This is a genomic window from Phreatobacter sp. (assembly GCF_030691135.1).
Lineage (GTDB): Bacteria > Pseudomonadota > Alphaproteobacteria > Rhizobiales > Phreatobacteraceae > Phreatobacter.
Map to the genome: position 1 here is coordinate 1 of NZ_JAUYFA010000087.1, position 55,831 is coordinate 55,831.

A 55,831-nucleotide genomic window follows, 5' to 3' on the forward strand; every position below is an offset into this window, starting at 1 on the left:
ATTGAGCCACCCCGCGAAACACCTGCGGGCGGACCAGCTGCTCGCTGGCGGCCTTGGCGTTGGCCGGAGCCACCAGGGCGCCGTGAGCCCGCATCTCGTCATTGCCCCCGGCGCGGGCGGTCTCGGCGGCGATGCGCGCGACAGCCGGGCCATTGTCGGCGGAGGCCGCCTTGGCGGGTGCGGGAGCAGGGGCCGGCGCGGCCTTCGGCGCCTCGGCGGCCTTGGCGGGAGCAGCGGCGGCGGCCGCAGCACCCTCGGCGATCTGGCCGAGCAGGGCGGCGACGCCGACGGTGGTGCCGGACTCGGCAACGATCTCCGACAGCGTGCCGGAGGCCGGCGCATTGACCTCGAGCGTCACCTTGTCGGTCTCCAGCTCGACCAGCGGCTCGTCCTGCTTCACCGCTTCGCCGGGCTTCTTGAACCACTTGGCGACGGTGGCCTCGGTGACGGATTCGCCGAGCGTCGGAACGCGGATTTCGGTGGCCATGTGTTCAGTCCCTCGCGGGCCTCTCTCAGGTCGTGGATGGCGGAACGTCCGGCCCCGGGGGGCCGGACCGGATCAGGCGAAGGCCTCGTCGAGGAAGGCCTGGAGCTGGGCGTTGTGGCGGGACAGGAGGCCCGTCGCGGTGGCGGCTGAGGCGGGACGGCCGACATAGCGGGCGCGCTTCGACTTGGAACCGGCGGTGCCGAGCACCCATTCCAGATAGGGCTCGACGAAGGACCAGGACCCCATGTTCTTGGGCTCCTCCTGGCACCAGATCACCTCGGCGTTCTTGAACCGCCCGATCTCGCCCGCCAGTGCCTTCAGCGGGAAGGGATAGAGCTGCTCGACACGCATCAGATAGACGTCGTCGATGCCGCGCTTGATGCGGTCCTCGTAGAGGTCGTAATAGACCTTGCCCGAGCACAGCACGACACGCCGGATCTTCTTGTCGTCGACCAGCTTGATCTCCTGACCGGACAGGCTCTGGGCATCGTCCCACAGCACGCGGTGGAACGAGGTGTCGGTGATCAGTTCGTCCAGCCGCGACACCGCCCGCTTGTGGCGGAGCAGCGACTTCGGCGTCATCAGGATCAGCGGCTTGCGGATCTCGCGCTTCAGCTGCCGGCGCAGGATGTGGAAGTAGTTCGCCGGCGTCGAGACGTTCGCGACCTGCATGTTGTCCTCGGCGCACATCTGGAGGAAGCGCTCCAGGCGGGCCGAGGAATGTTCCGGACCCTGGCCCTCATAGCCGTGCGGCAGCAGGCATACGAGGCCGGACAGGCGCAGCCACTTGCGTTCGGCCGAGGAGATGAACTGGTCGAACACCACCTGCGCACCGTTGGCGAAGTCGCCGAACTGACCTTCCCATGTGGTCAGCGCATTGGGCTCGGCGAGGGAATAGCCATATTCGTAGCCGAGCACCGCCTCTTCCGAGAGCATCGAGTTGATGACCTCGTAGCGCCCCTTCGAGCCCTCGATATTGTTGAGCGGCGTGTAGCGTGCCTCGGTCTCCTGGTCGATCAGCACCGAATGGCGCTGGGAGAAGGTGCCGCGCTCGCAATCCTGTCCGGACAGGCGCACGCGGTGACCCTCGTCGACAAGCGTGCCGAAGGCGAGCGCCTCGGCGGTCGCCCAGTCGATGCCTTCGCCGGTGTCGATCATCTTGCGGCGGTTGTCCATGAACCGCTGGATGGTCCGGTGCGCGGTGAAACCCTCCGGCACCTTGGTGATCGCCTCGCCGATCCGCACCAGCCTGTCGCGCTCCACACCGGAGGCGCCGCGGCGCGGATCGTCGTCGGAAGAGGCGCCGCCCGACAGGCCGGCCCACTTGCCGTCGAGCCAGTCGGCCTTGTTCGGCTTGTAGGACTGGCCGGCTTCCATCTCGGCGTCGAGACGGGTGCGCCAGTCGGCCTTCATCTTGTCGACCTCACCCTCGGTGACGATGCCCTCGGCGATCAGCTTCTTGGAATAGCCGTCCAGGGTCGTCCTCAGCCCGCGGATCTTCTTGTACATCAGCGGCTGGGTGAAGGCCGGCTCGTCACCCTCGTTGTGGCCGAAGCGGCGGTAGCACCACATGTCGATCACCACCGGCTTCTGGAACTTCTGCCGGAACTCGGTGGCGACCTTGGCGGCGAAGACCACGGCCTCGGGATCGTCGCCGTTGACGTGGAAGATCGGCGCCTCGACCATCTTCGCCACATCCGAGGGATAGGGCGAGGAGCGCGAATAGCGCGGATAGGTGGTGAAGCCGATCTGGTTGTTGATGATGAAGTGGATCGACCCGCCGGTGCGGTGACCCTTCAACCCCGACAGGCCGAAGCACTCGGCCACGACACCCTGGCCGGCGAAGGCGGCGTCGCCGTGGATCAGCAGCGGCAGCACGGCCGTGCGGTCCTCCGGCGGGCAGCCGTGCTGGTCCTGCTTGGCGCGTACCTTGCCGAGCACCACCGGATTGACGATCTCCAGATGCGAGGGGTTCGGCGTCAGCGACAGATGCACCTTGTTGCCGTCGAACTCGCGGTCCGACGAGGCGCCGAGATGGTACTTCACGTCGCCGGAGCCCTCGACGTCGTCGGGGGCGAAGGAGCCGCCCTTGAACTCGTGGAACAGGGCGCGGTGCGGCTTGCCCATCACCTGGGTGAGCGTGTTGAGGCGGCCGCGATGGGCCATGCCGAGCACGATCTCGCGCACGCCGAGCTGGCCGCCGCGCTTGATGATCTGCTCCAGCGCCGGGATCATGCTCTCGCCGCCGTCGAGGCCGAAGCGCTTGGTGCCGGTGTAGCGGACGTCGAGGAACTTCTCGAAGCCTTCCGCCTCGACCAGCTTCTGCAGGATGGCGCGCTTGCCCTCCTTGGTGAAGGCGATTTCCTTGTCCGGACCCTCGATGCGCTCCTGCAGCCAGGCCTTCTGCGCCGGGTCGGTGATGTGCATGAACTCGACGCCGAGTGTCTGGCAATAGGTGCGCTCGAGCAGGCCCACCATCTCGCGGATGGTGGCGAATTCCAGCCCCAGAACCTTGTCGATGAAGATCTTGCGGTCGTAATCGGCCTCGGTGAAGCCGTAGGACCGGGGATCGAGCTCCTCGTGGGTCTTCGGCGGGTCGAGGCCGATCGGGTCGAGATTGGCGTGCAGGTGGCCGCGCATGCGGTAGGCGCGGATGAGCATCAGGGCGCGGACGCTGTCGCGCGTCGCCTGCTGCACCTGTTCGGCGGTGATCTCGGCGTTGCGTCCCTTGTCGGCGGCCTTCGCCTTCAGCTTGTCGCCGATCGCCTTCTCGACCTGCGCCCAATTGCCGTCCATGGCAGAGATGAGCTCGCCATTGGCGGCGATCGGCCAGTTCGGCTTCGACCAGGACGGGCCTTCGGCGTTCTTGACCACATCCTTGCGGTCATCGCCGAGCGAGGAGAAGAAGGCCTGCCATTGCGCATCGACCGAGGCGGGATCGGCCTCGTACTTGGCGTAGAGATCCTCGATGTAGGCGGCATTTCCGCCGTAGAGGAAGGACGTGAGCGCAATGGTCTCGTCTTGGCGTGCCATGGTCGTTTCCTGCAGCTTCGGGATCGCCCGCGGCAATCCGGTATCCGCGCTGTCGTACGGGCCCTCAACAGGCGCCGCGTCGATGGCGGAAATCGGCCCGCACCGGGCCGATTTCCAGATTTGATCGGCCTCAGCGCTTCTTCAGCACGTCGACCAGGGTCTTGCCGAGGCGGGCCGGGGAGGGCGACACGCGGATGCCCGCCGCCTCCATGGCCGCGATCTTGTCCTCGGCGCCGCCCTTGCCGCCGGAGATAATGGCGCCGGCATGGCCCATGCGGCGGCCGGGAGGGGCGGTGCGGCCGGCGATGAAGCCGACCATCGGCTTCTTGCGGCCGCGCTTGGCCTCGTCCCGGATGAACTGGGCGGCGTCCTCCTCGGCGGAGCCGCCGATCTCGCCGATCATGACGATCGACTCGGTCTTCGGGTCCGCGAGGAACATCTCCAGCATGTCGATGAACTCGGTGCCCTTGACCGGATCGCCGCCGATGCCGACGGCCGTCGTCTGGCCGAGGCCTTCGCTGGACGTCTGGAACACCGCTTCATAGGTCAGCGTGCCCGAGCGCGAGACGATGCCGACCGAGCCCTTGCGGAAGATGTTGGCCGGCATGATGCCGATCTTCGATTCGCCGGCGGTGACGACGCCGGGGCAGTTCGGGCCGATGAGCCGCGACTTCGAGCCGACGAGCGAGCGCTTGACGCGGATCATGTCCTGCACCGGGATGCCCTCGGTGATGCAGATGATCAGCGGGATCTCTGCGTCGATGGCCTCGCAGATCGCGTCGGCCGCGCCCGGCGGCGGCACGTAGACGACGGAGGCGTCGGCCCCGGTCGCTTCACGCGCCTCGGCCACCGTGTCGAAGACCGGCAGGCCGAGATGGGTCGAGCCGCCCTTGCCGGGCGAGGTACCGCCGACGACCTTGGTTCCATAGGCGAGCGCCTGCTCGGAATGGAAGGTGCCGTTCTTGCCGGTGAAGCCCTGGGTGATGACCTTGGTCTTCTTGGTGATCAGAATGGACATTCATAGCTCCTGTGCGAGCCGGTTCGGCCGCGCGCGATGAGAATGTGCAGCCGAGGGACCGCGAATGACGATCCGGTGAAGCGGGCGAGGTCCTGCCGGCCCGCTGTCGCCGGTCTTTGCGGTTGTTCTTCTGCGTCCGCATCCGGACGAAAAAGGATCCCGGAACCGTATGGATCGACCGGCGCGCAGGCATCGAGCACCGCGCGCCGACCGGGTGTCACTTCTTGCCCTTGGCGGGAGCCTTGCCCTTGGCGGAAGACTTGCCCTTGGCGGAAGACTTGGCCGCAGCCTTTGCAGGAGCCTTTGCCGAAGCAGCCTTTGCGGGAGCCGCGGCGGCCTTCACCGCTGCCGCCTTGGCCGCAGGGGCCTTCGCGGCCGGGGCCTTCGCGGCCGGAGCTTTCGATGACGTCTTCGCGCCCGATGCCTTGGCGGCGGGCTTCGCCTCGGCCTTCTTGGCGTCCGCCTTCTTGGGAGCCTTGGCAGGAGCCTTGCCGCCGCCCTTCACGGCATTGACGATCTTCTGCGCGGCGTCGTCGAGATCGTCGGCGGGGATCACGTTGAGGCCGGACTCGCGGATAATCTTCTTGCCTTCCTCGACATTCGTGCCCTCGAGGCGCACGACCAGGGGCACCTGGAGGCCGACGGCCTTCACCGCGGCGAGCACGCCGCGGGCGATGACGTCGCACTTCATGATGCCGCCGAAGATGTTGACCAGGATGCCCTTCACCTTCGGGTCGGCGGTGATGATCTTGAAGGCTGCGGTGACCTTCTCCTCCGAGGCGCCGCCGCCGACGTCGAGGAAGTTGGCCGGGCTCTCGCCGTAGAGCTGGATGATGTCGAGGGTCGCCATGGCGAGGCCGGCGCCATTGACCATGCAGCCGATCGTGCCGTCGAGGGCGATATAGGCGAGGTCGAACTTCGAGGCCTCGATTTCCTTCGCATCCTCTTCCGTGAGGTCGCGCAGGGCGACGACGTCGGGCTGGCGGTAGAGCGAGTTCGAATCGAACGACACCTTGGCGTCGAGAACCTTGATCTCGCCTTGCTTGGTGACGATCAGGGGATTGACCTCGAGCATCTCCATATCCTTCGCGACGAAGGCCTTGTAGAGGATGCCGGCGACCTTCTCGACCTGCTTGGCGAGATCGCCGGACAGGCCCAGTGCCTTGGCGATGGTGCGGCCGTGATGGGCCATGTACCCGGTGGCCGGATCGACGGAGAAGGTCAGGATCTTCTCGGGCGTGTCGTGGGCGACCGCCTCGATGTCCATGCCGCCCTCGGTCGAGACGACGAAGGCGACGCGGCCGGTCTGGCGGTCGACCAGCATCGACAGGTAGAACTCCTTCTCGATGTCCGAGCCGTCCTCGATGTAGAGGCGGTTGACCTGCTTGCCGGCCGGGCCCGTCTGGATCGTGACCAGCGTGTTGCCGAGCATCTGCTTGGCGAAGGCCTCGACCTCATCGATCGACTTGGCCAGGCGGACGCCGCCCTTCTCGCCCGCCGCCTTCTCCTGGAACTTGCCCTTGCCGCGGCCGCCGGCATGGATCTGCGACTTCACCACCCAGAGCGGACCGCCGAGCTTCTTGGCGGCGGCCTTCGCCTCGGACGCCTTGAAGATGGCGACGCCTTCCGAGACGGGCGCGCCGAACTCCTTCAGCAAGGCTTTCGCCTGATATTCGTGGATGTTCATCTGAGACCCTCTGTTAGGCGGTCGAGGCCGCTCGCTCAGGTATTTGGGCTGCTGCGGCGGGCGCTGGTGCGTCCGCCGATGGGCTCACGCCACGCGACGCACTTACTTCGCGAGTTCGGGGGCGATGGTCTTGCAGGCGTCGACGAGGCCCTTCACCGAGGCGACGGACTTGGCGAACATCTCCTGCTCGCCCTTGTCGAGTTCGAACTCCAGGATCTTCTCGACGCCGGCGGCACCGATCAGCACGGGAACGCCGACATACATGTCCTTCACGCCGTACTGGCCGGTCAGGTAGGCCGCCGAGGGCAGGACGCGCTTCTTGTCCTTCAGGTAGCTCTCGGCCATGGCGATGGCGGAAGCGGCCGGCGCATAGAAGGCCGAGCCGTTGCCGAGCAGGCCGACGATCTCGCCGCCGCCCTTGCGGGTGCGCTCGACGATGGCGTCCAGCTTCTCCTGGGTCAGCCAGCCGGACTTGACGAGCTGGTTCAGCGGCACACCGCCGACCGTCGAGTGGCGCACCATCGGCACCATGTCGTCGCCGTGGCCGCCGAGCGTCCAGGCATGAATGTCCTCGATGGAGACGCCGGTCGCCTCGGCGAGGAAGAGCTCGAAGCGCGAGGAGTCGAGCACGCCGGCCATGCCGACCACCTTTTCCGGCGGCAGACCGGAGAACTTCTGCAGCGCCCAGACCATGGCGTCGAGCGGATTGGTGATGCAGACGACGAAGGCGTTGGGGGCGTATTTCTTGATGCCCGCGCCCACCTGCTCCATCACCTTCAGGTTGATGCCGAGCAGGTCGTCGCGACTCATGCCGGGCTTGCGCGGCACGCCGGCGGTGACGATGCAGACATCGGCGCCCTCGATGGCCTCATAGGAGCCGGCGCCGCTCATCTTGGCGTCGAAGCCCTCGACCGCCGAGGCCTGCGCGATGTCGAGAGCCTTGCCCTTGGCGGTGCCTTCCGCGATGTCGAACATCACGATGTCGCCGAGCTCCTTGATGCCGGCCAGGAGAGCCAGGGTGCCGCCGATCTGGCCGGAGCCGATCATCGCGAGTTTCTTGCGCGCCATGGAAGGGTCTTTCGCTGAAAGTGTTGCGGGAGCGGATCGGACCGCCTGCGGCTCTTTCTAATCCAGAAAATCCGGTGGCTTTCAAGCTGTACCTCGGACTGATTTACCGGAAAAAGCCGAGTCGCGCACGTGTCGGCGCCGGGCGGCCGCAGCGGGAGAAATTTCTGTTGATTTCCAAGGGTATGGCGGGATATCCGGTATCCGGTGGCCGAAGCCCCGCCGTCGCCGGAATCGACCGCCGAAGCGCTTCCGGCCGCGAAAGTTCCGCAGAATCGCGTGTTTGACGCGAAAACAAATTTCAAAATATGTAAATTGTCACATCGCGGATGCGGAGGATCACACCCCGCCGCTGACGAGCGTGCGCACGATCGTCCGCGTCATCGCCGCCAGCCGCTGCTCGATCTGTTGCCGCGACAGGTCCCGCATTTCCATCACCAGTACCGGGTGGATGAAGCGCTGCATGGCGTCGGCGACGAAGGAGACGGCCCGCTCCTCGTCCTTCACCCGGAACGGCCCCGGTTCGAGGCCTTCGTCGACGATGGAGGCGAGGAAGGCGCGCAGCCGCGCGCGGTGTGCCATGATCGTGTCCCGGCGGGCCGTCCACAGAGTGGCGAAGGTCGCATAGATCGGCGGATCGCGGTCCAGCCCCTCGCGCTGCGCCTTGGCCCAGGCGGCGAGGAAGCGTTCCAGCTTGTCGTCGGCCGGATCGGGCGCATTGGCGATGTCGCCGAGCTGCAGTTCCACGGTCCGCGCCCAGGCGACGACGACCGCCTCGATGAGCCCGGCCTTCGATGCGAAGAAGCGGTAGACGTTGGCGTGGCTCATCCCCGCCTCGCGCGCGACCGCGACCACCGTCACGCGTTCGGGACCGAAGCGGCGGATATGGTCGGCGGCGATCGCCACCAGCCGTGTCTGGACACGGTCCTCGGTCGGCGGCGCGATCGCGCCGATCCGGTCAGGACGCCTCGCCATGCGACGCCCTCAGATCCTGGAGGAGTTCGATCTGCATGGCCTGGATTTCCGCAAACCGCTCCCACTGGCGATTGAGCAGATGGTCGATCTTCTCGTGCAGGTGCCGGATTTCCAGCTCCGCCTTCAGGTTGATGCGATAGTCGTTCTCCGACCTGCGCCGGTCCTTCGCCTCCTGCCGCCTCTGGCTCATCATGATGATCGGCGCCTGGATGGCGGCGATGCAGGACAGGATCAGGTTCAGGAGGATGAAGGGATAGGGGTCGAACGACTGCATGGCGCTCGCCGTATTCGCCGTCATCCAGACGGCCAGAAGCGCGAAGAAGGCCATGATGAACGGCCAGGATCCGCCGAACTGGGCCACTTTGTCGGCGAGCCTCTCGCCGGTCGTGCGCGCCTGCTCGATCTGGTCCTCGACATTGGCCGCCATGATCTCCTGGCTGCGCAGACTGTCGACGACATCGCGTTCGAGCCCGGTGATCTCGCCGCGCTCGGCCTTCAGCAACTCCTCGACGTAGCGGCCGCGATAGTCCGCGACGACCGCGCGGTCGATGACGTCGCTCGGTCCGATCGCGGGGGCCTCCCGGCGGATGATGTCGGCGACGCCGGGGCGGATCGCCGAAAGGCGGATCTCATGGCCGGGCGGGATGGGCCTGCCCGTCAGCGCGCAGACGAGGGGTGGGCCGTCTTCCGGGACAGTTCCTGATGCCATATCGCTGTCCATCCGCTTGGCGGTCGGTCGGTGCCGCGTCACGTCTCGACGATACCACCGGTATCGCCGGCGCGCTCGTTCCGCCGCTCGTGCGGCAGGGCGAGATAATCGTCGGAGCGCATCTCGATGAGGCGGGATGCGGTGCGATGGAACTCGAACTCCTCGGTGCCGCTGTCCGACAGGTACAGCCGCTGGGGCTCGTCGCCGGCGCTCGCCACCAGCTTGACCTGATTGTCGTAGAGCGCGTCGATCAGGGTGATGAACCGCTTGGCCTCGTTGCGCCGTTCCAGCCCCTTCATCACCGGGATCCGGTCGAGGAGCACGGTGTGGAAGGCATGGGCTATGGCCAGATAGTCGGAGGCGCCGAGCGGCGTCTCGCACAGTTCGGCGAAGCTGAACCGGGCGACGCCGTGCGCCTGCCGCGCCACCGGCACGCGCCGCCCCTTCACCTGCAGCGCCGTCGGCTCACCCTCGACCCCGCCGGTGAGGCGCGACCAGGCCTGATCCATCGCCTGATCCGACGCAGCGCCGAGCGGCGTCGTCCAGATAGGCTGTCCCGACAGCTTTTCCAGCCGGAAATCGGTGCGCGATTCCAGCTTCAGCACGTCCATCCGCTCCTGCAGCAGTGCGAGGAACGGCAGGAACAGCGCCCGGTTGAGGCCGTCGCGGTAGAGCAGGTCCGGCACCACGTTGGAGGTGGCGACGATCACCACGCCCTCCTCGAACAGCCGGGTGAAGAGCCGCCCGAGGATCATCGCGTCGGCGATGTCCGTCACCGAGAATTCGTCGAAGCACAGCAGCCAGGCCTCTTCGGCGAGTTCCGCCGCAACGGGGCCGATAGGGTCGTCGCCCTTGACCTGACCGGCCTTCAGCTTCTGCCGGTAGAGGTGGATGCGTTCGTGGACGTCGGCCATGAACTCGTGGAAATGTGCCCGGCGCTTGCGCCTGACGGGGCTGCCTTCCATGAACAGGTCCATCAGCATGGTCTTGCCGCGGCCGACATCGCCCCAGATGTAGAGGCCGCGCACCGGCTCCGGCTTCTGGCCGCGCGAGAACAGCCAGGCGAGGGCGGAGGACTTGCGGCGCGTCAGCCGGTAGTCGGAAAGCCGCGCATTGAGCGCCGACAGCCTACCCGCCACCGCAGCCTGGGCGGCATCGAAAGACATCTCGCCGGCATCGACCAGCGCCTGATAGCGGGAGAGCGTGTTTGGCATGCGAGGTCAGGCAATAAAGGGCGGGCCTGACCTCGGCAAGTCGCGCACGGCAGAGGCGCACCATGCGCAGGTCAGCGTTTCGTCCCTCCTTTGTCTCATTCCAGACTCGTTGCGTCGGCGCGCCGGCTCCCGTAAACAGGCCCATGATTTCCGGTGGCACCGCAGCATGCGCCCGAGCCGGACTTGAGGAATGCCCCAGATGGCCGATTCAAAGCCCGTGAGCGAGCGCCCGCTTTCGCCGCACCTCCAGATTTACCGCCCGATGCTGACGATGATGATGTCGATCGTCCATCGCATCACCGGCGCAGCGCTGTTTTTCGGCACGCTCCTGATGGCCTGGTGGCTGATCGCCGCCGCCTCCGGTCCAACCGCCTACGCGACGTTCCAGTGGTTCGCCGGGTCCATCATCGGCCGCCTCGTCCTGTTCGGTTACACCTGGGCGCTCTATCACCACATGCTCGGCGGCATCCGTCACTTCATCTGGGATACCGGCCGCGGCTTCGGGCCGGGCGAGCGCGAATGGCTGGTCCGAGCCAATCTGATCGGATCCATCGTGCTGGCGGTCCTCACCTGGATCGTCGCCTATGCCGTCCGCGGCGGATTCTGAGGAAGGCCGGGAACCATGTCGCACTCCAAGTCCTCCATGCGCACCCCGCTCGGCCGTGTCCGCGGCCTCGGCTCGGCACGTTCAGGCACCGAGCATTTCTGGATGCAGCGGGTCACGGCGGTCGCCAACGTGCCGCTGTCGCTCTTCGTCATCGGGCTCATCATCACGACGGCGGGCTCCAACTATGCCGCCGTCAAGGCGACGCTCGGCTCGCCGCTGGTCGCCATTCCGCTGATTCTCTTCGTCGTCTCGGCCACCTGGCACATGCGCCTCGGCATGCAGATGATCATCGAGGACTATGTGCCGGCCGAGGGCAGCAAGGTCGTCCTGCTGCTCGCCAACACCTTTTTCTCGGTCGCCGTCGGAATGGGCTGCGTCTTTGCGATCCTGAAACTCTCCTTCGGCGTATAACCTCCGAACTGTCTGTCATACCGGGAGCTCGCCCCATGGCTGAAGCCGCCTCACCTGCCGCCAACGGTCGTGCCTACGACATCACCGACCACACCTACGACGTGGTCATCGTGGGGGCTGGCGGCGCCGGCCTGCGCGCCGTCGTGGGCTGCGCCCAGGCGGGTCTCAAGACCGCCTGCATCTCCAAGGTGTTCCCGACGCGGTCGCACACCGTCGCGGCCCAGGGCGGCGTCGCCGCCTCGCTCGGCAATATGGGCGAGGACCAGTGGCAGTGGCACATGTACGACACCGTCAAGGGCTCCGACTGGCTCGGCGACCAGGACGCGATCGAATATCTCGTGCGCAACGCGCCGGCAGCCGTCTATGAGCTCGAGCACTGGGGCGTGCCCTTCTCGCGCACCGAAAGCGGCAAGATCTACCAGCGTCCCTTCGGCGGCATGACCACCCATTTCGGCAAGGGCACGGCGCAGCGCACCTGCGCCGCCGCTGACCGAACCGGCCACGCCATGCTGCACACGCTCTACGGCCAGGCGCTGAAGAACAACGCCGAGTTCTTCATCGAGTATTTCGCCATCGATCTCATCATGAGCGAGAGCGGCCGCTGCCTCGGCGTCGTCGCGCTGAAGATGGACGACGGCACGATCCACCGCTTCCGCGGCCGCCAGACCATCCTCGCCACCGGCGGCTACGGCCGCGCCTATTTCTCGGCGACGTCGGCCCATACCTGCACCGGTGACGGCAACGCCATGGTGCTGCGCGCCGGCCTGCCGCTGCAGGACATGGAGTTCGTGCAGTTCCACCCGACCGGCATCTACGGCTCGGGCTGCCTCATCACCGAGGGCTCGCGCGGCGAGGGCGGCTATCTCACCAATTCCGAGGGCGAGCGCTTCATGGAGCGCTATGCCCCCTCGGCCAAGGACCTCGCATCGCGTGACGTCGTCTCACGCTCGATGACCGTCGAGATCCGCGAGGGCCGCGGCGTCGGCAAGAACAAGGACCACATCTACCTGCACCTCGACCACCTCGACCCGAAGATCCTCCACGAGCGCCTGCCGGGCATCTCCGAGAGCGCCAAGATCTTCGCCGGCGTCGACGTCACCAAGGAGCCGATCCCGGTCATCCCGACGGTGCACTACAATATGGGCGGCATCCCGACGAACTATCACGGCGAGGTGCTGACCAAGAAGAACGGGAACGCCGATTCCATCGTCCCCGGCCTGATGGCAATCGGCGAGGCGGCCTGCGTCTCCGTGCATGGTGCCAACCGCCTGGGCTCCAACTCGCTGATCGACCTGGTGGTCTTCGGCCGTGCCGCCGGCCTGCGTGCCGCCGAGACGGTCACCCCCGGCGAGAAGCACGAGGACCTGCCGGCGAACGCCTCGGACCTCGCCCTGTCGCGCCTCGACGCCTTCCGTCATGCCTCCGGTTCGACCGCGACGTCGGAACTGCGCAACGGGATGCAGCGTGTCATGCAGTCGAACTGCGCCGTGTTCCGCACCGGCGAGATCCTGGAAGAGGGCTGCAAGCTCATCGGCGACGTCTGGCGCGGCGCGCTCGACATCAAGACGACCGACCGGTCGCTGATCTGGAACTCCGACCTCATCGAGACGCTGGAATTCGACAACCTGATCGCCCAGGCCGTCGTGACGATGGAATCGGCTGCGAACCGGCAGGAAAGCCGCGGCGCCCATGCGCGCGAGGATTTCCCCGACCGCAACGACAAGGAGTGGATGAAGCACACGCTTGCCTTCGCCGATACGGCGTCGCGCACCGTGACGCTCGATGACCGTCCGGTCCACACCTACACCATGACCAACGAGATTCAGTACATCGAGCCCAAGGCCCGCGTGTACTGACAATGGTACAGGCGCGCCGGCACCCTCGGGTTCCGGCCGCCGCTGCGGCCCGGGTGCTCCTTCGCCTGAACCGCCTCGGACGCCTCGTGCGCGCGGATTGCCGCGGCGGCCGGTTTGCCTTCCCGCCGGCTGTTGCTAGACAGGACCATGCCTGCCGGCCCCGGCCGCATGGCCTGCCGCTGGAGGGTGGACGTCGCCGTGAATGCTGAACCGCCTCCCTTCGGCACCTTCGCGCCGACCCCGATGCAGCAGACCATCATCGGCTTGTGCCAGTCGGGGCCGCTCGCCGGCATCCTGCGCCGCGGCACGTTCCGGCGGCCGCTGTCCCGTCTTGTCGCCCGGCTGCGCTCCGGGCCCGTCGATGTCGAGCGAGGGCCGCTCCGCTACCGGCTCGACGTTGCCGACAATGCCGTCGAGGTCGGCCTGCTCCTTGATCCGCACTACCAGAGAGCCAGTATCCGTTTCGTCACGGAACGGCTGCCGCAGTGCGGAACCCTGGTCGATTGCGGCGCCAATGTCGGCCAGTTCGCCCTTGCCGGCCTGATCGCGACAAGCGCCGGCGGCCGCGTGGTCGCGGTGGAGGCCACGGAGAATCCGCTCAACCGGCTGCGCGCCAATGCCGCCCTTTCCGGTCTGGCCGACCGCCTGACGATCGTTCCCTGCGCGGTCGGCGACAGCGACGGCGAGTTGCGCTTTTCGGTCAATGCCAGAGACACGGCCCTGTCCAAGGCTGATGCGGCCGGAAATGTGGTGGTGCCGATGAAATCGCTGCTCTCCATCTGCCGTGAGTCCGGTCTGACGCGCATCGACGTCCTGAAGATCGATGTCGAGGGCATGGAGGACCGGGTGCTCGCAGCCTTCTTCGCCAGTGCGCCCGAGAGCCTCTGGCCCTCGGCCATCTGTCTCGAGGATGAACTCGCCCATCTCTGGGCTGAGGACATCCGACCCGTTCTGGCCGGCTGCGGCTATCGCGCCCTTCCCGAACGATCGAAGGGTAATGTTTTCCTCGTCCGTGAGGCCTAGGATCCGGCAGGCCGCGCCAAGCCTGCTTGCGTGCCACCGGAAGCCCAGCCTTGTCCCAGCCCCTCCATCGTCTTGTTCTCCGTCCCGTCATCGTCGCGGCGGCTGTCATCATCCTAGTTGAAACCTGGCTCTGGGAGCGGCTTGGCCCGCTCATCACGCGCCTGGTGGCGGTGCTGCCGTTCAAGGCGCTCAAGCAGGCGATCCACGACGCCATCGCGCGGCTGCCGCCCTATGCGACCCTCGCCGTCTTCGCCGTGCCGGCCGGCCTGCTCTTTCCCTTCAAGCTCGCAGCCCTCGGGCTGATCGCGTCCGGCCATCTCGTGCTCGGCGCCGGCGTGCTGGTCCTCGCCAAGGTGGTCGGCGTCGGCGTAACCGCCTTTCTCTTCGAGACCTGCAAGCCGAAGCTCCTGCAGATCCCGCTCTTCGTCCGCCTCTACGGCATCTGGACCCGGTGGCTCGCCTGGGCCCATGGCCATATCGACCCGATCAAGCGCCGCATCCTCGGCCATCTGCGCATCCTGCGCGCTGGCCGGGCTCGCCGCTCGCTGCGCCTGCTCATGCGCTTCCGGCGGCTGCGGCGCGAGCGGGCCGCTCTTCACGCCGCGCGGTGAGCCTCACGCCCGCGGTGAGCCTCATGCGCGTGGATGCGTGCTCTCGTAGACGCGCAGCAGGGCGGCGGTGTCGACCTCGGTATAGATCTGCGTCGTCGACAGCGAGGCATGGCCGAGCAGTTCCTGGATCGAGCGCAGATCGCCTCCGCGTCCCAGCAGATGGGTGGCGAAGGAATGGCGCAGGGCATGGGGCGTCGCCGTCTCCGGCAGTCCGAGCGCGCCGCGCAGGCGTTCCATGGCGAGCTGGATGATCCGCGGCGACAAGGGCCCGCCCTTGACCCCGACGAAAAGCGGATCGTCCGCCCCGAGCGTCCAGGGGCAGAGCCGGCGATAGTCCGCGATCGACCGTGCGACGCGCCGGATGACCGGCACCTGCCGCATCTTGCCGCCCTTGCCGAGGACGGTGATCTGCCCGTCGGCCTCCGGTGGCGGCGCATCCTTCTGGGTCAGGCCGAGGGCTTCGGAAATGCGCAGTCCGGATCCGTAGAGCAGGGCGAGGACGGCGGTGTCGCGAGCGATGACCCAGTCGGGCACGTCGTCATGGGCTCTCGCCTCGACCGAGGAGACGGCGCGGGCCGCCGCGACGGCGAGCGGGCGCGGCAGGCGACGGCCGACCTTCGGCGTCCTGACCGCGGCGAAGGCCGCCATCCGGCCGCGTCCCTCGCGTTCGAGAAACCGGGCGAAGGACCGGACGGCGGCGAGAGCGCGCGCGATCGACCGCCCGTCCAGCCCGTCGCCGCGGCGCTTCGCCATGAAGGCCCTGACGTCGCGCGGCTGCAGGCCGTCCATCGCCCCGAGGCCGACGGGTCCGCCAAGATGCCCGGCCATGAAGGCGAGGAAGCCGCGCGCATCGCGGCCATAGGCCTCGAGCGTCTTCGGCGACAGCCCGCGTTCGGCGGAGAGGTGCAGGAGCCACTGGCCGAGGGCGGCCGCCGTGTCGTCGTCGGCGCCGGGGATCAGGACATTCGCGGAGGTGTCGGGAGGCGCCATGGCAGTAGCCTGCCATGGCGAGCGTTCATGGGCGGTGAACGCCGCCTCAGTGGTCGCCGCCGACCGGGCCCATATGCTTCTGGATGTAGAGCTGGACGCCGATGGTCTTGATGATTTCCTGCTGCGTCTCGAGGAAGTCGATATGGCCTTCCTCGTCCGTCATCAGCTGGATGAACAGATCGCGGGACGGATAGTCCTTCACCGTCTCGCAATAGGCGGCAGCCTCCTGGTAGAGCGCGCGGGCGCCGATCTCGGCATTGAGGTCGCTCTGGATGATCTCGCCGACGTCCTGGCCGATCTGCAGCGCGTCGAGCACCTGCAGGTTCGGGTGGCCTTCGAGGAACAGGATGCGGTCGATGAACTTGTCGGCATGGACCATTTCCTCGATCGATTCCTTGCGCCAGTACTTGGCGAGATCGAGGAAGCCCCAATTGTGCAGCATCCGGTAGTGGAGCCAGTACTGGCTGACGGCGGTGAGTTCGCTGCGCAGGCCCCTGTTCAGATAGTCGATGACCTTCTTGTCGCCCTTCATGGCCCGGCTCCACCTGTTGCAATGCATCGCTGCCCGCGAGGGCGCGAAGCAGTTTGTAATCATTCTAGAGTGATGAGGCAAGAGGTCATACAGAAAGGCCCCGCGATGGCGGGGCTGTGCCGGCGCTCTCCGACGAGGATCGGCTACTCGGCGGCGATCAGCACGGGTTCGGCGGAAGCGACATGGCCGCCGCATTCGCCGACAGGGCAGGCGGCACAGCCTCCGATGCCCGCCTCGCGCAGGATGGCGCGGATGGTGCGGGCGCAGCGGCCACATTCGGGGCTGCAGCCGAGGCAGGCATAGACCTCGCCGACGGCACGCGGGCAGTCCGGTCCGTCGCCGAGGCAGGCCCGGATGTCGTGATCGCTCAGGACGTTGCAGTGACAGACGATCACGGCGGTTCTCCGCTTCAATCCGACGAGGGTGTAAAGTTGACTGAAGCTGTCAGCTATTTAACCCGAAACGCGTCGGGCGGCAATGTGTCGGCAAAACATTGGAACAAATCCAAACTGGATAGCCATGCCGCGGCCAACCGCCCGCTGGCTAGCATCGACGGGCCACCTTCGTCCCGGGCGCCATTCCCTTCGCGCCCGTGGCACGCTAGGCCATCGGGATGACCGCGCCCCGTTTTGCCGATGTGCTGATTCCGGTCGCCGTCGACCGGCCCTACAGCTATCGCATCCCCGAGGGGATGACGCTCGGGCCGGGCGACGTCGTTGCCGTGCCGCTCGGCAACCGTACCACGCTCGGCGCCGTCTGGGCGCTGCGTGACGAACCCGGCGGCGTCTCCCATAACCGGCTGAAGGACGTGGCGCAGCGCTTCGACGTGCCGGCTGTGCCGCATGCCGTGCGCCAGCTCTGCGACTGGCTCGCCGACTACACGCTCAGCCCGCGCGGCATGGTGTTGCGCATGGCGCTGCGCGATCCCGAGGATCTCGCGCCCCCGAAGCCGCGGGTGGGCATCCGCATCACCGGACAGGCTCCCGGTCGCCTGACGCCGGCGCGCGGGCGCCTCCTCGGCTACCTCGCCGACGGCCTCGCCCGCGCCAAGGGCGAGGCGGCCCGCGAGGCGGGCGTCTCCGCCTCCGTGGTCGACGGCCTGGTCGACGACGGCGCGCTGGAAGCCGTCCTGCTGCCGCCCGAGGTGCTGGCCAGGCTCGATCCCGATCACGGCGTCGCCTCCCTGAACGATGCCCAGCATGCCGCCGCGCTCGCCCTCTGCGACGTGGTCGCTGCCCGTACCTTCGCCGTCCAGTTGCTCGACGGCGTCACCGGCTCCGGCAAGACCGAGGTCTATCTCGAAGGGGTCGCGGAGGCGCTGCGCCAGGGCCGGCAGGTGCTGATCCTCGTCCCCGAGATCGCGCTCACGACGCAGTTCCTCGACCGCTTCGCCGCACGTTTCGGCCACCGTCCCGCCGCCTGGCATTCCGGCGTCGGCACGACGAAGCGCGGCCGCGTCTGGGCCGGTGTCGCTTCCGGCGAGGTGCAGGTGGTCATCGGCGCCCGTTCCGCCTTGTTCCTGCCCTTCGCCGATCTCGGCCTCATCATCGTCGATGAGGAGCACGAGGGCGCCTACAAGCAGGATGACGGCGTCCATTATCACGCCCGCGACATGGCGGTGGTGCGCGCCCGGCTGGAGAACATTCCCGTCGTCCTCGCCTCTGCCACGCCCTCGGTGGAGAGCCGCGTCAATGCCGACCGCGGCCGCTATACCCGCCTCGTCCTGCCCGAGCGCTTCGGCGGCCGCGACATGCCGAAGATCGCCACCGTCGATCTGCGCAGCGCCGGCCCGCCGCGCACCCGCTGGATCGCCCCGGCGCTGGAGGCGGAGGTCCGCCGGACCCATGAGGCGGGCGAGCAGTCGCTGCTCTTCCTCAACCGGCGCGGCTATGCCCCGCTCACCCTCTGCCGTACCTGCGGCGAGCGCATCCAGTGTCCGAACTGCTCGGCCTGGCTGGTCGACCACCGCTTCCGCCGCCGGCTCGTCTGCCACCATTGCGGCTTCAACATGCCGCCGCTCGAGCATTGCCCGAAATGCGAGGCGGTCGACAGTTTCGTCGCCTGCGGTCCGGGGGTCGAGCGCCTCGCCGAGGAATGCGCCACGCTGTTCCCGGAGGCGCGCCTTCTCGTGCTGTCCTCCGACATGGCCGGCGGCATCGAACGCATCCGCCAGGAGATCGAGGCGGTGGCGCGCGGCGAGGCCGACATCGTCATCGGCACGCAGCTGGTGGCCAAGGGCCACAACTTCCCCAACCTCGCCCTGGTCGGCGTCATCGACGCCGATCTCGGCCTCTCCAACGCCGATCCCAGGGCCGGCGAGCGCACCTTCCAGCTGCTGCAGCAGGTGGTGGGCCGGGCCGGTCGGGCCAAGGACGGCTCGCGCGCCCTGATCCAGACGCACCAGCCCGAGCACCCGATCATCCAGGCCATCGTCAAGGGCGACCGCGAGGGCTTCTACGAAGCCGAGATCACCATGCGCGAGGCGGCCATGCTGCCGCCCTTCGGCCGGCTCGCCGCCCTCGTCGTCTCGGCGGAGGCGCTGGGCGATGCGCAGGCCTATGCGCGCACGCTGGTGCGCGCCGTGCCTCCGACGCCGGAGGTGAAGGTGCTGGGGCCGGCGGAGGCGCCGCTGGCGCTGGTGCGCGGCCGCCATCGCGTCCGCCTGCTCGCGCGGTCTCCGCGTGCCTTCGACCTCTCCGGCTGGATGCGCCGCTGGCTCTCCTCGGTGGAGGCGCCGCGCGGCAATGTGCGGCTGGAGATCGACGTCGATCCGCAGAGTTTTCTGTGAATTGAGAAGCGAGGGGCCCACCCTTTCCCTCCCCGCTGCGCGGAGAGGGGGACTTTGATCGGCTGCCCGTCCGGAAGGATTTGAGCCAGGCTCGACGGCTCCATGTGAGCCACGACGCTGAAGTCACCCTCTCCTCGCGTCAGCGAGGGGAGGGTATGGGTGGGGGCCTTCGTTCAGGCTCGCGACGCCGTCTCCCCCGGCCAGTCGAACCGCGCCCAGTCCGGCTTGACCGGCGACAGCGCGATGCCCCCCGCCGTGATCGCCTCGCCCGCCGCCAGTGCATCGGCGACGCGGTCGAGGCGGAGCTTGGCGAGCCCGCGGCCTTCCGCCGCCGATCCCATCATGCCGATCGTCTTCTCGCCCGCCATGATGTCGAGGCCCTCCATGGGGGCGAAGTCGGGGAAGGAGACCGGAACGACGCGGGTGCGGGCGGTGCCGCGGTGCTGCATCCGGCTCACCACCTCCTGGCCGACATAGCAGCCCTTGGCGAAGTCGACGCCAGCGAGCTGATCCATGTCCGCCTCATGCGGAAAAGTGTCGCCATAGACGAAGTCGCGGCCACCCTCGGGGATGCCGAGGCGGATGCGGTGGGCGTCGTAGGCGCCGGCCTCCGACGGGTCCACCGGCGGCAGGGGCGAGATCATGCGCCAGCCGAGGGCGGGATGGCGCGGGTCGCGCGCGATGACGGCGCCGTCCGGCATGCCCGTGTCGCCCCAGACCGCCGCCACCCCGACCTGATCCGACAGGTCCTCGACTGCGACCTTGGCGCGCAGCCGGTAGAAGGCGAGCTTCCTGGCGAGGTCGGCGGCGAGCGCCCGCGGCACGTCGATGAGAAACCCTCCGCCGTGCTCCTCCGTCGCCGGAATGACGAAGAAATCGACCACGATCTTGCCCTGCGGCGTCAACAGCGCCCCGAAACGTGCCTCACCCGCCGGAATCGCCGTGACGTCGCAGGTGACGAGGCCCTGCAGGAAGTGCGGGGCGTCGTCGCCGGTGACGCGGACGACGCGACGGTCGGGCAGGGCGGCGCTGGGCATGGGACTTCTCGTTCGCTTGGCACGGCTATGGTTCTCGGACATAAGCGAAACCACGCCGGGGACAAGGCCCCGCATCGTTCCGGGAGCCGCGCCATGCCCAATTACGACGTCATCTACAGGAACGGCACGGTGGTCAACCAGGACGGCCGGGCCCTGTGCGACATCGGCGTCACGGCGGGCCGCGTCGCCTTCATCGGTGACCTGTCACGGGCCTCTGCCGGCGAGGTGGTGGACTGCACCGGCCTGCACATCCTCCCCGGTGTCATCGACAGCCAGGTGCATTTCCGCGAGCCGGGGCCGACCCACAAGGAGGACCTGCAGACCGGCTCCCTCGCCGCCGTCATGGGCGGCGTTACCGCCGTCTTCGAAATGCCGAACACCGACCCGCTGACCACGTCCGAGGCGGCGCTCGCCGACAAGGTGCAGCGGGCGACGTCGCGCATGCATTGCGACTTCGCCTTCTGGGTCGGCGGCACCCATGACAATGCCAAGGACGTCGCCGAACTGGAGCGCCTGCCCGGGGCTGCCGGCATCAAGGTGTTCATGGGATCCTCCACCGGCTCGCTGCTGGTCGAGGACGACGCGGGCGTTGCATCCATCCTGCAGAACACCCGCCGCCGCTCCGCCTTCCATTCCGAGGACGAGTTCCGCCTGCGCGACCGCAAGGGCGAGCGCATCGAGGGCGATCCGCGCTCCCACCCCGTCTGGCGGGACGAGGCCGCGGCGCTCATCTGCACCGAGCGGCTCGTCGGGATCGCCAGGCGCTTCAACGCCAAGATCCACGTGCTGCACATCTCGACCGCCGAGGAGATCGACTATCTCCAGCACCACAAGGACGTCGCCACCTGCGAGGCGACGCCCCATCACCTGACCCTCGTCGCACCCGACTGTTACGAGCGGCTCGGAACCCTCGCCCAGATGAACCCGCCGGTCCGCGACATCAGGGCCCAGACCGGCATCTGGAAGGGCATTGAACAGGGCATCGTCGACGTCCTCGGCTCCGACCACGCTCCCCACACGCTGGAGGAGAAGCAGAAGACCTATCCGGCCTCGCCTTCGGGCATGACCGGCGTGCAGACGCTGGTGCCGACCATGCTCGACCACGTCAATGCCGGGAAGCTGACGCTGGAGCGCTTCGTCGACCTGACCAGCGCCGGCCCGTGCCGCATCTTCGCCATCGCCGGCAAGGGCCGCATCGCTGCCGGCTACGATGCCGACTTCACCATCGTGGATCTCAAGCGGCGCCAGACCATCACCAATGGCTGGATCGCCTCGAAGAGCCGGTGGACGCCCTATGACGGCAAGGAGGTCACCGGCTGGGCAGTCGGCACGATCATCCGCGGCCGCCGGGTCATGTGGGAGGGTGATCTCGTGACACCGTCGGGCGGGCAGGCGGTCCGCTTCCAGGACCAGCAGGCGTGACGGCATCGCAGGCCCCGGCCCTGGCCTGAGACCTCCGGGCCGGCGGCCGTCACAGAAAGCGGACGCCGATGTTCCGGCCGTCCTGCCAGACAGGCTCGCAGCTGCGCTTCACGGCGGCACTGGCGAAGCTCAGGAGTAGCGGCCCCGACGGGCGCTCCATCGTCGCCAGCATCAGCTTTGCGCCTGTCTTGGAGATGTCGATCAGCCGGCACCGGACAGTGCCGCCACCATCCTCGCGGCTGAGTTCGGCCGGATATTCGACGGCCTTGCGGGGGGTCTTGCGCAGTTCCTCGAACCTGGCGCGTTGACGCTGGTCGAGGAGGGAGCGCGTCTCATTGGACAATTGCGCCCCGGCATTGCGGGCCAGCGCGCGGACCACGGCCCGGTTGCCGCGCAGCGCCAGCGTGTCGGCGACGGCAGGAGGGATAGCCCGGCGGCGGCTGATGGCGAGAAGATGCGACTGGCCCTTGCTGTCGATTACCCTCAGGAGGGTTTCCTCCGAAAGACGCGGCGAACGTGCGAGCACCGGTGCCGCGACGTCGATCCAGTCGTCCTCGGCCAGTTGCTCCACGACGCGCGGCGGCGCCTTGGGGTCACCCGCCACCCGTTCGGCGATGGCCATCCGCCCCTCGGGTGTCACGTCGGCGATGAGGCGGGCGATGACTTGGTCGACCGTATCCGCCTGTTCGCTGGTATAGACCTCGGCATTCTCGGCGAACTGGTCGATGAGCCGGGAGACCTTGTCGGTCAGCCCGGCGCTCGATCGCCGGGCCACCAGTTCGTCGATTGCGATCGTGACGGTCTTGCTGTCCGGCATGCTCGGCGCTTCCGCTGAGGTCGCCGCCTGCGACCGTGTCGCTTTCGGGAGTAAGGGCTGCAGCCTTAACGAGCACATAAGGCAAGCTTCTAGCCGGCGACGCTCATGCCTCTGCGTCACGTCATGATTAACGCGGTCCTATTCGCCCGCCAGGAAGAAATGGACCGTGCCGTCAGGGCCGATTCCCAGCCGCCAGAATACCCAGGCGCCGAGCGTGCGCGTGTCCCGCACGTCCTGTGCGGTCATCAGCCGATAGAGATCGACGGACTGGCGGGGGCTGAGGTCGGTCAGCGGCAGATGGGCGAGATAGGGCCAGACATACATCTCCTGCGGCGTGCCCTTGTTGATGAGGGCTGCTGGCAGGTCGAGGATGTTGAGCAGGACGGCGAGGATCTCGCGCCCCTCGCCGTCGCCTGAGGCGGTCTTCCAGAAGGCCACGGGGTCGCGTTCCGCTCCGCGGGTGAAGACCGGCATGGTCTCGTTCATCTGGAACACGACGCCGAGACGGGCGATGTCACCGGAGCGGGCGGCCAGGATCAGCCTCTCGCGCATCGAGCCGACGCGTTCGCGCAGGTCCTCGTTGTCGGGGAGGATCTCGACCGAGACCGGTGCCCGTACCGATCGCCGCGGGCCGGGTGCCGGGACCGGCGTCGTGACAGGAGGCGTCGTGACAGGCGGCGTCGTGACAGGAGGCATCGTGACAGGAGGCATCGTGACAGGAGCCGCCGCGGGAGCCGGGGCGGGCGCGTTCTGCGCGAGGGGGCGTGCTGCCGGAGGAAGGGTCTCAGTCGCGAGCGGCGTCACGTCCCGGATTGCCGGGCGCAGAGGGGAACCGGCGCCGACGGCCGGCTCGGCCGGACGCGGCGCCTCCCGCGGCATGATCTGCGCGACGGAGACGCCGAGCACTGCCGTGGTGATCAGTCCTGCGAGAAAGGCCAGCTTGCGCGGGTCCACGATGCGCCCCCGGGGGTGGCGGTCCGAATCAATGGGTGGAGCGGTCGACGGTGAACTCACCGCCCCTGACGCGCTCGGCCAGCCGCTGGGCGAAGGTGGCGGTCGCCTCCTCGCCATAGGTCGCGACCATTTCCACGAACGAGGCGAAGATTGCGGCCTGCGCGATGCAGTCGACGTCCAGCCCGTCGAGGCGGGCCTCGGCGAAAGCTTCGGAGACGTAGCCCATGGCCGCATGGCGCTGGTCTTCGGCCTCGGCCGACCGGGCGGTCGTCTCTGGGGAAAAATGCATCGTCACGCCCACTGCGGGACCGTTGATCGGCCCTGTCCTAGGGCGAGACCGTAGCACGGTCCTTTCGCCAAGACACCCGTTTCTGACCGGAAGGTTAACAGCGTCGAAGAAAATGGAGACGTTCCCCGAACGCCACAAACCGTCAGTTGCCGTAGCGGCTGGTGATCTCGGCGACGAGCCTCCGCGCCTCGGCGACATAGCGCCGTGTCGCTTGCCGGGCCGCCGGCGCGCAACTGCGATGGGTCTGCTCGAAGCCGCCATAACCGCGGTTGAAGGCCTGCACGAGCCGTTCCCGCCGCTCCCCGCCGGCAGCCTCGGCATCTAGCAGGGCCTGCATCTCGCGTCGCCAGGCTCCGCCTTCCGGCCCCTCGCAGAGGGTGCGCAGGTAATGCAGCGCGCCGATGATTTCCGACAGGCGGAGGAGTTGCGGCTCGTAGGGAGCCCTGAGCGCGGCCGGTGGCAGCGGCACGGCCACGGGTGTCGCCGCCCGCGGCGCCTGCGCAGCCACGGGACCGACCGGAACCAGCGCCACAAGCAGCGCCAAAGCCTGGACGAGCTTCATCATGGCCGAGATATGAGCGAGGTGGCGGGCCTCCGCAACGGAAAGCTGCGCGGGTGGTTGACGCGCTCAGGGCTCGGCGAGGGCGACGGCGGCTGCGAGGACCTTCGCGAGCCCCTCGGTGGTCGGCAGGCCCGCCGCCTCGTCCGGCCTGATCCACCTGATGTCGGCGGCTTCCGCGGAGACCATGCCCGCGCCGCTGATCCAGCGGGCGGCGAAGGAGAGCACGACGAAATGGCGCTCCACCCGGCCGTCGCCGTCACGGATGATGATGTCGCGCGCGCTGCACAGGCCGATGGGCGCCGCGGCGACGGCGACCTCCTCCATCAGTTCGCGGGCCGCCGCCTCGGCGAGCGTCTCGCCGATCTCGACGAGCCCCCCCGGCAGGCTGAACAGACCGGCGCCGGGGGCGTTGGCGCGCTGGGCGACCAGAACGCGCCCGTCGCGGATGACGGCCGTCGACACGGCGAGGATGGGGCGGGCGGGATAGAACCGGTCCGCCATCGGGTCTGCGGCCGCGGTGTTCACCGTGTCATTAGGGCGTCGATGGCGTCCTGCGCTGAGGCGCCGTCGCCTTCGTCGTCCTCGATCACCGCGTTCATGACGCCGGACGTGCGGGCGGCGAGGTGCTTCAGCCGGTCCGAGGCCTCCTCGGCGATATAGCCGGCCATCGGGGTTCCGGCATGGGAACTCAGTTGGGCGATCGTGTCGAGCATCACCGTGTCCATCTCAGCCACCAGGGCGAGAAAGCGGCGGCGCGAGCCGACGGGGGCTTCGGCGAAGGCCTGGAGCACCAGGTCCTTGTCGCGATAGTGGGAGCGGATGAAATGCTGCTGGTAGGAGGCCGGCTGCCAGGCGAGGACGTCGTCCACGCAGTCGGGCATGGTCGGCACCAGTTCCAGAAGCATGATGACTTCGTTGAAATGGTTGAGGTAGTCGGTGGCCAGCCGCGTGTCGGGATGAATATTGGCCGCACGCAGGCGCTCCGGCGTCAGCGCAGTCGTGGAGTCCTGACGAACGACGTCGAGCATGGAATGTGGTCGCCCCCAACTTTACATGTCACTCAGCCACGACTGCAGTGAAAGAAGCCTTAAGTCGTGACCATGAGTTTCCAGGACGCAAGGGCAGGTGAGGTTTGAATGTGCGGCCGGTATGCGATCAAGACCATTCCCGAAGTGATGCAGGCCGCCTTCGGTTATGAGGAGCGGCCGAATTTTCCGCCGCGCTACAACATCGCTCCGACCCAGCCCGTGCCGGTCGTCACCATCGACCAGGGCCGTCGGCGTTTCGTGCTGATGCGCTGGGGCTTCATCCCTGGCTGGGTGAAGGACCCGAAAGACTTTCCCCTGGTCATCAACGTGCGCAGCGAGACAGCCCGCGAGAAACCCTCGTTTCGCGCCGCCTTCGTACGGCGCCGGGCGCTGATGCCGGCGGACGCCTTCTACGAATGGCACACGGTCGGCAAGGTGAAGACGCCCTACATGGCCCGCCGCCCCGACGGCGGGCTCTTCGCCTTTCCCGCGCTCTGGGAGACCTGGATCTCGCCCGACGGCTCCGAGATCGACACCGTGGCGATGCTGACGTCGCCCGCACTGCCGCCGCTCGCGACGATCCATCACCGCACGCCGGTGATCCTCGATCCCGCCAACTGGAACGAATGGCTCGACCCGGCCACCGGGGCGGACCGCGCCGCCGCCCTGCTCGAGCCCGCTGTGCAGAACGAGCTCGAGCTCGTGCCGGTCTCGCCGGCGGTCAACCGTGTCGCCAATGACGGGCCGGAACTGCAGGAGCCTACCGGCGCGCCGACGACCGCTCCCGCAGGGGCGCCATCACGCCGCCGCTCTGCCGCTGAGCCGCAGAACAGGCAGGGCAGCCTGTTCGACTGATCACCCTCGTTCGGGGACCGGCGAACTGCCGCCAGCGGCGGTTCCACATACTTAAACAAATAACAACAAACTTCGCGCAATTTAGCGAAATTCGCGCCGGACTATCCCGTCCGGCCCGGGGCTGCCACGGATCCTGCATGTCTCCGCGTCCGGCATTGAGCACGCGCCTGCTGCTCCCTCTCACTGTTCTGACCTGCCTCGCGATTCCCATCGTCGCCGCTGCGGCGCCGCGTGCCGGCCAGCCGGTGGCCGTCTTCGCCTGGTCGACCGATGCCGGCGGAGCCGCCGCCATCGCCGCGCGCTCGGATGGGGAGTTGCGCTCCGCCAGCCGCAGCAACCGCATCGTCATCGCCTCTTCGACCCATCCCGACTTCGTGACGCGGCTCTATGGCGCCGGTGCGCTTCTCGTCATCGACGCCACCATGGCCGCAGCCTGTCTTTCACTTTTCGTCTCACTTTGAGAAGGGACGCCACCTCATGAGCCTCCTCTCCCCCACCTCCACCCTCGACCGTCTTCGCGGATCGGTCGCCGTCGCGATGCAGGGCATTCTCGCCGCCGTCGCCGTGCTGGTCATCGGCATCGCCCTGATGCGTGGCTCCGGCGCCATGGTCCTCACCCTCGCCGGCACCGTCATCGTCGCGGCGCTCGGCCTCCTCGCTATCGGCAAGGGCCGGACGGATGCGACGGCACGCATCGGCTCGTCCGTCTCCGCCGCGGCGCTGATCGCCATGCTGACCTTCGCGCTCGAACGGTCGATCTATCAGATCGACATGCACATGGCTTTTTTCGCCGGCCTCGCCATCGTCGCCCTGTGGTGCTGCTGGCGGTCAGTCGCCGCCTATACGGCGGTCGTCGCCGTCCACCATCTCGGCCTCAACATGATCTATCCGATGGCGGTGTTCCCTGAGGGCGGCGACTTCGGGCGCGTCGTCATCCATGCCGTCATCCTGGTCGCACAGGCCGTGGCGCTCGCCTGGCTCTGCAACCGTCTCGCTGCCGCGCTCGCCGCGTCAGACGCCGCCGTGTCGGAAGCGAACCTTGCCACCGAGCGCATGGAGGCGGCCGCCTCCAGCGAGCGCTCGCTGGCGACAGCCCAGACCGACCGGCAGGCTCGTCTCGAAGCCGCCATCGGCGAATTCAAGGGACGCGTCGCCGGCATTCTCGCGGGCATGCGCAACGGCATGACGGCGCTCGGCGATGCCTCCGGGACCGTCCGGAAGGCGGCCCACGGCACCGTCGAGATCACCGGTCGCGCGGCCCATTCCTCCCAGGCCGCCGTCACCAATATCGGTGCGGTGGCCGCCGCCAGCGACCAGCTCAGCGCATCCGTCGGTGAACTGGCCCAGAAGGTCGGCGAGACCGCGACCGTCGTGCGCGAACTGGCCGGCGAGGCGACCCAGGCCAATGACAGCATTTCCGAACTGTCGGCCGCCGCCGAGAAGATCGGCGCGGTCGTCGCCCTCATCCAGTCGATCGCCGAGCAGACCAACCTTCTCGCCCTCAACGCCACCATCGAGGCGGCGCGTGCGGGCGATGCCGGCAAGGGCTTCGCGGTGGTCGCTTCCGAGGTGAAGTCGCTTGCCGTCCAGACCTCGAAGGCCACGGGGGAGATCGCCCAGCAGATCTCCGCCGTGCAGCATCTGACCAAGGGGGCTGTCGGCGCGATCGAGGGGATTTCCAACCGCATGGGGCTGATCGACCACAATGCCGCGGCGCTCGCCTCCGGCATCGAGGAGCAGTCGGCGGCGGTGCAGGAGATCAACCGCAGCATCGGTGAGATGCGCGATCTCACCGATCGGATCGAGACGGCCGTCAGCGACATCGCGACCCAGGCCAGCGCCAGCGCCGCCTCGTCGGAGACCATGGGCGAGACCACCGCCAAGGTCGAGGATGCGGCCGCAGGGCTCGGCGCGGCCGTCGAGGACTTCCTCGGCCAGGTTGCCGCCTGACGCGGGCCCTCTGACGCCCCGGCAGGGGTCCTAGAGGACCTTGCCGGGGTTGAGGATGCCCTTGGGGTCGAGCACGGCCTTCATCTGTCGCATGATGTCCATGGCGACCGGGTCCTTCACTGCCGGCAGCAGGTCGCGCTTCATGCGACCGATCCCGTGCTCGGCGGAGATCGAGCCGCCGAACGTGCCGACGATATCGTGGACGATGGTCTGGACCGCGTCCCAGTGCTCGAGGAAAGCGGCCTTGTCCATACCGACGGGCTGGCTGATGTTGAAGTGGATATTGCCGTCGCCGAGATGGCCGAAGGGCACTGGACGGCAGTCCGGCATATAGGCGAGGCAGGCGGCGACCGCTGCCGCGATGAAGTCGGGGACGGCCGCGACCGGCACCGAGACATCGTGCTTGATCGAGCCGCCTTCGAGCTTCTGCACCTCGCTCATGCCCTCGCGCAGGCGCCAGAAAGCGTTGCGCTGGTCGATCGTGTCGGCGAGGGCCGCGTCGGTGACGATGCCCTCCTCGAAGCCGGCGGCGAGAATCTCCTCCAGCGTCTCGCGCAGGCCCGCCGCGGAGGCGGTGGAGAGCTCCATCAGGCAGTACCAGGGCGAGGCGTCCGCCAGCGGATCACGCGCGCCGGAAAGGTGCCGGAGCACGAACTCGAACAGGTTGCGCGGCATCAGTTCGAAGCCGGTGACGGAGGGCCCGGCGCGCTCCTGCGCGGCGTTGAGCAGGGCGAGGCCCGCTTCCGGCGAGGGCACCGCCACCCAGGCCGCCTCGATGGCGCGCGGCGCCGGATAGAGCTTCAGCACTGCCGCCGTGATGATGCCGAGCGTGCCTTCGGCGCCCATGAACAGGTGCTTCAGGTCGTAGCCCGTATTGTCCTTCTTCAGCGTCCTCAGGCCGTGCCAGATGCGGCCGTCGGCCAGCACCACCTCAAGCCCGAGGACGAGGTCGCGCGCCATGCCATAGGCTACCGCCTGGGTGCCGCCGGCATTGGTCGAGAGGTTGCCGCCGATGGTGCAGGAGCCCTTGGAGCCGATGTTCAGCGGGAACAGCCGGCCGACCTCGCTGGCTGCGTCCTGCGCCTGCTGCAGCGTCACGCCGGCATCGACGGTCATCGTATTGCCGGCGGGATCGACGTCCCGCACGGCCGTCATGCGGTTGAGCGACAGCACGATCTCGGCGCCGGTCTCATGGGGCACATGGCCGCCGACGAGCCCCGTCGCGCCGCCCTGCGGCACCACCGGCGTGCCGGTCTCATGGGCGAGCGCCATGACCGCGGCGACCTCCTCCGTCGAGCCCGGCCGCACCACCAGCGAGGTGCGCCCGTGATAGAGGCTGCGGTCGTCGCGCAGATAGGGCGCCTGGTCGCCGGGATCGGTGATGGCATAGCGGGGGCCGACGATGGTCGCGAACCGTTCGATCAGCGGCGCCGGCATCGGCGGGGCGAGGGCGGTGACGGGCTTCGGCAGCGGCATGGCGGGCGTGTTCCGGCGGCACTGTTCGGATCGGGGACGCCTATTGGGACCGCGCGGGTGCGAGCGTCAACGGGTTCGAGCGGATGACGGCGGTGAATTCGTCGCGAGTGGTCCGACGGGTCTTCCGCCGGCGGGCTTTACGACCTATCTGTCATGACGGAGCTGCGACGCGCGTCAGGGCACAAATTCCCCGGGGCCTTATCGATCTCACGGGAGCTGTCCCTGTCCTCGACCCTGGTCTTGGGTACACGGCGCCCACCTACTTAGGTAGGTTCCCGGGATCGCTTGTCCAACGGCAGAGTGGCTCCACTTTCTTTTCTCCGGCGGGTGCTGAGCGGCAGGTCTGACGGCGAACCATTTCGCCCGGACACAGGAAACTACGCCCGTCATGCCCGAGCTTGTCCCGGGCATCCACGAATTCCTCGAAGGGTGGTGGTCAAGTCGTGGATGCCCGGGACAAGCCCGGGCATGACGGAAAGCGCGGCGCATTGTCCCGCTACGCGGTCTCACTCACCATCGTTCGTTTCCTCTCTGGCCCCACCCGCACCCTCCCCGCTGCGCGGAGAGGGTGACTTCGACCTCCCGCATCGTCGGCGATGGAAGACCAGGCTCGACCGTCCCGGGCACCGGCTGGGCCTGGCTCCATGGCGGGAACAAGGGCGCGACGCCTTAGTCCCCCTCTCCGCGGAGCGGGGAGGGTGCGGGTGGGGCCTTCCGCCGTCTGTTTCCCGGCCCGGATGACACCTCCGCCGCCCTCGGCTAAATCCTCCCCCATGACCCAGCCCACCAAGGCCGCCCTGCGCGCCGCCGCGCTCGCCCGCCGCGACGCCCTCGATCCCGCCAGCCGCATCGAGGCGGCGCTGACGCTGGCCGACACCTTTCCCCTCGACACCATTCCCGTCGCCGGCAAGACCGTCTCCGGCTTTCTCCCCATCCAGTCCGAGATCGACATCCGCCCGCTGATGGACCGCCTGCGCCGGGCCGGTGCGCGCCTCGCGCTGCCGGCCTTCCCCGACCGCAAGGGCCCGATGATCTTCCGCGAACTCGTTCGCGGCGCCGAACTCGTGCCCATGGGCTTCGGCACCTATGGCCCGGGACCCGAGGCGGCCGAGGTGCAGCCCGACATCCTCCTGACCCCGCTCGCCGCCTTTGACCGCGCCGGCCATCGTATCGGCTACGGCAAGGGCCACTACGACATGGCGCTCGCCCGCCTCGACGCGCTGGTGCCGCGCATCGCCATCGGCATCGCCTTCGCCTGCCAGGAGGTTGACGCCGTGCCCCACGAGCCCCATGACCGCAGGCTGGATTTCGTGCTCACCGATACCGGTTTCAGGACCTTCTGATGCGCCTCCTCTTCCTCGGCGACGTGGTCGGCAAGGCCGGCCGCACCGCCGTCACCGAAAAGCTGCCCGGCCTGATCGCGGAGCTGAAGCTCGACTGCGTGGTGATCAACGGCGAGAACGCCGCCCACGGCTTTGGCATCACCGAGGCGATCTATGAGGAGCTGCTGGATGCCGGCGCCGATTGCGTCACCCTCGGTAACCATTCCTGGGACCAGCGCGAGGCCCTGGTCTTTATCGACCGCGCGCCCCGCCTCGTCCGCCCGGTGAACTATCCCACCGGCACGCCCGGCCGCGGCGCTGCCCTGATCGAGGCCAAGAACGGCGCGCAGGTCCTCGTCGTCAACGTCATGGGCCGCGTCTTCATGGACGCCATGGACGATCCTTTCGCCGCCGTCGAACGCGAGGTGGAGGCCGCCCCGCTCGGCCGCGTTGCGGACGCCATCGTCGTCGACATCCATGCCGAGGCGACCAGCGAGAAGCAGGTCATGGGGCACATCCTCGACGGCCGCGTCTCGCTCGTCGTGGGCACCCATACCCACGTGCCGACCGCCGACCACCGCGTGCTCTCCGGCGGCACCGCCTTCCAGACCGATGTCGGCATGTGCGGCGACTATGACGGTGTCATCGGCATGGACAGGGCCGAGCCGCTGCGCCGCATGCGCGAGAAGACGCCGGGCGGCAAGTTCGAGCCGGCGGGCGGTGTCGCCACACTCTCCGGCATCGTCGTCGACCTCGGCGCGAACGGGCTCGCGACTGCAGTGACGCCGCTGCGCGTTGGCGGAGTGCTCGCGCCGACCTGAGCCGCGGGCGGCTTGCCGAGCGCCGCGCGCCGCTGTAATCCGCAGCCCATGTCGCACAACACCTTCGGCCACCTGTTCCGTGTCACCACCTTCGGCGAGAGCCACGGCGTGGCGCTCGGCTGCGTGGTGGACGGCTGCCCGCCGCTGATACCGCTGACATCAGAGGACATCCAGGCCGACCTCGACCGCCGCCGGCCCGGAACCTCGCGTTTCACCACCCAGCGCCGCGAGGCGGACGCGGTGAAGATCCTCTCCGGCGTGATGATCGGCGACGACGGCGTCCAGGTGACGACCGGCACGCCCATCGCGCTGCTGATCGAGAACACCGACCAGCGCTCGAAGGACTATTCCGACATCAAGGACAAGTTCCGCCCCGGTCATGCCGACTTCACCTATGAGGCGAAATATGGCATCCGCGACTATCGCGGCGGCGGGCGCTCCTCCGCGCGCGAGACGGCGGCCCGCGTCGCCGCCGGCGCCATCGCCCGCAAGGTCGTGCCTGGGCTGGTGGTGCGCGGCGCCCTCGTGCAGATGGGCCCGCATGCCATCGACCGCGACAAGTGGGACTGGGACGTGGTTGGCGCCAACCCCTTCTTCTGCCCGGACGCCGACAAGGCCGCCTTCTACGAGACCTATCTCGACGGCATCCGCAAGTCCGGCTCCTCCATCGGCGCGGTGCTGGAAGTGGTCGCCGAGGGCGTGCCCGCCGGCCTCGGCGCGCCGATCTACGGCAAACTCGACGCCGAGATCGCCAGCGCCCTCATGGGCATCAACGCGGTGAAGGGCGTCGAAATCGGCTCGGGCTTCGCCTCCGCGGCGCTGACCGGCGAGGAGAATGCCGACGAGATCCGTATGGGCAATGACGGCAAGCCGCTGTTCCTCTCCAACCATGCCGGCGGCATCCTCGGCGGCATTTCGACCGGGCAGGCCGTCGTCGCCCGCTTCGCCGTCAAGCCGACCTCGTCGATCCTCACGCCGCGCCTGACCATCGACAACAAGGGCGGTGAGACCGACATCCTCACCAAGGGCCGCCACGACCCCTGCGTCGGCATCCGCGCCGTGCCGGTCGGCGAGGCCATGGTCGCCTGCGTCATCGCCGACCACTATCTGCGGAACCGCGGGCAGAACGGCTAGGGCGGGACGCGAGCCTTGAAGGACGCACGCCTTACTGTGATTCGTTCAGTCTGGCCAAAACGCAGGCCAGCATCGGCAAAAATTCAGTTTGACTGAATTGGCCTCGATGTCCATCTTCCGCCCATGAAGCTCGACATCTGGCTCGCACGTGCCGGCATGACCAGGCTGGCCTTCGCCCGCCAGCTCGGTGTTTCGCCGGCCACCGTCACGGCACTGTGCAATGGCGATGCGCCGTGGATGTCGCGCGATACCGCGCAGCGCATCGCTGAACTCACAGCGGGTGCCGTGACCCCAAATGACTTTATCGGCCTTGCCGGGCCGCGTGATGAGGAGAGATCCATGCTGCAAGCCGCTGAACGCGTGAAGGCCGCTCTCGACGCCTTCGCCAAGGGGCAGATGGTTGTGGTCACCGACGACGACGACCGCGAGAACGAGGGCGACCTGATCGTCGCGGCATCCCTCTGCACGCCGGAGCAGATGGCCTTCATCGTCCGCCACACGTCCGGCATCGTCTGCACGCCGCTGACCCTGCAGGAGGCGCAGCGCCTGCGTCTCGATCCCATGGTCTCGTCCAACGATTCACCCCACGGCACGGCCTTCACCGTCTCCGTCGACTATCGCCACGGCACGACGACCGGCATTTCCGCCGACGACCGCACGGCCACGGTCCGGGCGCTGGCCAATCCCAATGTCGGGGCCGTCGATTTCGTCCGCCCGGGCCACATCTTCCCGCTCATCGCCAGGGAGGGCGGCGTGCTCATGCGCTCCGGCCATACCGAAGCGGCGGTGGATCTCTGCAAGCTCGCCGGGTTGCCGCCGATCGGCGTCATCTGCGAACTCGTCAATGACGACGGCACGGTCACCCGCGGGCCGCAGGTGACCGCCTTCGCCGAGAAGCACGGTCTTCTGATGGTCTCGGTCGCCGATCTGATCAAGTACCGCCAGGCCCGCGACAAGCTGGTGGAGCGCGCCGGCGAATTCCCGATCGAGACGCCCTACGGGCCCGCCCGGGGCATCGCCTACCGCACGCCCTATGACCGGGTCGAGCATCTCGCCGTCGTCTTCGGCGAGGTCGACGAGGCCGGCGCGACGCTCGTCCGCCTCCACCGCGAGACGGTGCTGCGCGACGTCTTCGGCAAGAACCGCTCCTGCGATGCGGCGATGAAGATTCTGGCGCAGAAGGGCGGGGTGCTGGTCTATCTGCGCGACGGCACGGCCGGCGTTCCTGCCCAGTCGCTGGCGGCGACCGCCCCCGCTACCGACATCCACGAGAGCCACGGCTCGGCGAAGATGCGTGACGACCAGTGGCGCGAGATCGGCCTCGGCGCCCAGATCCTCCGGGATCTCGGCGCCAACCGCATCCGGCTGCTGGCCTCCAAGACCCGCCACTACGTCGGGCTCGGCGGCTTCGGCATCGAGATCGTCTCGACCGAGATGCTGGACGGTTAGGCGGCTGGCAGCGCGCCGCTCTTGCGGGCCTGCGGCCTGCAAGGGCATTCCCCACCCGCACCCGCACCCGCACCCGTACCCTCCCCTCGCTCACGCGAGGAGAGGGGACTTCGGCCTCCCGTTTCACCTTGACGGGTTGAGCCAGGCTCGACGGCCGACATGAGGCGCGACGTCATAGTCCCCTCTCCTCGCGTGAGCGAGGGGAGGGTGCGGGTGGGGCTCTTTAGGTCTTTCCGGCAGAATGATGTGGGCGATCCACGTCGCCCCTACTTCCGCGTCATGAAGGCCGTGAAGGCCTGCCTGGCCTCGTCGCCCTTGAGGAGTTCGGCGAACAGCGCGCCTTCCTCGTCCATCCTGGCGCGCACCTCGTCCGCCCCCTTGCGCATGAGACGGCGCGTATGGGCGAGGGCGATCGGCGGCTTGGAGGCCAGCTTCGTCGCAACCGCGAGGGCCTTCGCCTCGATCTCCGCCGACGGCACCACGGCATTGACGAGGCCCATGGCCTCGGCCTCGTGCGCCCCGAAGGGCTCGGCCAGCATGAGATATTCGGTTGCCTTCTTGAGGCCCGCGAGGCGCGGCAGCAGCAGTGAGGAGGCCGCTTCCGGCACGAGGCCGAGATCGACGAAAGGCATGCGGAACATCGCTGCCGGGCTGGCATAGGCAAGGTCCATGTGCAGCACCATGGTGGTGCCGATGCCGATGGCGAGACCGTCCACCGCGGCGATCATCGGCACTTCGACGGTGGCCAGCGCCTTGATGAAATCCCCCGCCGGCGATCCGGCGGAAGCCCCTCCCGCCGAGCGCTGCATGAAGTCGGCGATGTCGTTGCCGGAGGTGAAGACGCCGGGGCCGCCGGCGAAGACGACGGCGCGCGTGCCCTCGGCCGCCGCATTCTCGATGACGCCCCGCATCGTGTCGTACATGGCGCCGGTCAGTGCGTTTTTCTTGTCGAACCGGTTCATGCGCACCAGCACCACGCCCGTGTCGTGACGGGTGATCGTCACATGGTCGGTGTCGGCCTGCGGGGTGATGCCGTCCATGGCGTGGTCCTCAGCTCGCGAGCGGAATGTCGAGATCGGTGACCGAATGGCCGCCGGTGACGATGGATGCGCCGAGCCCGGGCGCCGCCGTGGCGAGATTCTCGGCGAAGAAGCGGGCGAGGCCCAGGGCCTCGGCGCGTTCGGTATCCGAGGCGCCGTTGCCGCGCAACCGCAGGGCCTTCTCGGCGAGCGACGTGCCGCCCAGCGCCAGGCCGAACAGCCGCGCATAGGGGGTCGCGCCCGCCTGCGCATCGGCGGGGTCGGAGGCCAGCGCCGCCAGCAGGTGCTGCGTCGAAGTCTCCAGTGCATCGACCGCTGCACCGAGCCGCGCCGCAGTCTGGCCGAAACCGGTGGCGTTGGAGCCCTTCACCTCGGCGATGACACGGCGCATGCGGGCGATCTCGGCCGCCACGAGCCCGCCGCCGTCGATGCCGATCTTGCGGGTGACGAGGTCGATCGCCTGGATGCCGTTGGTGCCCTCGTAGATGGCGTAGATGCGGGCATCGCGCATGTGCTGGGCGGCGCCCGTCTCCTCGACGAAGCCCATGCCGCCATGCACCTGCACGCCGAGCGAGGCGACCTCGTTGCCGATGTCGGTGGCATAGGCCTTGGCGATCGGGGTGAGCAGCGAGGCGCGGGCGTTCCCCGCCTTGCGTTCCTCCTCGCTCTTGCCGAGATGGGCGCGGTCGATCTCCGACGCCAGCATGTAGCAGATGGCCCTTGCCGCCCGCGTCGAGGCGCGCATGGTCGCCAGCATGCGCTTGACGTCCGGGTGTTCGATGATCGCGCTGATGCCCTCGCCCTTCGACCCCGGCGCCTTGCCCTGACGGCGCTCCATTGCATAGGCGACCGCCTGCTGCGTCGCGCGCTCGGCGATGGAGACGCCCTGCAGGGCGACGGCGAGGCGGGCATTGTTCATCATCGTGAACATCGCCATCAGGCCGCGGTTCTCCTCGCCCACCAGCCAGCCGATGGCGCCGCCCGCATCGCCATAGACCATGGTGCAGGTCGGCGAGCCGTGGACGCCGAGCTTGTGCTCGATGGAATGGCAGCGCACGTCGTTGCGCGCCCCGAGCGTGCCGTCGTCGTTGACGAGGATTTTCGGCACGAGGAACAGCGAGATGCCCTTGGTGCCGGGCGGCGCGTCGGGAAGGCGGGCCAGCACGAGGTGGATGATGTTCTCGGTCAGGTCGTGCTCGCCATAGGTGATGTAGATCTTCGAGCCGGTGATGCGGTAGGTGCCGTCAGCGGCGCGCGCGGCGCGGGTCCTGAGGCCCGACAGGTCGGAGCCGGCCGAGGGCTCGGTCAGGTTCATCGTGCCGGTCCATTCGCCCGACACCATCTTCGGCAGGTATTTCGCCTTCAGCGCGTCGGACGCATGGGCCGTGATCGCCTCGATGGCGCCCTGGGTGAGCAGCGGGCCGAGTCCGAAGGCGCCGGACGCGGCGTTCCACATCTCGATACAGGCCGAGTTGATGACGCAGGGCAGACCCTGCCCGCCATAGGCATCGGCGGCCATCAGCCCGTTCCAGCCGGCGGCGGCCCAGTCGGTATAGACCTCCTTCCAGCCGGGCGGCATGGTCACGACGCCGTCCTTGAACGGGGTCCCGTGGCGGTCGCCGAGCTTGTTCAGCGGGGCGATGCGCTCGGTGGCGAATTTTCCGGCCTCCTCGAGGATGGCCGCGATGTCGGCGACGGTGAGATCCCCGTAGAGGCCGCCCGCCAGGGCTTGTTCGAGGCCGACCACGTGCTTCAGCGTGGCGAGCATGTCGGTCACGGGCGCGCGATAGGTCATGGGCAATCTCCGTACGACTTTGGTTCTAGGTCTGACATGGCCCAGCGACAAGGACGCCAAACGCATGATTGATCGGCGCCTCGCAGACAGTCCGGAGGGTGCGTCCCCGATCGCCCTGAATGAGGGAGCCGTTGCCGGCGGCGGGATCGGGGGAGATGAGTTTCCGCGGCCGCCGTGCTAAGCGCCGCCCATGCCACCCCGCTCCACCCTCCGCCTCGCGCCCGACGCCGCCGGCCTCGCCGAAGCCGGCCGCCTCCTGCGTGCCGGGCGGCTCGTCGCCTTCCCGACCGAAACCGTCTACGGCCTCGGGGCCGACGCCACCGACGGCCGCGCGGTCGCCGCCATCTACGAGGCCAAGGGGCGGCCGAGCTTCAACCCCCTCATCGCCCATGTGGCGACGACCGAGGCGGCGCTCGCCCTTGGCCAGTTCAACGCCGACGCGCTGGCGCTCGCCCGCGCCTTCTGGCCAGGTCCGCTGACCCTGGTCGTGCCGGTCGCGCCGGGCGAGGCGATCGCGGATCTCGCCCGCGCCGGCCTGGACACGCTCGGCCTGCGCGTGCCGAGCCACCCGGTGGCGATGGCGCTGCTTGCCGCCTGTGGCAGGCCCGTCGCTGCGCCCTCGGCCAATCTTTCAGGCCATGTCAGTCCGACCACCGCCGCCCATGTGCTCGCCGATCTCGACGGCCGGATCGACGCCGTGGTGGATGGCGGCGCGACCGATGTCGGCGTCGAATCGACGATCATTGCCTGCCTCGACGGCCCGCCGGTCCTGCTGCGGCCCGGCGGCGTGCCGCGCGACGCGGTGGAGGCGGTGATTGGTCGGCCTCTCGCATCCGCCGCGGGGGAGGCGACCATCGCGCCGGGCATGCTGGCCTCCCACTATGCCCCCAAGGCGGCCATCCGGCTCGACGCCACCGGCATCGAGCCCGGGGAGGCGCTGCTTGCCTTCGGGCCCGAGGCCCCGGCCGTCGCGGCTGATGTCCTCAACCTGTCGCCGACGGGCGATCTCGCCGAGGCCGCCGCCAACCTTTTCCGCCACCTGCGCAAGCTCGACGCGTCGGGCACCCGGCGCATCGCCGTCATGCCGATCCCGGCGGAAGGGCTCGGCGAGGCGATCCGCGACCGTCTCGCCCGGGCCGCCGCGCCGCGCGGCTGACGCTTAGCGCTGGAACGTCGCCACCAGTTCCACATGCGCCGACCAGGTGAACTGGTCGACCGGGGTCACCGTCCCGAGTTTCCAGCCGCCTGCGGCGAGGAGGCAGGCGTCGCGCGCGAAGCTCGCCACATTGCACGAGACCGCGACGATCCGGCCGATATCGGCCTTGGCGAGGATGGCGGCCTGCGTCTCCGCGCCGGCCCGCGGCGGGTCGAAGACGACCGCGTCGAGACCCTTGAGGTCGGAGGCCATCAGCGGCCGGCGGAACAGGTCGCGCGTCTCGGCCTGGATCGGCTTCAGCCCTGAGGCCATGCGCACGGCCTGGGCGAGGGCGGTGATGGCACCCGCGTCGGCATCCACCGCCCGCACCTTGGCCTGCCGCGCCAGTCTGAGGGCGAAGGGACCGACGCCGCAGAAGAGATCGGCCACGGATTTCGCCTTGCCGACCCCCGCTAGCACCAGCTGAACCAGCTCCTCTTCCCCGGCTTCCGTCGCCTGCAGGAAAGCGGCGGGCGGCAGCGGCACCCGGTGGCCGTCGATCATGATGCTCGGCGGCTCGCGCTGCATCACGAGGTCACCGTGATTGGTGAGGCGGGCGAGGGGGACGGCATTGGCCGCTTCGATCAGGCGCAGCCGATCCTTCTCGCCGAGCTTTCCGGGGCCTCGCATATCCATGTCGAGTCCCTGCAGCGTCGCGGTGACCTGCAGGTCGATCGGCTTGCCGACGCCCTCCAGCGCGCGCGCCACGAGCCGCGCCGCGGGAAGAGCCTTGTCCAGTGAAGAGGCGAGGAGCGGGCAGGCCTCGATGGCGACGATGGCGTGGCTGCGGGCGGCGGCGAAGCCGACATCGAGCCGTGTTCCCGAGCCGCGCCGGGCGTGAAACGTGACGCGCCGGCGTCCCGCGCCCCGGGCGTCGATGGGGGGCGCGATCTCGGGATGCAAACCGTGTTGGGCGAGGGTCGCGACGACGAGATCGCGTTTCCAGGAAAGATACGGCGCCCGCGCCCAATGCTGCAGGGCGCAGCCGCCGCAGGTGCCGAAATGGGGGCAGGGCGGAACGACCCTGTCCGGGCTCGCCGTGACGATGCGCGACGGTGCGACGCGTTCCTCGACGCCCTCCACCTCCACCACCTCGCCCGGCAGGGTGAAGGGGACGAAGCGTCCATCGGCGACGCCGTCGCCGCGATGGCCGACATGGGAGATGGTCAGGCGGGTGGTCATGTCATCGTCCGATCCGTTGGGAAGGCGGACGGGGAAGGCCCCACCCGCACCCTCCCCTCACTGCGCGAGGAAAGGGGGACTACCGCGTCTGCCTGTTTCACACCCGTCGCGCCAGGCACCAAGGGAAAAGAACCGGGCGCGGCGTGGAAGTCCCCCTCTCCTTGGCGCGGAGCGACAAGGGGAGGGTGCGGGTGGGGTTTGTCAGCCTTCATGGCCGCATGCCATGCATCAGGAACTCGCGGTTGCCGTCGCCGCCGGCGATGGGGCTGTCGATGAGGCCGCCGATGCGCCAGCCGAGGCGTTCGGCTTCAGCCCGGACACCCGCCACGGCGGCCTCACGGGCCGAAACATCCGTCACGATGCCGTTCTTGCCGACATGGCCGCGGCCGACCTCGAACTGCGGCTTCACCAGCGCGATGAGGTCCGCTTCCGCCGCGAGCAGCGCCGTCACGGCCGGCAGGACGAGCCGCAGCGAGATGAAGCTGACGTCGATGACGGCGAGGTCGGGCACAGCCGGCAGATCGGCGGAAGTCAGCTTGCGGATGTCGGTCGCTTCCATCAGCGTGATGCACGGATCGCCGCGCAGGCTCGCATGGAACTGCTCGCGCCCCGTATCCACCGCGATGACCCGGGAAGCGCCCTCGGTCAGCAGAACGTGGCTGAAACCGCCGGTGGACGAGCCGACGTCGAGACAGGTCCGGTCCGTCGGCCGGACGGAAAAGGCTGCGAGCGCCGCGGCGAGTTTCATCCCGCCGCGCGATACCCAGGGGTGCGGCGCTTGGGCGGTGATGATGGCGGTCGACGTGATCTCTTCGGAGGCCTTCCGCACGGGACGGCCCTCGACACTGACGAGCCCCGCCGCGATCGCCGCCTGCGCCTTGGCGCGGCTGTCGAAAAAGCCGCGTTCCACCAGCAGCAGATCGGCCCGCAGCCGGCGCGGGCTCAAGCCCTCAGCGCCCCGGTTCCGGCCTGGATGAGTTCACGCCCCAGGGCTTCGAAGACCTTGGCGACGATGCCGCGCGCGTCGAGCCCGCAGCGCGCATACATGGCCTCGGGCTTGTCGTGGTCGAGATAGACGTCCGGCAGCACCATGGCACGCACCCGGCAGGCGCCGTCGAGGAGGCCGCGATCGGCGAGCGCATGGAGCACGAAGGAGCCGAAGCCGCCGATGGAGCCTTCCTCCACCGTGATCAACACCTCATGCTCGCGGGCGAGCCGGGTGACGAGATCGATGTCGAGGGGCTTGGCGAAGCGCGCATCCGCGACCGTCGTCGACAGGCCGAGCGCGCCGAGATCCTCGGCCGCCTTCAGGCATTCGGCGAGGCGGGTGCCGAAGGACAGCAGCGCGATGCGCGAGCCCTCACGCACGATGCGGCCCTTGCCGATGGCGAGCGGAACACCCTCCACCGGGAGGTCGACGCCGACGCCCTCGCCGCGCGGATAGCGGAAGGCGATCGGCCCGGCGTCATGGACGGCGGCGGTCGCCACCATATGGACGAGTTCGGCCTCGTCGGCGGCGGCCATGATCGTCATGTTCGGCAGGCAGCCGAGATAGGCCACGTCGAAGGAGCCCGCATGGGTCGCCCCGTCGGCACCGACCAGCCCGGCGCGGTCGATGGGGAAGCGGACCGGCAGGTTCTGGATGGCGACGTCGTGCACGACCTGGTCGTAGGCGCGCTGCAGGAAGGTCGAATAGATGGCGCAGAAGGGCTTGTAGCCCTCCGTGGCGAGCCCGGCCGCGAAGGTCACCGCATGCTGCTCGGCGATGCCGACATCGAAGGTGCGGGCGGGATAGACCTTCTCGAAGATGTCGATGCCGGTGCCCGAGGGCATCGCCGCGGTGATGGCGACGATCCGGTCGTCCTTGGCGGCCTCCTTGACGAGGCTCTCGCCGAAGACCTTGGTGTAGCTCGGCGCGTTTGCCTTGGCCTTCACCTGCGTGCCCGTGACAACGTCGAACTTGGCGACGGCATGCAGCTTGTCGTCGGTCTCCTCGGCGGGGCCATAGCCCTTGCCCTTCTGGGTGACGACATGGACGAGGATCGGGCCGAAATCGGCGTCCCGGACGTTCTTCAGCACGGGCAACAGGTGGTCGAGATTGTGGCCGTCGATGGGGCCGACATAGTAGAAGCCGAGCTCTTCGAACAGCGTTCCGCCGGTGACGAAGCCGCGGGCATGTTCCACCGCGCGGGTCACGGTCCGGTCGATGGTCGGACCGAGCCGCTTGGTCAGCTGTTTGCCGATATCGCGCAGCCTCAGATAGGTCTTGCCCGAGGCGAGACGGGCGAGATAGGCCGACATGGCCCCGACCGGCGGGGCGATGGACATGTCGTTGTCGTTGAGGATGACGATCAGCCGCTCTTGCCGGGCCCCCGCATTGTTCATCGCCTCATAGGCCATGCCCGCCGACATGGCGCCGTCGCCGATCACGGCGATGACCGCGTTCTTCGCGCCCGAAAGGTCGCGCGCCACCGCCATGCCGAGCCCGGCCGAGATGGAGGTGGAGGAATGGGCCGCGCCGAACGGGTCGTACTCGCTCTCGGATCTGCGGGTGAAGCCGGAGAGGCCGCCGCCCTGGCGCAGGGTGCGGATCCGGTCGCGGCGGCCGGTGAGGATCTTGTGCGGATAGGCCTGGTGCCCGACGTCCCAGATGATGCGGTCACGCGGCGTGTCGAAGACATAATGCAGCGCCGTGGTCAGCTCGATGACGCCGAGGCCGGCACCCAGATGGCCACCGGTGACCGAGACGGCCGAAATGGTTTCGGCGCGCAGCTCTGCGGCGACCTGCCGGATCTGATGTTCGGTGAGCTTGCGGAGATCGGCGGGGATGCGGATCGTGTCGAGCAGAGGCGTGGCAGGGCGTTCAGTCACTCGTGTCACCGGCTTGTGGCGGGACGGATCAATGCGGATCGCAGGGTTCCGAGGGGTACACCACCGGACATGGCGGCGCAATGCAGCCGGGGTAGGGCGGCCGAATGGCGCAGCCGTGATCTGCAGTCGCGGCGTTGTCCGAAACGACGCGCCCCATTATATGCAAAAACAGGAATATCAAAAGGAACCTCAGTCATGACCAAGGTCTATCCGGAGATCACCAGGGACCTCTCGGCCGGATTGCGCGAGTTGCGCAAGGAGGCCGGCGACACCATGGCCGGCTTCTCGACCCTGACCCAGGCCGCCATGAAGGACGGCGCCGTCTCGAAGAAGACCAAGGAGTTCATCGCCCTGGCTCTGGGCGTCGCATCGCGCTGCGACGGCTGCCTCGGCTATCATGCCGAGGCGCTGGTGAAGCTCGGCGCCACCCGCCAGGAGGTCGCCGAGGTTCTCGGTGTCGCGATCCAGATGGGTGGAGGTCCTTCGCTCATGTATGCGGCGGACGCCTACACCGCTTTCCTGCAGTTCGAGGAGAAGGCGCAGGCATCCGGCTGAAGCCTCATTCCGGAAGCGGAATGAATTCTTCCTCGTCGCCCGGCACCGTGTCGAAGCGCTTCTGCTTCCAGTCCTCCTTGGCCTGGTCGAGCCGCTCCTTCGACGAGGAGACGAAGTTCCACCAGATGAGGCGGGGCCCGTCCATGGTGGCGCCGCCGCACAGGATCAGCCGCGCCGGCGTCACCGCCGACAGGGTGATGCGGTCGCCGGGACGCAGCACCAGAAGCTGCCCTTCCCGGAAGATGTCGCCCTGCAGGTCGATCTCGCCGGAGACGACATAGAGGCAGCGCTCCTCGGTCTCGGCGTCGACAGGCAGCTTCGCGCCGGCCTCCAGCGCGATGTCGCCGTAGATGGTCGGCCAGTTCTGCGTCGCCGGAGAGGTCGCGCCATAGAGCGTGCCCATGACGACCCGGACGGTCGTGCCGTCACCGGTGATGACGGGCAGGTCGCGCTGCGCGACATGTTCGAAGCCGGGCGCCGTTTCCTCGTGCGTCTTCGGCAAGGCAACCCAGCTCTGGATACCGTGCAGCCTGTGGCCGCTCGCCTTCAGGGCCGGGTCGGTGCGCTCGGAATGGACGATGCCGCGCCCGGCGGTCATCAGGTTCACCTCGCCAGGTCGCACCGGCAGATAGGTGCCGAGCGAATCGCGGTGCTGGATCTCGCCCTCGAACAGATAGGTCACGGTCGAGAGCCCGATATGGGGGTGGGGGCGCACGTCGATGCCGCCGCCGTCCTTGAACTCGGCGGGACCCATATGGTCGAAGAAGATGAAGGGCCCGACCATCCGCCGCTTCACGAAGGGCAGGGCGCGACGCACCGTGAACCCACCGATGTCATGGGTGCGCGGCACGATGACCATGTCGATGGCGTCGCAGGCGAACCTGTCGCCGGGGGCTGGATCGGGGGTCGGGGCGAAGGACATCGCGGGGCTCCTCGGGGATGGGAGAGACGATGCCCCGGAGGCTAGCCGAGGATGGACGGCAAGGCCACGACGGCTGCCGCGATCGGAGTTTGCGCCGCTGCAAGCGCGCTGAGGGATGGAGGCGGCGGGCGCCGCTGCCTCACCTCTCCCCGCCGGGGAGAGGTGAAGGTGGTGCGGGCGCGCGCTTCAGACGTTCTTCGTCGCGCCGCCGTCGACGCGGATCTTCGAGCCGGTGATATAGGCGGCCTGGTCCGAGCAGAGGAAGGCGGCGGTGGCGCCGAACTCGGCGGCGGTGCCGAGGCGTCCGGCCGGGATCGTGGCGATCGAGGCGGCCTGGATGTCCTCCATCGACTTGCCGGAGCGCTTGGAATTGGCCTCGTCCAGTTCCTTGATCCGGTCGGTGGCGATACGGCCCGGCAGGATCATGTTGACCGTGACGTTGTCCTTGGCAACTTCGTTCGACAGCGTCTTTGACCAGCCGACGATCGCCGAGCGGAGGGCGTTCGACAGGGCGAGGTTCGGGATCGGGTTCTCGACGCCCGACGAGGCGACGGTGAGGATGCGGCCCCACTTGCGGGCGCGCATGCCCGGCAGGACCTTGGCGGTGATCTGGAAGACCGGCTCCACCATGACCTTGAACAGCTTGGCCCACTCGTCCGGGGCGACCTCGGTCGCAGGCTTGGCCGGCGGGCCGCCGGTGTTGTTCACGAGGATGTCGATCTGGCCGAGGGTCTTCTCGGCGAGCGCCACGATCTCGTCCACGGCGCCCTCGGCGCCGAGATCGGCGGCGATACCGTAGGCCTTGCCCTTGCCGCGGGCGGTGATCGCCTCGGCATGGGCCTTGATGCGGTCGGCGGTGCGGCCGACCAGCATGACGGTCGCGCCCTCGGCCGCCAGCGCTTCGGCAATGCCGAGACCGAGGCCGCGGCTCGACGCCAGAACGAGGGCTTTCTTGTCGGACAGGCCGAAATCCATGTCATTCTCCTTGGGAAAGTGGCGCGCAGACAAACCCGAAGTGCGCGCCGATGCAAGAGGACGGGTCGCGGGACAGCCCAGCGCATCGGTCGACGATTCCGTGACCGGCCCTGACGCGGACGTGAAATGCGCGCCAGCCTCGCGCCATGCTACCGCCCATTCGGCATTTCGGACAGGCAGGAGATAAGACGATGGCGTTCAACGCGGGGATGACACGCCGTGCGCTTCTGGACATGGCGGGCGCCGCCAGCCTTTCCGTCGCGGCGATGGCGGCGGCGAAGGCCGAGGGTATAGCGACCGGCCCGCGGTCGGAGCCCGCCCCGGTTCTCTTTGCCCACCAGACGCCGATGCGCGTCGGACAGGTGTCCCTCGTCGTCCGCGACCTTGCCCTCGTCTCCGGCTTCTATCGCGACGTGCTAGGCCTTTCGGTGATCGAGACCGCGCCCGGCCGCGCCAGCCTCGGCGCCGGCGGCAACGTGCTGCTGGTTCTCGAACAGCGGCCGGCGGCTCCCTTCGAGCGCCAGGGCACGGCGGGCCTGTTCCACACCGCCTTCCTGATGCCGACGCGCAAGGACCTTGCCCGCTGGCTGGTCCATGTCGCGCGCAACCGCGTGCGGCTCACCGGCTTTGCCGACCATGCCGTCAGCGAGGCGGTCTATCTCGACGATCCCGAGGGCAATGGCATCGAGGTCTACAGCGACCGCGCCCCCGAGCTCTGGCGCTGGGATGGCGGGACCGTCACCATGACCTCCGACCAGCTCAATGTCGATGAACTCCTCGGCCTCACGAACATCCAGGTCAGCGATTATGCGACCGCACCGGCAGGCCTGCGCATCGGCCACATGCACCTGCGCGTCGGGGATGTCGCCCGCGGCCAGGCCTTCTACAGCACGGCGATCGGCCTCGACACGACGCGCCAGCGCAGCGGCGCGGCCTTCCTCTCCTCGGGCCGCTACCACCACCATCTCGGCATCAATGCCTGGCGCAGCCAGGGGGCCGGCGCGCGCGATGCGAACGCCACGGGCATCGCCTGGTTCTCGCTGGAGGTGAAGGACCGCGCCGTCCTCGACGCCCAGCGCGCGCGGCTCGCGACGGCGGGCGCAGGGGTCACGGAGATGACCGGTGGCTTCGCGACAGCCGATCCCTGGGGCACGGCGATCCGGCTCGTCAGCCGCTGATCGCCAGACCCCTGCCAGTATCGCCCTTCCAAGACGACCGAGACCGGTGCGCGTCGCTCAGTTGCGCTCCCAGCGCTCGCGCCAGATCCGCTCGCCGACCAGGCAGTCGACCTTCGGGGCCTGGACCGGGACCACGAAGGGCCCTCCCGGCAGCGGCCAGACCGGTGTGATGCCGGCCACTTCGAGGATCAGCTTGCGCCGCGTCGCCGTGACGAACTCTTCCGGGCTGGTGATGGGGATCACGAAGGAGCCGGGACCGCCGACCACGCAGTCCTGATAGTAGGCGTCGAGATTGGGGATATCGACGAAGCGGGAATTCTGCCGCGGGATCACGATGGGCAGGCCGTTGATGACGATGCCCTTGGCGAGGGCGTCGTCCCGGGCGATCTCCACATGGGGGCCGTTGTTGTTGGACCCGTCGCCCGAGACGTCGATGACCCTTCGCAGCGAGCGCAGGCCCGATTTCTCCAGCAGGTCGACGCTCGCCTGGATGGCGCCGGAGATCGAGGTGCGGAAAGCCCGGCGATAGGGCTTCGACTGCAGTTCGGCCGCGAAGGCCTGGGCGCTTTCCGCCCCGTCGATGATCCGCCAGTCGATGACGACCTGCCTCTCCTGATGGCCGGCCCATTCCAGATAGCTCACCGCGATCTTGCCGATCAGGCCCCGGCGGATCGCATCGAGCACCTCCGGCGAGGTGATCGCCTTGATGTAGCCCTCGCGCTGAAGGCGCTGCTCCTCGGGGTCCATCGAATAGGAAATGTCGACCGCCAGCACGATCTGGACGTCGACCTCGCTGGCCGCCGACCGGCTCTGGGCATGCGCTGCGAGGGGCCCGGCGAGCGACAGGAACACGACAAGGATCAATGCACGGATCATGAAAAACCCCGAGCAATAGGCCGAACGTCATCAGCCTGACACAGGCGGCACCGGGGGGGGAACCATGTTTCGCGATGCACCAACAGGGAAAACGGCACGCGCCATCACGATTGCGTGGGGCACCCCGGTTGCACCGGCCGCCCCATGCTTTAATCATGCCGGGATGGGCGGCGGCGAGGCCTATGCGCCCCGTGACAGTGCATGGAAGGGCCGGCCGCTGTGACCACACTCGTCATTTCCCATGCCAAGTGCCTGGAGCACCAGACGCCCTTCGGCCATCCCGAGCGCGCCGACCGCCTGCGCATGATCACCCATGTCCTCGAGCACGAGCGCTTCGCCGACCTCGCCCGCGACGAGGCGCCGGAAGCCTCCGTCGAGGCCATCTTGCGGGTCCATCCGCCCGAATTCATCGAAAAGCTGGTCAATGCCACGCCCTTCGTCGGCCTCGTCCACGTCGATGGCGATACGACCCTTTCGCCCGGGTCCTATGAGGCGGCACTGCGCTCCGCCGGCGGAGCGGTCTTCGCCGTCGACGAGGTGATGACCTCGAAAGTGAGCAACGCCTTCGTCGCCACCCGCCCGCCCGGCCACCATGCCGAGACGGCGACCGCGATGGGCTTCTGCCTGTTCAACAATGTCGCCATCGCCGCCCGTCACGCCCAGGCGAAATATGGCGCGACGCGTGTCGCCATCATGGATTTCGACGTCCACCATGGCAACGGCACCCAGGACATCTTCTGGTCCGACCCCTCGGTCATGTATCTGTCGACCCACGAGATGCCGCTCTATCCCGGCACCGGCGCGCTGAACGAGACCGGCGCCCACAACCAGATCGTCAATGCGCCGCTGCGCGCCGGCGACGGCGGCGACGCCTTCCGCGAGGCCTTCGACACGGTCATCCTGCCGCGCATGCGTGGCTTCCGTCCCGACCTCGTGCTGATCTCGGCCGGCTTCGATGCCCATGAGCGCGACCCGCTCGCCAACATCAACCTTACGGAAGCCGATTTCGCCTGGGCGACCAAGCGGATGATGGAGGTGGCGGACGAGACCTGCTCCGGCCGCGTCGTCTCTGTGCTGGAGGGTGGTTACGACCTCGAGGGCCTCGGCCGTTCCGTCGGCGCCCATGTCATGGCATTGATGCGCGGCTGACCCCAGCCGATTCCCCCGGAGTGCCCATGAGCGACAAGAGCGCCGCCCCCCATGCCGATGTCGCGGCCCTCTCCTTCGAGAAGGCGCTCGGCGAACTCGAGCAGATTGTCCAGAAGCTCGAGGGCGGCAACGTGCCGCTTGAGGACTCCATCGCCATCTACGAGCGCGGCGAGGCCTTGAAGAAGCGTTGCGAGGCTCTGCTGCGCGACGCCGAGGCGCGGGTGCAGAAGATCACGCTGGCTGCCGACGGTTCTCCGACGGGCACGACGCCGCTGGATGCGGGTTGACGGGGCGATCGCGGATTTGCCCCGCCCCGCCCGGATCGCCGCCGCTCAGCGTGCGGCCGTCCAGGTTACTTCCCGGCACAGCAGGCGCCCGAGGATGCAGCCGCGTGTGCTGAGACGATCACCGCTGGTGGTGATGATGATGTTGTAGTTCCGGCCACGCTTGACGTCGAAGGCGGTGCCTTCGAACTTGCCCTGGCCTTCCCGCGTCAGCGTCATGACGAGACGGTCTCCAACCTCCTCGCCGGAGCTGGTGTCGCCGATCCACAGGTTCGTCGCGCAGACCTTGTCGCCACAGGGCGCGATACGAACCCGGGCGTTGCCGTCACCGCGCAGCCAGTTGCCTTCCAGGGCCTGGGCGCCCGTGAGGGCCGCTGCCAGCAGAACTCCGGACGCGAAAGCCGTCTTCAAAAACCGCATGGATCATCTCCGCCGATGGTCGCAATCTCAAGCTTACGCCAGAATTCCGTATCTGGTTCCGCATGGGCGTCGACAGATCACGCGATTGTGACAGCGTTTTCGCCCCCTTAACGGCTCTCCGTGAACCCGCTATAGCTCCGGTCACCGGAGTCCCTGATGAGCAAACCCGCCGAAAAGCCCCCGTCCAAGGCCGTCTACGTCAAATCCTACGGCTGCCAGATGAACGTCTACGACAGCCAGCGCATGGCCGACGTCATGGGCGCCGAGGGCTATCGCGAGGTGGCGACGCCGGAGGAGGCCGATCTCATCCTCCTCAACACCTGCCACATTCGCGAGCGGGCCGCCGAGAAGGTCTATTCCGAACTCGGCCGCATCCGCATCATCAAGGACGAGGCGCGGGCGAACGGCCGCAAGGTCATGGTCGGCGTCACCGGTTGTGTCGCCCAGGCGGAAGGCGAGGAGATCGTCAGGCGGACGAAGACCGTCGATCTCGTCGTCGGCCCGCAGAGCTATCACCGTCTGCCCGGCCTCGTGGCCCGCGCCGGCGTCGCGCCCGGCGTCGTCGACACCGAATTTCCCGTCGAGGACAAGTTCAAGGTGCTGCCGGCGGCGAGCGAAGCCAGGACGCGCGCCCGCGGCCTCAGCGCCTTCGTCACGGTGCAGGAGGGCTGCGACAAGTTCTGCACCTTCTGCGTCGTCCCCTATACCCGCGGCGCCGAGGTCTCGCGCCCGATCGCGCAGATCCTCGCCGAGGTCGAGAAACTGGCGGCGGCCGGCGTGCGCGAGGTGACGCTGCTCGGCCAGAACGTCAACGCCTATCACGGCATGGCGCCGGACGGGTCCGAATGGACGCTGGCCCGGTTACTCCACCGGCTCGCGGAGGTGCCCGGCATCGCCCGGCTGCGCCACACCACCAGCCATCCGCGCGAGATGAGCGACGATCTCGTCGCGGCGCACCGCGACCTGGCGAGCCTCATGCCTTCCCTGCACCTGCCGGTGCAGTCGGGCTCGACGGCCGTGCTGAAGCGAATGAACCGCAAGCACACCCGCGACGACTACCTGCGCCTCGTCGACCGCATCCGCCAGGCGCGGCCCGACATCGCGCTCACCTCGGACTTCATCGTCGGCTTTCCCGGCGAGAGCGATGCCGACTTCGCCGATACGATGGACCTGGTGCGCCAGGTCGGCTTCGCCGCCGCCTATTCCTTCACCTATTCCGCCCGGCCCGGCACCCCCGGCGCCGCAATGGACGGCCACGTTGCGGAAGCTTTGCAGACCGAGCGGCTTCATGCGCTGCAGGCGCTGGTGACGGCTCAGCAGCAGGCTTTCCAGGAGAGCCTCGTCGGCCGCACCGTCGACGTCCTCTTCGAGAAGGCCGGCCGCAAGCCGGGGCAGGTCGTCGGACGCTCGCCCTATCTCTCGCCGGTCCAGGTCATCGGACCGTCGTCTGTGATCGGCAGCATCGTCCCTGTCCGAATCACGGGAGCCAAGACAAACTCCCTCGATGGTGTTCTCGCTGCGGACGACCATATGATGGCAGTGCATGCGGCAGAGTGAGCGGTTTCAGCCCAGGACAAGAGGACGGCACGGTTGACAAATCCCAGCGGGGGCGGCTTCAGCCCGGACAGCGGACGCAACATTCCCTGGCTTGCGACGCATGACGACACGGCCGAGGCCGAGATCACCCTCTCCTTCGACGACAACCGTCTCGCGAGCCGCCTGTTCGGCCAGTACGACCAGAACCTCGCCTTCCTGGAAAAGCGGCTCGGCATCCGCGCCACGGCCCGCGGCAACCTGGTCAACCTCGTCGGTCTGGCCGACCCCTGCGAGCAGGGCAAGGTCGTCCTGGAAAATCTCTATGCGCGGCTGAAGAGCGGCCAGGACGTCACGCTCGGCGACGTCGACGGCGCCATCCGCATGACCACATCGCAGGGCTCCCTGTTCGAGGCTGACGGGGCGCCGCGCCTCGGCCACGAGGAGATCGTCACGCGCAAGCGGACCGTGCGGGCGCGCACCCCGGCCCAGGACACCTATATCCGCGCGCTGAAGCGCCACGAACTCGCCTTCGGCATCGGGCCTGCCGGCACCGGCAAGACCTGGCTCGCCGTGGCGCAGGCCGTGGCACTGCTCGACAAGGGCATGGTCGACCGGCTGATCCTGACGCGCCCCGCCGTCGAGGCCGGCGAGCGCCTCGGCTTCCTGCCCGGCGACCTCAAGGAGAAGGTCGATCCCTATCTGCGGCCGATCTACGATGCGCTCTACGACCTTATGGACGCCCCCCGGGTCGAGCGCGCCATGCAGTCGGGCATGATCGAGATCGCCCCGCTCGCCTTCATGCGCGGCCGCACCCTCACCAACGCGGGGGTGATCCTCGACGAGGCGCAGAACACGACGTCCATGCAGATGAAGATGTTCCTCACCCGCCTCGGTGAGAACTCGCGCATGATCATCACCGGCGACCCGACCCAGGTCGACCTGCCGCCGGGCATGAAGTCGGGCCTTTCGGAGGCCCTCGACCTGCTCGAGAACGTCGATGGCATCGCCCAGTGCTATTTCACCGAGGACGACGTGGTGCGCCACGAACTCGTGGGCCGCATCGTCAGGGCCTACGAGGCGGCGACGCGGGCGGGCGAGCATGCGGCGCCGCACCAGACGCGACGCATGCGCCAGACATGAGCCGGGCCGGCGGCGACGCGGCCGCGATCCAGACGGACATCGCGATTCTCTCCGACCTGTGGGATGGCCTTCCCGCGGCTGAGGATATCGTCCGCAGGGCCGTGTCCGCCGTGTCGGACCGGCGGGACGTGAAGATTCCCCCAGATGCGGAACTGTCGTTGGCGCTCGCCGACGACGCCATGGTCCAGCGGCTGAACCGCGAGTATCGCTCCAAGGACAAGCCCACGAACGTGCTGTCTTTTCCGGCGCCGCGGGGGCCTCTCCTCGGCGACGTGATCGTCGCCTACCAGACCCTCGTCAGGGAGGCCGGCGAGGAGGCCCTGACCCCGTCCGATCACCTGACCCACTTGACGATCCATGGCCTCCTGCATCTTCTAGGCTATGATCACGAGTCTGAGGCGGACGCCGTGGCGATGGAGGCGATGGAAACCTCCATTCTCGCGGATCTCGGAATCAGCGATCCCCACGCGACCGGGCGTATGATGCCCGACGGAACCCATGCCCGACCCTAGCGACAGTCGATACCGAACCACCGCGGCCGAGGCCGCTTCCACGTCGACCCCTGCGAACGGACAGCCTGCGGACGGTCCAAGACCCGCGCCCGAGCGCGCCGCCGACAAGCACGACCGCTGGATCGACAGGCTGATGTCGCGGCTGCGCCTGAGGACACAGACCTCGGCGCGCCAGAATCTCGAAGACGTTCTCGAGGAAAATGCGCCTGCCGCCGCCGGCTTCTCGCCGGAAGAGCGTTCGATGCTGCGCAACATCCTCGATCTGCGCGAGAGCCGGGTCAACGATCTCGCCCAGCCGCGCGCCGACATCATGGCGGTCCAGAAGGACGTCTCGCTGGCCGACCTGATGCAGGCCTTCGAGGATGCCGGCCATACCCGTCTCGTGGTCTTCGACGACACGCTCGACGATCCCGTCGGCATGGTCCACATCAAGGATCTCGTGAAACATCTCTTCGCCGAGGCGAAGAAGGCGACGCGCAAGCGCCGCACGCGAGCGGGCGAGGCCGAGCCCGGCGCGCCAGCGGAAAAGCCGGCCGCCGCAAAAATGGCCGCTGGCCTCGACCTCGGCGCCGTCGACCTCAAGGTGTCGCTGTCCGGGACGCGGCTGATCAGGCCCATCCTCTTCGTCCCGCCGTCCATGCCCGCCATCGACCTGCTGGCCCGCATGCAGGCGACCCGCATCCAGCTGGCGCTCGTCGTCGACGAATATGGCGGCACCGACGGCCTCATCGCCATGGAGGACATCGTCGAGAGCATCGTCGGCGACATCGAGGACGAGCACGACGTCGACGACGGCAAGACCATCGCGCAGCTCGCCGACGGCGCCTATATCGCCGACGCCCGGGCGACCCTCGACGAGGTCCGCGAGGTTCTCGGCCCCGATTTCGATCCCGGCGAGGACATGACCGAGGACGTCGACACCATCGGCGGCTACCTGACGGTGGTCGCCGGCCATGTGCCGGTGCGCGGCGAACTCGTCGCCGGCCCCGGCGAACTCGAGTTCGAGATCGTCGATGCCGACCCCCGCCGCGTGAAGCGCGTCAAGATCACCCGCGGCCGCGGCCTGATCAGCCGGCCTCCGGCGCGCGGTCGGCGCAAGGACGAGGAGGAGCAGTCCGCGGTGGCGGCCGTGGCCTCCACTCCGTCCGCCAAACCTGTGTCTGCGACGGGACCCGCCGCAGCTGCACAGATGTTGCCGCCACCCGCTGTCCAGACCGAAGCGGGGACGTCGCCGCCGCCTGCCGGCCCGGTCGACAAGACCTGACCGGCCCCCCGCTTGACCCCGTTGCCACGCTGTCGGACACGGGGTCCATGAGCCAGACGCTGCCCGATTCGTCCGGATGCCAAGCGGGCGCCGCACCGTGACGGTCGGCGGTCTGGCGCGCTCGGTCATCCTCGCCTGGGGGTGGAAGCGGACGGGACTGGCCTTCGGCGCCGGCGCCCTCGCGGCCTTCGCCATGCCGCCCTTCGGCGTCTTCCCGGTGCTCGCGGTGAGCTTCCCCGTTCTCGTATGGCTGCTCGACGGCGCTTCGGCCGCGGGCGGCGGATGGCGCACGCTTCTCGCCGCCGCCCGCACGGGCTGGTGGTTCGGCTTCGGCTACCACCTCGCCGGGCTCTGGTGGGTGGGCGCGGCCTTCCTCGTCGAGGCCGACCGCTTCGCCTGGCTCCTGCCGGCGGCCGTCACGCTGCTGCCGGCCGGCCTGGCGCTGTTCACGGCCCTCGGAGCGATGGTGGCGCGCCTCCTGTGGCGACCGGGCGCCAGGCGCATCCTGGCGCTCGCCCTCGGCCTGACGCTCGCCGAGTTTCTCCGTGGCACGGTCCTGACCGGCTTTCCCTGGAACCTCTACGGCTATGCGCTGACCCAATATGTCTGGCTCGCCCAGGGTGCGGCCGTCGTCGGGGTCTATGGTCTGACGCTGATCACGGTCCTCGTCTTCGCCGCGCCCACCGTGCTGGGGGACGAGGAAACGACGCCCACGGTGCGTTTCGCCGTGCCGACCGGGGCCGTCCTGTCGCTTATGTGCCTTGCGCTGTTCGGCGGCTGGCGCGTCTCGGCAACCGACATCGCCTTCGTGCCCGGCGTGAAGCTCAGGATCGTCCAGCCGGCCATCCCCCAGGACCAGCGCTTCCGTCCGGAGGCCCGCGACGAGATCCTCGCCGGCTATGCCGAACTCTCCGACAGGGCGACCTCGCCGGAGCGCTCCGGCCTGCGCGACGTCACCCACCTGATCTGGCCCGAATCGGCCTTCCCCTTCTTCCTGATCTGGGATCGCGAGGCCCTGTCGAAGATCGCCGACCTGATCCCGCCTGGCGTGACGCTGATCACCGGCGCGGCCCGTCCGGATGAGCCCCTGCCGGGCCGACGCGAACCGCGGGTCTTCAATTCGGCCTATGTGATCGACGACCAGGGGGTCATCAACCAGACCTACGACAAGGTTCATCTGGTCCCCTTCGGCGAATACCTGCCATTTCAGGAACGCATGGAGGCGCTGGGCCTCGAGGCTATCACACGCCAGCGCGGCGGGTTTTCGGCCGGTGACCGCCGGCGCACGCTCATTGTGCCCGGCATCCCGCCGGTCGGCATCCTCATCTGCTACGAGGTGATCTTCCCGGGGGCGGCCACCGCCGCCGACCTCAGGCCGCAATGGCTTCTCAACCTCACCAACGACGCCTGGTTCGGTTTCACGCCGGGCCCCTTCCAGCACATGCACCAGACGGCCGTCCGCGCCATCGAAGAAGGTTTGCCGGTTGTTCGGGCGGCAAACAGTGGTATTTCGGCACTGGTCGATCCGCTGGGCCGGACGCTTCGTGCGCTCCCGCTCGGTACCCGTGACGTTCTCGACGCCGAGCTGCCGAAAGCCCTGCCTCCGACCGTTTTCGCGCAGGCCGGACATGTGCCCCTGGCCGTCGCTGCTCTCGGAATGTTTCTGATCCTGCTGCGGCGCAGCCGGCGGAACGGTGTCCGTCCGAGTTGACGCTGAGGCCGATCGTCAATTTACTTGTAACGATCTGCACAATTAGCCATAAGCGAATCTATGAAGCCACATCGGCACCCCGGTCGGTATTTGGTGACGCGTGATGCGGATGTTATGGTTGCACTGCGGCGTGTGACCATTCAGTTGGCGTCGCGAAGCCGGGGGGCTTCTCGGGTGGGTTTACTGAAGGCGTGCGGAGGCACGGAGAGTATTTGATGGTAGTGAAGAAGTCCCCAAACCCGATCGACAAGCACGTCGGAAGCCGTGTGCGTATGCGTCGCATGATGCTGGGAATGAGCCAGGAAAAACTCGGTGAGCGCCTGGGCCTGACCTTCCAGCAGGTGCAGAAATACGAGAAGGGCACCAACCGGATTGGCGCCAGCCGGCTCCAGCAGATCGGTGCCATCCTCTCGGTCCCCGTCGCCTTCTTCTTCGAGGGGGCACCGTCGGGTGAGCCGGCCCCGGAAGGCGGCTTCTCGGATGTCGCCGCAGCGTCCTATGTCTCGGACTTCCTGTCGACGAGCGAAGGCCTGGCGCTGAACCGGGCGTTCATCCGGATCAAGAACCCCAAGGTCCGCCGCAAGATCGTCGATCTTGTCAGCGCCGTCGCCGGCGACGAGGAAGAATCCGTCTGAGGTCGGATTCTTCCGGGGAAAAAGGTCACGTTCGTTCTTTTTTGCGAACGAACCGGCCTTTTTGCCATATTCGGACTTGACCGCCGAACAAGCTGTTGCCAGAACCACGCCCGGCTTGGGCGCCGGACGACGCGTGCGTCCCCGGCAGCCGCGTGGTTCTTCTCGACGCGCGGATGTTCAAATCCGGTTCATGGTGCCACCGATATCGACGGCGCCTCGCCCCGCGACAACCGCGGGCCCTTGCTTCTGGAGGACGTTTCGTGTCCCGCAGTTCCTACCTCTTCACCTCGGAATCCGTGTCCGAAGGCCATCCTGACAAGGTCTGCGACCGGATCTCCGACGAGATCGTCGATCTGGTCTTCAAGGAAGCGGCGAAGGCCGGCGTGCCCGCCTCCTCCGTCCGTATCGCCTGTGAGACGCTCGCCACGACCAACCGCGTCGTCATCGCCGGCGAGGTCCGCGTTCCGGA

53 protein-coding genes, 1 other RNA gene and 1 pseudogene (1 of these 55 cut by a window edge) are annotated in these 55,831 nt (G+C 68.2%); 27 read left to right on the forward strand and 28 right to left on the reverse strand.

The annotated features are described in order from the left end of the window. The 8 genes and pseudogenes from Q8O26_RS16320 to zapE form a co-directional block, all read right to left on the reverse strand. Nucleotides 1–487 (reverse strand): biotin/lipoyl-containing protein (locus Q8O26_RS16320; RefSeq protein ID WP_305577470.1); only part of this gene is annotated, 487 nt, incomplete at its 3' end. Nucleotides 488–559: 72 nt separating this feature from the next. Further along, nucleotides 560–3,520, reverse strand: a complete 2,961-nt coding sequence (locus Q8O26_RS16325; protein WP_305577472.1) for a 2-oxoglutarate dehydrogenase E1 component — start codon at nt 3,518–3,520, stop codon at nt 560–562. Nucleotides 3,521–3,650: 130 nt separating this feature from the next. Further along, nucleotides 3,651–4,538, reverse strand: a complete 888-nt coding sequence (gene sucD, locus Q8O26_RS16330) for a succinate--CoA ligase subunit alpha (RefSeq protein WP_305577474.1) — start codon at nt 4,536–4,538, stop codon at nt 3,651–3,653. Between the two features lie 496 nt (nt 4,539–5,034). Next, a pseudogene (sucC, locus tag Q8O26_RS16335) lies at nt 5,035–6,225 on the reverse strand (ADP-forming succinate--CoA ligase subunit beta); the annotation flags it as partial. Between the two features lie 102 nt (nt 6,226–6,327). Beyond that, nucleotides 6,328–7,293, reverse strand: a complete 966-nt coding sequence (gene mdh, locus Q8O26_RS16340; RefSeq protein WP_305577476.1) for a malate dehydrogenase — start codon at nt 7,291–7,293, stop codon at nt 6,328–6,330. Between the two features lie 336 nt (nt 7,294–7,629). Then, complete coding sequence (locus tag Q8O26_RS16345) at nt 7,630–8,265, reverse strand: TetR/AcrR family transcriptional regulator (protein WP_305577478.1); 636 nt, start codon at nt 8,263–8,265, stop codon at nt 7,630–7,632. Continuing rightward, a complete protein-coding gene (locus tag Q8O26_RS16350) occupies nt 8,249–8,974 on the reverse strand; it encodes a DUF1003 domain-containing protein (protein ID WP_305577480.1) in 726 nt (241 codons plus the stop codon). Before Q8O26_RS16350 ends, Q8O26_RS16345 begins: the two co-directional genes overlap by 17 nt. A gap of 38 nt (nt 8,975–9,012) precedes the next feature. Then, a complete protein-coding gene (gene zapE, locus Q8O26_RS16355; RefSeq protein ID WP_305577482.1) occupies nt 9,013–10,188 on the reverse strand; it encodes a cell division protein ZapE in 1,176 nt (391 codons plus the stop codon). 199 nt (nt 10,189–10,387) lie between these two features. On the opposite strand from zapE, the gene sdhC reads away from it, so the two are divergent. The 5 genes from sdhC (at nt 10,388) to Q8O26_RS16380 (ending at nt 14,696) form a co-directional block, all read left to right on the forward strand. Beyond that, entirely contained in the window at nt 10,388–10,795 is a 408-nt protein-coding gene (gene sdhC, locus Q8O26_RS16360; protein ID WP_305577484.1) for a succinate dehydrogenase, cytochrome b556 subunit, read from the forward strand. A 15-nt stretch (nt 10,796–10,810) separates the two neighbouring features. Further along, entirely contained in the window at nt 10,811–11,206 is a 396-nt protein-coding gene (gene sdhD / locus Q8O26_RS16365; RefSeq protein WP_305577486.1) for a succinate dehydrogenase, hydrophobic membrane anchor protein, read from the forward strand. Nucleotides 11,207–11,241: 35 nt separating this feature from the next. Further along, on the forward strand, nt 11,242–13,062 hold the full coding sequence (gene sdhA, locus Q8O26_RS16370) for a succinate dehydrogenase flavoprotein subunit (protein WP_305577488.1): 1,821 nt from the start codon (nt 11,242–11,244) through the stop codon (nt 13,060–13,062). A gap of 198 nt (nt 13,063–13,260) precedes the next feature. Further along, entirely contained in the window at nt 13,261–14,085 is an 825-nt protein-coding gene (locus Q8O26_RS16375) for an FkbM family methyltransferase (RefSeq protein ID WP_305577490.1), read from the forward strand. A 50-nt stretch (nt 14,086–14,135) separates the two neighbouring features. Further along, on the forward strand, nt 14,136–14,696 hold the full coding sequence (locus tag Q8O26_RS16380) for a hypothetical protein (RefSeq protein ID WP_305577492.1): 561 nt from the start codon (nt 14,136–14,138) through the stop codon (nt 14,694–14,696). Between the two features lie 21 nt (nt 14,697–14,717). Here Q8O26_RS16380 and Q8O26_RS16385 read toward each other — a convergent pair whose 3' ends face one another. From Q8O26_RS16385 to Q8O26_RS16395, 3 genes are all read right to left on the reverse strand, one after another. Continuing rightward, nucleotides 14,718–15,686, reverse strand: coding sequence for a tyrosine recombinase XerC (locus Q8O26_RS16385; RefSeq protein ID WP_305577493.1), 969 nt, complete (start codon nt 15,684–15,686; stop codon nt 14,718–14,720). A gap of 46 nt (nt 15,687–15,732) precedes the next feature. Next, nucleotides 15,733–16,218 (reverse strand): bacterioferritin, encoded by a 486-nt coding sequence (gene bfr / locus Q8O26_RS16390; protein ID WP_305577495.1) that lies wholly within the window; start codon nt 16,216–16,218, stop codon nt 15,733–15,735. 143 nt (nt 16,219–16,361) lie between these two features. Further along, complete coding sequence (locus Q8O26_RS16395) at nt 16,362–16,613, reverse strand: bacterioferritin-associated ferredoxin (protein WP_305577497.1); 252 nt, start codon at nt 16,611–16,613, stop codon at nt 16,362–16,364. A 218-nt stretch (nt 16,614–16,831) separates the two neighbouring features. Here Q8O26_RS16395 and Q8O26_RS16400 point away from each other — a divergent pair, with 218 nt between their 5' ends. Next, nucleotides 16,832–19,006, forward strand: a complete 2,175-nt coding sequence (locus Q8O26_RS16400) for a primosomal protein N' (protein ID WP_305577499.1) — start codon at nt 16,832–16,834, stop codon at nt 19,004–19,006. Nucleotides 19,007–19,179: 173 nt separating this feature from the next. On the opposite strand, the gene Q8O26_RS16405 is transcribed toward Q8O26_RS16400, so the two are convergent. Beyond that, entirely contained in the window at nt 19,180–20,043 is an 864-nt protein-coding gene (locus Q8O26_RS16405; protein ID WP_305577501.1) for a folate-binding protein YgfZ, read from the reverse strand. Between the two features lie 93 nt (nt 20,044–20,136). Here Q8O26_RS16405 and Q8O26_RS16410 point away from each other — a divergent pair, with 93 nt between their 5' ends. Beyond that, nucleotides 20,137–21,465, forward strand: coding sequence for a dihydroorotase (locus Q8O26_RS16410; protein WP_305577503.1), 1,329 nt, complete (start codon nt 20,137–20,139; stop codon nt 21,463–21,465). A 49-nt stretch (nt 21,466–21,514) separates the two neighbouring features. Here the strand turns inward: Q8O26_RS16410 and Q8O26_RS16415 are convergent, their stop codons facing one another. From Q8O26_RS16415 to Q8O26_RS16440, 6 genes are all read right to left on the reverse strand, one after another. Next, nucleotides 21,515–22,282: a DUF2336 domain-containing protein gene (locus tag Q8O26_RS16415; RefSeq protein WP_305577505.1), complete on the reverse strand. Its 768-nt coding sequence runs from the start codon at nt 22,280–22,282 to the stop codon at nt 21,515–21,517. Between the two features lie 138 nt (nt 22,283–22,420). Continuing rightward, nucleotides 22,421–23,236, reverse strand: a complete 816-nt coding sequence (locus tag Q8O26_RS16420; protein ID WP_305577507.1) for a hypothetical protein — start codon at nt 23,234–23,236, stop codon at nt 22,421–22,423. 28 nt (nt 23,237–23,264) lie between these two features. Beyond that, on the reverse strand, nt 23,265–23,525 hold the full coding sequence (locus tag Q8O26_RS16425; protein ID WP_305577509.1) for a hypothetical protein: 261 nt from the start codon (nt 23,523–23,525) through the stop codon (nt 23,265–23,267). 142 nt (nt 23,526–23,667) lie between these two features. Then, nucleotides 23,668–24,090: a TIGR02301 family protein gene (locus tag Q8O26_RS16430; RefSeq protein WP_305577511.1), complete on the reverse strand. Its 423-nt coding sequence runs from the start codon at nt 24,088–24,090 to the stop codon at nt 23,668–23,670. A gap of 63 nt (nt 24,091–24,153) precedes the next feature. Beyond that, nucleotides 24,154–24,588 (reverse strand): NUDIX hydrolase, encoded by a 435-nt coding sequence (locus Q8O26_RS16435; RefSeq protein ID WP_305577513.1) that lies wholly within the window; start codon nt 24,586–24,588, stop codon nt 24,154–24,156. Nucleotides 24,589–24,608: 20 nt separating this feature from the next. Next, nucleotides 24,609–25,115, reverse strand: a complete 507-nt coding sequence (locus tag Q8O26_RS16440) for a hypothetical protein (protein ID WP_305577515.1) — start codon at nt 25,113–25,115, stop codon at nt 24,609–24,611. A 108-nt stretch (nt 25,116–25,223) separates the two neighbouring features. On the opposite strand from Q8O26_RS16440, the gene Q8O26_RS16445 reads away from it, so the two are divergent. From Q8O26_RS16445 to Q8O26_RS16455, 3 genes are all read left to right on the forward strand, one after another. Continuing rightward, the gene (locus tag Q8O26_RS16445; RefSeq protein ID WP_305577517.1) at nt 25,224–25,970 is read left to right on the forward strand and encodes an SOS response-associated peptidase; all 747 of its coding nucleotides are present in this window, start codon (nt 25,224–25,226) and stop codon (nt 25,968–25,970) included. 137 nt (nt 25,971–26,107) lie between these two features. Continuing rightward, nucleotides 26,108–26,431, forward strand: a complete 324-nt coding sequence (locus tag Q8O26_RS16450; RefSeq protein WP_305577519.1) for a hypothetical protein — start codon at nt 26,108–26,110, stop codon at nt 26,429–26,431. Between the two features lie 16 nt (nt 26,432–26,447). Next, nucleotides 26,448–27,920, forward strand: a complete 1,473-nt coding sequence (locus Q8O26_RS16455; protein ID WP_305577521.1) for a methyl-accepting chemotaxis protein — start codon at nt 26,448–26,450, stop codon at nt 27,918–27,920. 30 nt (nt 27,921–27,950) lie between these two features. Here Q8O26_RS16455 and Q8O26_RS16460 read toward each other — a convergent pair whose 3' ends face one another. Continuing rightward, on the reverse strand, nt 27,951–29,396 hold the full coding sequence (locus Q8O26_RS16460) for an FAD-binding oxidoreductase (protein WP_305577523.1): 1,446 nt from the start codon (nt 29,394–29,396) through the stop codon (nt 27,951–27,953). A 156-nt stretch (nt 29,397–29,552) separates the two neighbouring features. Here Q8O26_RS16460 and ssrS point away from each other — a divergent pair. The 5 genes from ssrS (at nt 29,553) to ribB (ending at nt 34,122) form a co-directional block, all read left to right on the forward strand. Continuing rightward, nucleotides 29,553–29,707: non-coding RNA, 6S RNA (gene ssrS, locus Q8O26_RS16465), on the forward strand. 462 nt (nt 29,708–30,169) lie between these two features. Continuing rightward, entirely contained in the window at nt 30,170–30,739 is a 570-nt protein-coding gene (locus Q8O26_RS16470) for a 5-formyltetrahydrofolate cyclo-ligase (protein ID WP_305577525.1), read from the forward strand. Then, entirely contained in the window at nt 30,739–31,539 is an 801-nt protein-coding gene (locus Q8O26_RS16475; protein WP_305577527.1) for a TIGR00282 family metallophosphoesterase, read from the forward strand. The genes Q8O26_RS16470 and Q8O26_RS16475 overlap by 1 nt, the downstream gene beginning before the upstream one ends. 48 nt (nt 31,540–31,587) lie before the next feature. After that, nucleotides 31,588–32,673 carry a chorismate synthase gene (aroC, locus tag Q8O26_RS16480; RefSeq protein WP_305577528.1) on the forward strand — a complete coding sequence of 362 codons (1,086 nt, stop codon included), beginning with the start codon at nt 31,588–31,590 and terminating at the stop codon, nt 32,671–32,673. A gap of 123 nt (nt 32,674–32,796) precedes the next feature. Next, nucleotides 32,797–34,122, forward strand: coding sequence for a 3,4-dihydroxy-2-butanone-4-phosphate synthase (gene ribB, locus Q8O26_RS16485; RefSeq protein ID WP_305577530.1), 1,326 nt, complete (start codon nt 32,797–32,799; stop codon nt 34,120–34,122). A gap of 266 nt (nt 34,123–34,388) precedes the next feature. Here ribB and Q8O26_RS16490 read toward each other — a convergent pair whose 3' ends face one another. Together Q8O26_RS16490 and Q8O26_RS16495 are read right to left on the reverse strand one after the other, a co-directional pair. Then, on the reverse strand, nt 34,389–35,162 hold the full coding sequence (locus Q8O26_RS16490; protein WP_305577532.1) for an enoyl-CoA hydratase-related protein: 774 nt from the start codon (nt 35,160–35,162) through the stop codon (nt 34,389–34,391). A 10-nt stretch (nt 35,163–35,172) separates the two neighbouring features. After that, nucleotides 35,173–36,957, reverse strand: coding sequence for an acyl-CoA dehydrogenase (locus Q8O26_RS16495; protein ID WP_305577534.1), 1,785 nt, complete (start codon nt 36,955–36,957; stop codon nt 35,173–35,175). 190 nt (nt 36,958–37,147) lie between these two features. Here Q8O26_RS16495 and Q8O26_RS16500 point away from each other — a divergent pair, with 190 nt between their 5' ends. Further along, entirely contained in the window at nt 37,148–38,113 is a 966-nt protein-coding gene (locus Q8O26_RS16500) for an L-threonylcarbamoyladenylate synthase (RefSeq protein WP_305577536.1), read from the forward strand. A gap of 3 nt (nt 38,114–38,116) precedes the next feature. Here the strand turns inward: Q8O26_RS16500 and Q8O26_RS16505 are convergent, their stop codons facing one another. The 3 genes from Q8O26_RS16505 to dxs all read right to left on the reverse strand — a co-directional run bounded on the left by Q8O26_RS16505 (nt 38,117) and on the right by dxs (nt 42,205). Next, the gene (locus Q8O26_RS16505) at nt 38,117–39,334 is read right to left on the reverse strand and encodes a class I SAM-dependent RNA methyltransferase (protein WP_305577538.1); all 1,218 of its coding nucleotides are present in this window, start codon (nt 39,332–39,334) and stop codon (nt 38,117–38,119) included. A 208-nt stretch (nt 39,335–39,542) separates the two neighbouring features. Next, on the reverse strand, nt 39,543–40,280 hold the full coding sequence (locus tag Q8O26_RS16510; protein WP_305577540.1) for a TlyA family RNA methyltransferase: 738 nt from the start codon (nt 40,278–40,280) through the stop codon (nt 39,543–39,545). Then, entirely contained in the window at nt 40,277–42,205 is a 1,929-nt protein-coding gene (gene dxs, locus Q8O26_RS16515; protein WP_305577542.1) for a 1-deoxy-D-xylulose-5-phosphate synthase, read from the reverse strand. The genes Q8O26_RS16510 and dxs overlap by 4 nt, the downstream gene beginning before the upstream one ends. 195 nt (nt 42,206–42,400) lie before the next feature. On the opposite strand from dxs, the gene Q8O26_RS16520 reads away from it, so the two are divergent. Continuing rightward, nucleotides 42,401–42,760 (forward strand): carboxymuconolactone decarboxylase family protein, encoded by a 360-nt coding sequence (locus Q8O26_RS16520; protein WP_305577544.1) that lies wholly within the window; start codon nt 42,401–42,403, stop codon nt 42,758–42,760. 4 nt (nt 42,761–42,764) lie between these two features. On the opposite strand, the gene Q8O26_RS16525 is transcribed toward Q8O26_RS16520, so the two are convergent. After that, nucleotides 42,765–43,682 (reverse strand): pirin family protein, encoded by a 918-nt coding sequence (locus Q8O26_RS16525; protein WP_305577546.1) that lies wholly within the window; start codon nt 43,680–43,682, stop codon nt 42,765–42,767. A gap of 186 nt (nt 43,683–43,868) precedes the next feature. After that, complete coding sequence (locus tag Q8O26_RS16530) at nt 43,869–44,657, reverse strand: SDR family oxidoreductase (RefSeq protein WP_305577548.1); 789 nt, start codon at nt 44,655–44,657, stop codon at nt 43,869–43,871. 191 nt (nt 44,658–44,848) lie between these two features. On the opposite strand from Q8O26_RS16530, the gene Q8O26_RS16535 reads away from it, so the two are divergent. After that, entirely contained in the window at nt 44,849–45,835 is a 987-nt protein-coding gene (locus tag Q8O26_RS16535; protein ID WP_305577550.1) for a VOC family protein, read from the forward strand. A gap of 57 nt (nt 45,836–45,892) precedes the next feature. On the opposite strand, the gene Q8O26_RS16540 is transcribed toward Q8O26_RS16535, so the two are convergent. Then, a complete protein-coding gene (locus tag Q8O26_RS16540) occupies nt 45,893–46,711 on the reverse strand; it encodes a DUF1194 domain-containing protein (protein WP_305577552.1) in 819 nt (272 codons plus the stop codon). 219 nt (nt 46,712–46,930) lie between these two features. Between Q8O26_RS16540 and Q8O26_RS16545 the strand changes: the two genes are divergently transcribed. After that, nucleotides 46,931–47,860: a histone deacetylase family protein gene (locus Q8O26_RS16545; protein WP_305577554.1), complete on the forward strand. Its 930-nt coding sequence runs from the start codon at nt 46,931–46,933 to the stop codon at nt 47,858–47,860. Nucleotides 47,861–47,886: 26 nt separating this feature from the next. Then, a complete protein-coding gene (locus tag Q8O26_RS16550; RefSeq protein WP_305577556.1) occupies nt 47,887–48,147 on the forward strand; it encodes an exodeoxyribonuclease VII small subunit in 261 nt (86 codons plus the stop codon). Nucleotides 48,148–48,192: 45 nt separating this feature from the next. Here Q8O26_RS16550 and Q8O26_RS16555 read toward each other — a convergent pair whose 3' ends face one another. Then, nucleotides 48,193–48,564: a DUF2147 domain-containing protein gene (locus Q8O26_RS16555; protein WP_305577558.1), complete on the reverse strand. Its 372-nt coding sequence runs from the start codon at nt 48,562–48,564 to the stop codon at nt 48,193–48,195. A 156-nt stretch (nt 48,565–48,720) separates the two neighbouring features. Here Q8O26_RS16555 and miaB point away from each other — a divergent pair, with 156 nt between their 5' ends. The 7 genes from miaB to metK all read left to right on the forward strand — a co-directional run. Beyond that, entirely contained in the window at nt 48,721–50,121 is a 1,401-nt protein-coding gene (miaB, locus tag Q8O26_RS16560) for a tRNA (N6-isopentenyl adenosine(37)-C2)-methylthiotransferase MiaB (RefSeq protein WP_305577560.1), read from the forward strand. Between the two features lie 81 nt (nt 50,122–50,202). Next, a complete protein-coding gene (locus Q8O26_RS16565) occupies nt 50,203–51,240 on the forward strand; it encodes a PhoH family protein (protein ID WP_305577610.1) in 1,038 nt (345 codons plus the stop codon). Continuing rightward, on the forward strand, nt 51,237–51,752 hold the full coding sequence (gene ybeY / locus Q8O26_RS16570; protein ID WP_305577562.1) for an rRNA maturation RNase YbeY: 516 nt from the start codon (nt 51,237–51,239) through the stop codon (nt 51,750–51,752). Before Q8O26_RS16565 ends, ybeY begins: the two co-directional genes overlap by 4 nt. 133 nt (nt 51,753–51,885) lie before the next feature. Continuing rightward, the gene (locus Q8O26_RS16575) at nt 51,886–53,016 is read left to right on the forward strand and encodes a hemolysin family protein (RefSeq protein WP_305577564.1); all 1,131 of its coding nucleotides are present in this window, start codon (nt 51,886–51,888) and stop codon (nt 53,014–53,016) included. 76 nt (nt 53,017–53,092) lie between these two features. Continuing rightward, nucleotides 53,093–54,727, forward strand: coding sequence for an apolipoprotein N-acyltransferase (gene lnt, locus Q8O26_RS16580; protein ID WP_305577566.1), 1,635 nt, complete (start codon nt 53,093–53,095; stop codon nt 54,725–54,727). 215 nt (nt 54,728–54,942) lie between these two features. Beyond that, nucleotides 54,943–55,362, forward strand: coding sequence for a helix-turn-helix domain-containing protein (locus Q8O26_RS16585; protein ID WP_305577568.1), 420 nt, complete (start codon nt 54,943–54,945; stop codon nt 55,360–55,362). A 173-nt stretch (nt 55,363–55,535) separates the two neighbouring features. Further along, a protein-coding gene (gene metK, locus Q8O26_RS16590; RefSeq protein WP_371134591.1) for a methionine adenosyltransferase crosses the window boundary here: on the forward strand, nt 55,536–55,831 show its 5' portion. It continues 1,054 nt past the right edge of the window; only the first 296 of its 1,350 coding nucleotides appear in the window; the start codon lies at nt 55,536–55,538; the stop codon falls past the right edge of the window.

Excerpts from the sequence above, each read along its gene's own strand:
- Q8O26_RS16585 (WP_305577568.1), top strand. The coding sequence starts at position 54,943 with ATGGTAGTGAAGAAGTCCCCAAACCCGATCGACAAGCACGTCGGAAGC.
- Q8O26_RS16425 (WP_305577509.1), bottom strand. The coding sequence starts at position 23,525 with ATGCATTTTTCCCCAGAGACGACCGCCCGGTCGGCCGAGGCCGAAGAC.
- Q8O26_RS16535 (WP_305577550.1), top strand. The coding sequence starts at position 44,849 with ATGGCGTTCAACGCGGGGATGACACGCCGTGCGCTTCTGGACATGGCG.
- Q8O26_RS16325 (WP_305577472.1), bottom strand. The coding sequence starts at position 3,520 with ATGGCACGCCAAGACGAGACCATTGCGCTCACGTCCTTCCTCTACGGC.
- Q8O26_RS16430 (WP_305577511.1), bottom strand. The coding sequence starts at position 24,090 with ATGATGAAGCTCGTCCAGGCTTTGGCGCTGCTTGTGGCGCTGGTTCCG.
- zapE (WP_305577482.1), bottom strand. The coding sequence starts at position 10,188 with ATGCCAAACACGCTCTCCCGCTATCAGGCGCTGGTCGATGCCGGCGAG.
- ribB (WP_305577530.1), top strand. The coding sequence starts at position 32,797 with ATGAAGCTCGACATCTGGCTCGCACGTGCCGGCATGACCAGGCTGGCC.
- Q8O26_RS16385 (WP_305577493.1), bottom strand. The coding sequence starts at position 15,686 with ATGGCGCCTCCCGACACCTCCGCGAATGTCCTGATCCCCGGCGCCGAC.
- sdhA (WP_305577488.1), top strand. The coding sequence starts at position 11,242 with ATGGCTGAAGCCGCCTCACCTGCCGCCAACGGTCGTGCCTACGACATC.
- Q8O26_RS16500 (WP_305577536.1), top strand. The coding sequence starts at position 37,148 with ATGCCACCCCGCTCCACCCTCCGCCTCGCGCCCGACGCCGCCGGCCTC.
- Q8O26_RS16470 (WP_305577525.1), top strand. The coding sequence starts at position 30,170 with ATGACCCAGCCCACCAAGGCCGCCCTGCGCGCCGCCGCGCTCGCCCGC.
- Q8O26_RS16345 (WP_305577478.1), bottom strand. The coding sequence starts at position 8,265 with ATGGCGAGGCGTCCTGACCGGATCGGCGCGATCGCGCCGCCGACCGAG.
- Q8O26_RS16575 (WP_305577564.1), top strand. The coding sequence starts at position 51,886 with ATGTCGCGGCTGCGCCTGAGGACACAGACCTCGGCGCGCCAGAATCTC.
- Q8O26_RS16490 (WP_305577532.1), bottom strand. The coding sequence starts at position 35,162 with ATGGACGGCATCACCCCGCAGGCCGACACCGACCATGTGACGATCACC.
- bfr (WP_305577495.1), bottom strand. The coding sequence starts at position 16,218 with ATGAAGGGCGACAAGAAGGTCATCGACTATCTGAACAGGGGCCTGCGC.
- Q8O26_RS16530 (WP_305577548.1), bottom strand. The coding sequence starts at position 44,657 with ATGGATTTCGGCCTGTCCGACAAGAAAGCCCTCGTTCTGGCGTCGAGC.
- Q8O26_RS16400 (WP_305577499.1), top strand. The coding sequence starts at position 16,832 with ATGACCGCGCCCCGTTTTGCCGATGTGCTGATTCCGGTCGCCGTCGAC.
- Q8O26_RS16405 (WP_305577501.1), bottom strand. The coding sequence starts at position 20,043 with ATGCCCAGCGCCGCCCTGCCCGACCGTCGCGTCGTCCGCGTCACCGGC.
- Q8O26_RS16555 (WP_305577558.1), bottom strand. The coding sequence starts at position 48,564 with ATGCGGTTTTTGAAGACGGCTTTCGCGTCCGGAGTTCTGCTGGCAGCG.
- ybeY (WP_305577562.1), top strand. The coding sequence starts at position 51,237 with ATGAGCCGGGCCGGCGGCGACGCGGCCGCGATCCAGACGGACATCGCG.
- sdhD (WP_305577486.1), top strand. The coding sequence starts at position 10,811 with ATGTCGCACTCCAAGTCCTCCATGCGCACCCCGCTCGGCCGTGTCCGC.
- Q8O26_RS16455 (WP_305577521.1), top strand. The coding sequence starts at position 26,448 with ATGAGCCTCCTCTCCCCCACCTCCACCCTCGACCGTCTTCGCGGATCG.
- Q8O26_RS16460 (WP_305577523.1), bottom strand. The coding sequence starts at position 29,396 with ATGCCGCTGCCGAAGCCCGTCACCGCCCTCGCCCCGCCGATGCCGGCG.
- lnt (WP_305577566.1), top strand. The coding sequence starts at position 53,093 with ATGCCAAGCGGGCGCCGCACCGTGACGGTCGGCGGTCTGGCGCGCTCG.
- Q8O26_RS16505 (WP_305577538.1), bottom strand. The coding sequence starts at position 39,334 with ATGACCACCCGCCTGACCATCTCCCATGTCGGCCATCGCGGCGACGGC.
- Q8O26_RS16410 (WP_305577503.1), top strand. The coding sequence starts at position 20,137 with ATGCCCAATTACGACGTCATCTACAGGAACGGCACGGTGGTCAACCAG.
- mdh (WP_305577476.1), bottom strand. The coding sequence starts at position 7,293 with ATGGCGCGCAAGAAACTCGCGATGATCGGCTCCGGCCAGATCGGCGGC.
- Q8O26_RS16450 (WP_305577519.1), top strand. The coding sequence starts at position 26,108 with ATGTCTCCGCGTCCGGCATTGAGCACGCGCCTGCTGCTCCCTCTCACT.
- Q8O26_RS16415 (WP_305577505.1), bottom strand. The coding sequence starts at position 22,282 with ATGCCGGACAGCAAGACCGTCACGATCGCAATCGACGAACTGGTGGCC.
- aroC (WP_305577528.1), top strand. The coding sequence starts at position 31,588 with ATGTCGCACAACACCTTCGGCCACCTGTTCCGTGTCACCACCTTCGGC.
- Q8O26_RS16445 (WP_305577517.1), top strand. The coding sequence starts at position 25,224 with ATGTGCGGCCGGTATGCGATCAAGACCATTCCCGAAGTGATGCAGGCC.
- Q8O26_RS16550 (WP_305577556.1), top strand. The coding sequence starts at position 47,887 with ATGAGCGACAAGAGCGCCGCCCCCCATGCCGATGTCGCGGCCCTCTCC.
- Q8O26_RS16475 (WP_305577527.1), top strand. The coding sequence starts at position 30,739 with ATGCGCCTCCTCTTCCTCGGCGACGTGGTCGGCAAGGCCGGCCGCACC.
- Q8O26_RS16435 (WP_305577513.1), bottom strand. The coding sequence starts at position 24,588 with ATGGCGGACCGGTTCTATCCCGCCCGCCCCATCCTCGCCGTGTCGACG.
- Q8O26_RS16520 (WP_305577544.1), top strand. The coding sequence starts at position 42,401 with ATGACCAAGGTCTATCCGGAGATCACCAGGGACCTCTCGGCCGGATTG.
- sdhC (WP_305577484.1), top strand. The coding sequence starts at position 10,388 with ATGGCCGATTCAAAGCCCGTGAGCGAGCGCCCGCTTTCGCCGCACCTC.
- Q8O26_RS16350 (WP_305577480.1), bottom strand. The coding sequence starts at position 8,974 with ATGGCATCAGGAACTGTCCCGGAAGACGGCCCACCCCTCGTCTGCGCG.
- Q8O26_RS16540 (WP_305577552.1), bottom strand. The coding sequence starts at position 46,711 with ATGATCCGTGCATTGATCCTTGTCGTGTTCCTGTCGCTCGCCGGGCCC.
- Q8O26_RS16495 (WP_305577534.1), bottom strand. The coding sequence starts at position 36,957 with ATGACCTATCGCGCGCCCGTGACCGACATGCTCGCCACGCTGAAGCAC.
- sucD (WP_305577474.1), bottom strand. The coding sequence starts at position 4,538 with ATGTCCATTCTGATCACCAAGAAGACCAAGGTCATCACCCAGGGCTTC.
- Q8O26_RS16525 (WP_305577546.1), bottom strand. The coding sequence starts at position 43,682 with ATGTCCTTCGCCCCGACCCCCGATCCAGCCCCCGGCGACAGGTTCGCC.
- miaB (WP_305577560.1), top strand. The coding sequence starts at position 48,721 with ATGAGCAAACCCGCCGAAAAGCCCCCGTCCAAGGCCGTCTACGTCAAA.
- Q8O26_RS16440 (WP_305577515.1), bottom strand. The coding sequence starts at position 25,115 with ATGCTCGACGTCGTTCGTCAGGACTCCACGACTGCGCTGACGCCGGAG.